At 45.9% G+C, this 57,060-nt stretch carries 55 protein-coding genes and 4 pseudogenes (2 of these 59 cut by a window edge); 40 read left to right on the forward strand and 19 right to left on the reverse strand.

Annotated features, from left to right (window positions below; all coding sequences use genetic code 11):
• The 3 genes in view from purN to purD are tightly spaced (at most 15 nt apart) and all read left to right on the forward strand, a layout consistent with a single transcriptional unit that may run on beyond the window.
• A protein-coding gene (purN, locus tag NYE28_RS03455) for a phosphoribosylglycinamide formyltransferase (RefSeq protein ID WP_007408902.1) crosses the window boundary here: on the forward strand, positions 1–390 show its 3' portion. The gene continues 198 nt to the left of window position 1, outside the view; only the last 390 of its 588 coding nucleotides appear in the window; its start codon lies beyond the left edge, outside the window; the stop codon is at positions 388–390.
• Positions 387–1,925 carry a bifunctional phosphoribosylaminoimidazolecarboxamide formyltransferase/IMP cyclohydrolase gene (purH, locus tag NYE28_RS03460; protein WP_025284372.1) on the forward strand — a complete coding sequence of 513 codons (1,539 nt, stop codon included), beginning with the start codon at positions 387–389 and terminating at the stop codon, positions 1,923–1,925. Before purN ends, purH begins: the two co-directional genes overlap by 4 nt.
• 15 nt (positions 1,926–1,940) lie before the next feature.
• On the forward strand, positions 1,941–3,209 hold the full coding sequence (gene purD, locus NYE28_RS03465) for a phosphoribosylamine--glycine ligase (RefSeq protein WP_342490297.1): 1,269 nt from the start codon (positions 1,941–1,943) through the stop codon (positions 3,207–3,209).
• Between the two features lie 16 nt (positions 3,210–3,225).
• Here purD and NYE28_RS03470 read toward each other — a convergent pair.
• Positions 3,226–3,351, reverse strand: a pseudogene (locus NYE28_RS03470) (Lrp/AsnC family transcriptional regulator); the annotation flags it as partial.
• 27 nt (positions 3,352–3,378) lie between these two features.
• A complete protein-coding gene (locus tag NYE28_RS03475) occupies positions 3,379–3,609 on the reverse strand; it encodes a DUF2892 domain-containing protein (protein WP_017419030.1) in 231 nt (76 codons plus the stop codon).
• A gap of 121 nt (positions 3,610–3,730) precedes the next feature.
• Between NYE28_RS03475 and NYE28_RS03480 the strand changes: the two genes are divergently transcribed.
• The 3 genes from NYE28_RS03480 to NYE28_RS03490 are packed head-to-tail and all read left to right on the forward strand — an operon-like array spanning position 3,731 to position 6,807.
• On the forward strand, positions 3,731–5,473 hold the full coding sequence (locus tag NYE28_RS03480) for an adenine deaminase (RefSeq protein ID WP_059366742.1): 1,743 nt from the start codon (positions 3,731–3,733) through the stop codon (positions 5,471–5,473).
• 24 nt (positions 5,474–5,497) lie between these two features.
• On the forward strand, positions 5,498–6,493 hold the full coding sequence (locus tag NYE28_RS03485; RefSeq protein WP_025284375.1) for a DUF3048 domain-containing protein: 996 nt from the start codon (positions 5,498–5,500) through the stop codon (positions 6,491–6,493).
• A gap of 2 nt (positions 6,494–6,495) precedes the next feature.
• Positions 6,496–6,807 (forward strand): YerC/YecD family TrpR-related protein, encoded by a 312-nt coding sequence (locus tag NYE28_RS03490; RefSeq protein ID WP_003155745.1) that lies wholly within the window; start codon positions 6,496–6,498, stop codon positions 6,805–6,807.
• A 35-nt stretch (positions 6,808–6,842) separates the two neighbouring features.
• Here NYE28_RS03490 and NYE28_RS03495 read toward each other — a convergent pair whose 3' ends face one another.
• Entirely contained in the window at positions 6,843–8,417 is a 1,575-nt protein-coding gene (locus tag NYE28_RS03495) for an FMN-binding glutamate synthase family protein (protein ID WP_012117004.1), read from the reverse strand.
• 195 nt (positions 8,418–8,612) lie between these two features.
• Here NYE28_RS03495 and NYE28_RS03500 point away from each other — a divergent pair, with 195 nt between their 5' ends.
• The 5 genes from NYE28_RS03500 (at position 8,613) to NYE28_RS03520 (ending at position 16,054) form a co-directional block, all read left to right on the forward strand.
• Entirely contained in the window at positions 8,613–9,302 is a 690-nt protein-coding gene (locus NYE28_RS03500) for a heptaprenylglyceryl phosphate synthase (protein ID WP_003155740.1), read from the forward strand.
• A gap of 57 nt (positions 9,303–9,359) precedes the next feature.
• Positions 9,360–11,579 (forward strand): DNA helicase PcrA, encoded by a 2,220-nt coding sequence (gene pcrA, locus NYE28_RS03505; RefSeq protein ID WP_342490298.1) that lies wholly within the window; start codon positions 9,360–9,362, stop codon positions 11,577–11,579.
• A 24-nt stretch (positions 11,580–11,603) separates the two neighbouring features.
• A complete protein-coding gene (gene ligA, locus NYE28_RS03510) occupies positions 11,604–13,610 on the forward strand; it encodes an NAD-dependent DNA ligase LigA (protein ID WP_025284377.1) in 2,007 nt (668 codons plus the stop codon).
• A 15-nt stretch (positions 13,611–13,625) separates the two neighbouring features.
• Positions 13,626–14,822 (forward strand): CamS family sex pheromone protein, encoded by a 1,197-nt coding sequence (locus NYE28_RS03515; protein WP_015416980.1) that lies wholly within the window; start codon positions 13,626–13,628, stop codon positions 14,820–14,822.
• 236 nt (positions 14,823–15,058) lie between these two features.
• On the forward strand, positions 15,059–16,054 hold the full coding sequence (locus NYE28_RS03520; RefSeq protein WP_138091831.1) for a phosphotransferase enzyme family protein: 996 nt from the start codon (positions 15,059–15,061) through the stop codon (positions 16,052–16,054).
• A 36-nt stretch (positions 16,055–16,090) separates the two neighbouring features.
• Here NYE28_RS03520 and NYE28_RS03525 read toward each other — a convergent pair whose 3' ends face one another.
• On the reverse strand, positions 16,091–16,783 hold the full coding sequence (locus NYE28_RS03525) for an MgtC/SapB family protein (protein WP_003155735.1): 693 nt from the start codon (positions 16,781–16,783) through the stop codon (positions 16,091–16,093).
• A 120-nt stretch (positions 16,784–16,903) separates the two neighbouring features.
• The gene (gene putP, locus NYE28_RS03530; RefSeq protein ID WP_007408914.1) at positions 16,904–18,382 is read right to left on the reverse strand and encodes a sodium/proline symporter PutP; all 1,479 of its coding nucleotides are present in this window, start codon (positions 18,380–18,382) and stop codon (positions 16,904–16,906) included.
• 421 nt (positions 18,383–18,803) lie between these two features.
• Between putP and gatC the strand changes: the two genes are divergently transcribed.
• From gatC to gatB, 3 genes are read left to right on the forward strand one after another with little or no spacing between them, the layout of a single operon-like run.
• On the forward strand, positions 18,804–19,094 hold the full coding sequence (gatC, locus tag NYE28_RS03535) for an Asp-tRNA(Asn)/Glu-tRNA(Gln) amidotransferase subunit GatC (protein WP_003155732.1): 291 nt from the start codon (positions 18,804–18,806) through the stop codon (positions 19,092–19,094).
• A gap of 14 nt (positions 19,095–19,108) precedes the next feature.
• Entirely contained in the window at positions 19,109–20,566 is a 1,458-nt protein-coding gene (gene gatA, locus NYE28_RS03540) for an Asp-tRNA(Asn)/Glu-tRNA(Gln) amidotransferase subunit GatA (RefSeq protein ID WP_007408915.1), read from the forward strand.
• Between the two features lie 13 nt (positions 20,567–20,579).
• The gene (gene gatB, locus NYE28_RS03545; RefSeq protein ID WP_003155730.1) at positions 20,580–22,010 is read left to right on the forward strand and encodes an Asp-tRNA(Asn)/Glu-tRNA(Gln) amidotransferase subunit GatB; all 1,431 of its coding nucleotides are present in this window, start codon (positions 20,580–20,582) and stop codon (positions 22,008–22,010) included.
• 64 nt (positions 22,011–22,074) lie between these two features.
• Here the strand turns inward: gatB and NYE28_RS03550 are convergent, their stop codons facing one another.
• Entirely contained in the window at positions 22,075–22,923 is an 849-nt protein-coding gene (locus NYE28_RS03550; protein ID WP_043021031.1) for a TetR/AcrR family transcriptional regulator, read from the reverse strand.
• Between the two features lie 128 nt (positions 22,924–23,051).
• Here NYE28_RS03550 and NYE28_RS03555 point away from each other — a divergent pair, with 128 nt between their 5' ends.
• The 3 genes from NYE28_RS03555 to rlmD all read left to right on the forward strand — a co-directional run bounded on the left by NYE28_RS03555 (position 23,052) and on the right by rlmD (position 28,792).
• The gene (locus NYE28_RS03555) at positions 23,052–26,195 is read left to right on the forward strand and encodes an efflux RND transporter permease subunit (protein ID WP_015239326.1); all 3,144 of its coding nucleotides are present in this window, start codon (positions 23,052–23,054) and stop codon (positions 26,193–26,195) included.
• 152 nt (positions 26,196–26,347) lie between these two features.
• A complete protein-coding gene (locus NYE28_RS03560) occupies positions 26,348–27,259 on the forward strand; it encodes a diacylglycerol kinase (RefSeq protein WP_007609891.1) in 912 nt (303 codons plus the stop codon).
• A gap of 147 nt (positions 27,260–27,406) precedes the next feature.
• Positions 27,407–28,792, forward strand: a complete 1,386-nt coding sequence (gene rlmD, locus NYE28_RS03565) for a 23S rRNA (uracil(1939)-C(5))-methyltransferase RlmD (protein WP_342490299.1) — start codon at positions 27,407–27,409, stop codon at positions 28,790–28,792.
• Between the two features lie 189 nt (positions 28,793–28,981).
• Here rlmD and NYE28_RS03570 read toward each other — a convergent pair whose 3' ends face one another.
• Positions 28,982–29,449 carry a hypothetical protein gene (locus tag NYE28_RS03570; protein ID WP_251248690.1) on the reverse strand — a complete coding sequence of 156 codons (468 nt, stop codon included), beginning with the start codon at positions 29,447–29,449 and terminating at the stop codon, positions 28,982–28,984.
• A 351-nt stretch (positions 29,450–29,800) separates the two neighbouring features.
• On the opposite strand from NYE28_RS03570, the gene NYE28_RS03575 reads away from it, so the two are divergent.
• Positions 29,801–30,754 (forward strand): ATP-binding cassette domain-containing protein, encoded by a 954-nt coding sequence (locus NYE28_RS03575; RefSeq protein WP_003155721.1) that lies wholly within the window; start codon positions 29,801–29,803, stop codon positions 30,752–30,754.
• The gene (locus tag NYE28_RS03580; RefSeq protein WP_052827156.1) at positions 30,755–31,630 is read left to right on the forward strand and encodes an ABC transporter permease; all 876 of its coding nucleotides are present in this window, start codon (positions 30,755–30,757) and stop codon (positions 31,628–31,630) included.
• A gap of 113 nt (positions 31,631–31,743) precedes the next feature.
• Here the strand turns inward: NYE28_RS03580 and NYE28_RS03585 are convergent.
• The 7 genes and pseudogenes from NYE28_RS03585 to NYE28_RS03615 all read right to left on the reverse strand — a co-directional run.
• Positions 31,744–31,959, reverse strand: a pseudogene (locus NYE28_RS03585) (TIGR01741 family protein); the annotation flags it as partial.
• A gap of 83 nt (positions 31,960–32,042) precedes the next feature.
• Positions 32,043–32,513 carry an antitoxin YezG family protein gene (locus NYE28_RS03590; RefSeq protein ID WP_082999068.1) on the reverse strand — a complete coding sequence of 157 codons (471 nt, stop codon included), beginning with the start codon at positions 32,511–32,513 and terminating at the stop codon, positions 32,043–32,045.
• A 44-nt stretch (positions 32,514–32,557) separates the two neighbouring features.
• Entirely contained in the window at positions 32,558–33,013 is a 456-nt protein-coding gene (locus NYE28_RS03595) for an immunity protein YezG family protein (RefSeq protein WP_063095907.1), read from the reverse strand.
• Positions 33,014–33,046: 33 nt separating this feature from the next.
• Positions 33,047–33,520: an antitoxin YezG family protein gene (locus NYE28_RS03600; protein ID WP_082999069.1), complete on the reverse strand. Its 474-nt coding sequence runs from the start codon at positions 33,518–33,520 to the stop codon at positions 33,047–33,049.
• A 4-nt stretch (positions 33,521–33,524) separates the two neighbouring features.
• Complete coding sequence (locus NYE28_RS03605; RefSeq protein WP_100001710.1) at positions 33,525–35,531, reverse strand: T7SS effector LXG polymorphic toxin; 2,007 nt, start codon at positions 35,529–35,531, stop codon at positions 33,525–33,527.
• A gap of 109 nt (positions 35,532–35,640) precedes the next feature.
• Positions 35,641–35,940, reverse strand: coding sequence for a contact-dependent growth inhibition system immunity protein (locus tag NYE28_RS03610; RefSeq protein ID WP_025284386.1), 300 nt, complete (start codon positions 35,938–35,940; stop codon positions 35,641–35,643).
• A 5-nt stretch (positions 35,941–35,945) separates the two neighbouring features.
• Positions 35,946–37,826, reverse strand: coding sequence for a T7SS effector LXG polymorphic toxin (locus NYE28_RS03615; RefSeq protein WP_100001286.1), 1,881 nt, complete (start codon positions 37,824–37,826; stop codon positions 35,946–35,948).
• Between the two features lie 298 nt (positions 37,827–38,124).
• Here NYE28_RS03615 and NYE28_RS03620 point away from each other — a divergent pair, with 298 nt between their 5' ends.
• The 9 genes and pseudogenes from NYE28_RS03620 to NYE28_RS03660 all read left to right on the forward strand — a co-directional run bounded on the left by NYE28_RS03620 (position 38,125) and on the right by NYE28_RS03660 (position 42,272).
• Positions 38,125–38,844, forward strand: coding sequence for a YebC/PmpR family DNA-binding transcriptional regulator (locus NYE28_RS03620; RefSeq protein WP_003155709.1), 720 nt, complete (start codon positions 38,125–38,127; stop codon positions 38,842–38,844).
• 181 nt (positions 38,845–39,025) lie between these two features.
• Positions 39,026–39,163: pseudogene (locus tag NYE28_RS03625) on the forward strand (hypothetical protein); the annotation flags it as partial.
• A gap of 12 nt (positions 39,164–39,175) precedes the next feature.
• Positions 39,176–39,265, forward strand: a pseudogene (locus NYE28_RS03630) (hypothetical protein); the annotation flags it as partial.
• A gap of 195 nt (positions 39,266–39,460) precedes the next feature.
• On the forward strand, positions 39,461–39,709 hold the full coding sequence (gene cotJA / locus NYE28_RS03635) for a spore coat-associated protein CotJA (RefSeq protein WP_007408933.1): 249 nt from the start codon (positions 39,461–39,463) through the stop codon (positions 39,707–39,709).
• A complete protein-coding gene (gene cotJB / locus NYE28_RS03640) occupies positions 39,693–39,956 on the forward strand; it encodes a spore coat protein CotJB (protein ID WP_007408934.1) in 264 nt (87 codons plus the stop codon). The genes cotJA and cotJB overlap by 17 nt, the downstream gene beginning before the upstream one ends.
• A 14-nt stretch (positions 39,957–39,970) precedes the next feature.
• Complete coding sequence (gene cotJC / locus NYE28_RS03645) at positions 39,971–40,540, forward strand: spore coat protein CotJC (RefSeq protein ID WP_003155700.1); 570 nt, start codon at positions 39,971–39,973, stop codon at positions 40,538–40,540.
• A gap of 88 nt (positions 40,541–40,628) precedes the next feature.
• A complete protein-coding gene (locus tag NYE28_RS03650) occupies positions 40,629–41,162 on the forward strand; it encodes a GNAT family N-acetyltransferase (RefSeq protein ID WP_122503771.1) in 534 nt (177 codons plus the stop codon).
• A 28-nt stretch (positions 41,163–41,190) separates the two neighbouring features.
• On the forward strand, positions 41,191–41,469 hold the full coding sequence (locus NYE28_RS03655) for a YesK-like family protein (protein ID WP_012117023.1): 279 nt from the start codon (positions 41,191–41,193) through the stop codon (positions 41,467–41,469).
• Between the two features lie 113 nt (positions 41,470–41,582).
• Complete coding sequence (locus NYE28_RS03660; RefSeq protein WP_012117024.1) at positions 41,583–42,272, forward strand: DUF421 domain-containing protein; 690 nt, start codon at positions 41,583–41,585, stop codon at positions 42,270–42,272.
• 32 nt (positions 42,273–42,304) lie between these two features.
• Here NYE28_RS03660 and hmoA read toward each other — a convergent pair whose 3' ends face one another.
• Together hmoA and NYE28_RS03670 are read right to left on the reverse strand one after the other, a co-directional pair.
• Positions 42,305–42,631, reverse strand: a complete 327-nt coding sequence (hmoA, locus tag NYE28_RS03665; RefSeq protein WP_003155696.1) for a heme-degrading oxygenase HmoA — start codon at positions 42,629–42,631, stop codon at positions 42,305–42,307.
• Between the two features lie 84 nt (positions 42,632–42,715).
• Complete coding sequence (locus NYE28_RS03670; protein ID WP_007408938.1) at positions 42,716–43,078, reverse strand: VOC family protein; 363 nt, start codon at positions 43,076–43,078, stop codon at positions 42,716–42,718.
• Positions 43,079–43,239: 161 nt separating this feature from the next.
• On the opposite strand from NYE28_RS03670, the gene NYE28_RS03675 reads away from it, so the two are divergent.
• The 4 genes from NYE28_RS03675 to NYE28_RS03690 all read left to right on the forward strand — a co-directional run bounded on the left by NYE28_RS03675 (position 43,240) and on the right by NYE28_RS03690 (position 45,662).
• Positions 43,240–44,106: an STAS domain-containing protein gene (locus tag NYE28_RS03675; RefSeq protein WP_007408939.1), complete on the forward strand. Its 867-nt coding sequence runs from the start codon at positions 43,240–43,242 to the stop codon at positions 44,104–44,106.
• Between the two features lie 314 nt (positions 44,107–44,420).
• On the forward strand, positions 44,421–44,594 hold the full coding sequence (locus NYE28_RS03680) for a YezD family protein (protein WP_003155693.1): 174 nt from the start codon (positions 44,421–44,423) through the stop codon (positions 44,592–44,594).
• 29 nt (positions 44,595–44,623) lie between these two features.
• A complete protein-coding gene (locus NYE28_RS03685; protein WP_007408940.1) occupies positions 44,624–44,926 on the forward strand; it encodes a hypothetical protein in 303 nt (100 codons plus the stop codon).
• A gap of 91 nt (positions 44,927–45,017) precedes the next feature.
• Entirely contained in the window at positions 45,018–45,662 is a 645-nt protein-coding gene (locus NYE28_RS03690; protein WP_012117028.1) for a Bax inhibitor-1/YccA family protein, read from the forward strand.
• 38 nt (positions 45,663–45,700) lie between these two features.
• Here NYE28_RS03690 and NYE28_RS03695 read toward each other — a convergent pair whose 3' ends face one another.
• Positions 45,701–46,213: a MarR family transcriptional regulator gene (locus NYE28_RS03695; RefSeq protein ID WP_072588878.1), complete on the reverse strand. Its 513-nt coding sequence runs from the start codon at positions 46,211–46,213 to the stop codon at positions 45,701–45,703.
• 150 nt (positions 46,214–46,363) lie between these two features.
• Here NYE28_RS03695 and NYE28_RS03700 point away from each other — a divergent pair, with 150 nt between their 5' ends.
• Positions 46,364–47,485 (forward strand): FAD-dependent oxidoreductase, encoded by a 1,122-nt coding sequence (locus tag NYE28_RS03700; protein WP_023356765.1) that lies wholly within the window; start codon positions 46,364–46,366, stop codon positions 47,483–47,485.
• Between the two features lie 36 nt (positions 47,486–47,521).
• Here the strand turns inward: NYE28_RS03700 and NYE28_RS03705 are convergent, their stop codons facing one another.
• Positions 47,522–48,592 (reverse strand): DUF3900 domain-containing protein, encoded by a 1,071-nt coding sequence (locus NYE28_RS03705; protein ID WP_007408944.1) that lies wholly within the window; start codon positions 48,590–48,592, stop codon positions 47,522–47,524.
• 164 nt (positions 48,593–48,756) lie between these two features.
• Here NYE28_RS03705 and NYE28_RS03710 point away from each other — a divergent pair, with 164 nt between their 5' ends.
• The 6 genes from NYE28_RS03710 to NYE28_RS03735 all read left to right on the forward strand — a co-directional run bounded on the left by NYE28_RS03710 (position 48,757) and on the right by NYE28_RS03735 (position 55,555).
• Positions 48,757–51,942 (forward strand): bifunctional cytochrome P450/NADPH--P450 reductase, encoded by a 3,186-nt coding sequence (locus tag NYE28_RS03710; RefSeq protein WP_342490300.1) that lies wholly within the window; start codon positions 48,757–48,759, stop codon positions 51,940–51,942.
• Positions 51,943–52,234: 292 nt separating this feature from the next.
• Positions 52,235–52,828 carry a hypothetical protein gene (locus NYE28_RS03715; RefSeq protein ID WP_015239350.1) on the forward strand — a complete coding sequence of 198 codons (594 nt, stop codon included), beginning with the start codon at positions 52,235–52,237 and terminating at the stop codon, positions 52,826–52,828.
• The gene (locus NYE28_RS03720) at positions 52,821–53,132 is read left to right on the forward strand and encodes a transcriptional regulator (protein ID WP_007609957.1); all 312 of its coding nucleotides are present in this window, start codon (positions 52,821–52,823) and stop codon (positions 53,130–53,132) included. Before NYE28_RS03715 ends, NYE28_RS03720 begins: the two co-directional genes overlap by 8 nt.
• Positions 53,133–54,023, forward strand: a complete 891-nt coding sequence (locus tag NYE28_RS03725) for an ABC transporter ATP-binding protein (protein WP_015239351.1) — start codon at positions 53,133–53,135, stop codon at positions 54,021–54,023. It abuts the gene before it with no gap.
• Between the two features lie 14 nt (positions 54,024–54,037).
• Entirely contained in the window at positions 54,038–54,778 is a 741-nt protein-coding gene (locus tag NYE28_RS03730) for an ABC transporter permease (protein WP_032867543.1), read from the forward strand.
• 54 nt (positions 54,779–54,832) lie between these two features.
• Positions 54,833–55,555, forward strand: coding sequence for a pentapeptide repeat-containing protein (locus tag NYE28_RS03735; protein ID WP_032867541.1), 723 nt, complete (start codon positions 54,833–54,835; stop codon positions 55,553–55,555).
• Positions 55,556–55,616: 61 nt separating this feature from the next.
• Here NYE28_RS03735 and pznA read toward each other — a convergent pair whose 3' ends face one another.
• Positions 55,617–55,742 (reverse strand): TOMM peptide plantazolicin, encoded by a 126-nt coding sequence (pznA, locus tag NYE28_RS03740; protein WP_157662605.1) that lies wholly within the window; start codon positions 55,740–55,742, stop codon positions 55,617–55,619.
• Positions 55,743–56,719: 977 nt separating this feature from the next.
• Here pznA and NYE28_RS03745 point away from each other — a divergent pair.
• A protein-coding gene (locus NYE28_RS03745) for a hypothetical protein (RefSeq protein WP_342490301.1) crosses the window boundary here: on the forward strand, positions 56,720–57,060 show its start. Its footprint extends 364 nt past the window's final position; 341 of the gene's 705 nt are visible here — the first part of the coding sequence; it begins with the start codon at positions 56,720–56,722; its stop codon lies beyond the right edge, outside the window.

The raw sequence follows: 57,060 nt of genomic DNA on the forward strand, positions 1-57,060 counted from the left end.
GCCTTTGAACGGGCCGTTATTGAACAGCTGCGCCTGCACGGGGCGGAATTAATCGTTCTCGCCGGCTATATGAGACTGATTGGAGATACGCTGCTTGAAGCATACGGGGGCCGCATTATTAATATACATCCCTCGCTTCTTCCGGCATTCCCCGGGATTGACGCTGTCGGACAGGCGTATCGGGCCGGTGTGAAAGTGGCGGGCATTACCGTTCATTACGTCGACGAAGGCATGGACACCGGACCGATTATCGCGCAAAAAGCATTCGAAATACAGGAAAACGATACGCTTGAAGACATAGAGCATACAATACACGAGCTTGAGCACAAATGGTATCCGAGCGTTGTGAAACAGCTGCTGGGACTAAATAACAGAGGTGAAAAGGCATGACAATCAAACGCGCACTAATCAGTGTTTCTGATAAAACAAATCTCGTACCTTTCGTAAAGGAACTGACAGAGCTCGGCGTCGAAGTCATTTCGACCGGAGGAACAAAAAAACTTCTTCAGGAAAACGGTGTGGATGTCATCGGCATTTCAGAAGTGACCGGATTTCCTGAAATTATGGACGGACGGTTAAAAACGCTCCATCCTAATATTCACGGCGGACTGCTTGCCGTAAGAGACAATGAAGAGCATATGGCGCAGATCAATGAGCATGGCATTGCCCCCATTGACCTTGTGGTCGTCAACCTTTACCCGTTTAAAGAAACGATTTCGAAAGAAGACGTAACATACGATGAAGCGATAGAAAACATTGATATCGGCGGTCCCGGCATGCTGCGCGCCGCATCGAAAAACCATCAGGATGTGACGGTCATCACAGATCCGGCCGATTACAGCTCCGTGCTCAATGAGATTAAAGAACACGGCGGCGTTTCGCTTAAAAGAAAACGCGAGCTTGCGGCCAAAGTATTCCGCCATACCGCGGCATACGACGCATTAATCGCTGATTACTTAACACGCGAGACCGGTGAGAAAGACCCTGAGCAATTCACCGTTACATTTGAGAAAAAACAATCGCTCCGCTATGGTGAAAACCCTCACCAAGAGGCTGTTTTCTATCAAAGCGCACTTCCCGTCTCCGGTTCCATCGCGGCGGCAAAACAGCTTCACGGCAAAGAGCTTTCTTACAACAATATTAAGGACGCGGATGCGGCCGTTCAAATCGTCCGGGAATTTACAGAACCCGCAGCTGTTGCCGTTAAACATATGAACCCGTGCGGAGTCGGTACGGGAGCTTCAATTGAGGAAGCATTCAATAAAGCGTATGAAGCTGATAAAACCTCCATTTTCGGCGGCATCATCGCGCTGAACCGTGAAGTTGATCAGGCAACGGCTGAAGCCCTTCACGGCATCTTTTTAGAAATCATTATCGCCCCTTCTTTCAGTGAAGAAGCGCTGAACGTACTGACGGCGAAGAAAAACCTTCGTCTGCTCACGCTTGACGTGTCCGCATCAGGGAAGAAAGAAAAACAGCTGACATCCGTACAGGGCGGTCTTTTGATTCAAGATTTAGACGTCCATGGATTTGATGACGCCGACATCAGCATCCCGACAAAAAGAGAGCCGAGCGAGCAGGAATGGGAAGATTTGAAGCTGGCCTGGAAAGTCGTCAAACACGTGAAATCCAACGCGATCGTTCTTGCAAAAGACCATATGACGGTCGGTGTGGGAGCGGGGCAGATGAATCGCGTCGGTTCAGCTAAAATCGCCATTGAGCAGGCCGGAGAAAAAGCAAAAGGCAGCGCGCTCGGATCAGACGCGTTTTTCCCGATGCCGGATACAGTCGAAGAAGCCGCAAAAGCCGGTGTCACGGCGATTATCCAGCCAGGCGGATCGGTCCGCGATGAAGATTCGATTAAAAAAGCGGATGAATACGGCATCGCCATGGTATTCACCGGCATCAGACATTTCAAACATTAAGAGGGGGAACGAAGCGTGAATGTATTGATTATCGGAAAAGGCGGCAGAGAGCATACATTGGCTTGGAAAGCGGCGCAAAGCCCGCTTGTTGACACGGTGTACGCCGCGCCCGGAAATGACGGTATGGCAGACTGCGCGACGCTGGTCAACATTGAAGAAAGCGATCATGCCGCACTCATTGCGTTTGCGAAAGAACATCATGTCGGCCTGACGATTATCGGCCCTGAAGTTCCTCTGATTGAAGGGATAGCCGACGAGTTTGAAAAAGCCGGACTGCTTGTTTTCGGACCGTCTGAAAAAGCGGCAATCATTGAAGGGAGCAAACAGTTTGCCAAGGATTTAATGAAAAAATACGGCATTCCGACGGCGGAGTATGAGACGTTTACTTCATTTGAAGAGGCGAAAGCATATGTGCAGCAAAAAGGCGCGCCGATTGTCATTAAAGCGGACGGGCTTGCCGCCGGAAAAGGTGTCACGGTCGCGATGACGGAAGAAGAAGCGGTTGAATGCCTGCACGATTTTCTTGAGGATGAGAAATTCGGGGAGGCGAGCGCATCCGTTGTCATTGAAGAGTTCCTCGCCGGCGAAGAATTTTCTTTAATGGCGTTTGTAAAAGGGGAGACCGTCTATCCGATGGTAATCGCTCAAGATCATAAACGCGCCTTCGATGGAGACAAAGGGCCGAATACGGGCGGAATGGGAGCCTACTCACCGGTGCCGCACATTTCCGATGATATCGTCAGAAGCGCAGTCGAAACGATTGTGAAGCCGGCGGCAAAAGCAATGGTGAAAGAGGGACGCTCCTTCACGGGCGTGCTGTACGCGGGGCTGATTCTGACGGAAAACGGATCAAAAGTCATTGAATTCAACGCGCGTTTCGGAGATCCGGAAACACAGGTCGTCGTGCCGAGAATGGAATCTGACCTCATTCAGGTGCTCTTAGATCTTCTGCATGAGAAGGATGTTGACCTAAGGTGGAAGGATACGGCCGCTGTCAGCGTTGTGCTGGCTTCTGAAGGCTATCCGGAAGGCTATGCGAAAGGCACTCCGATCGGCAGTTTGACGTCCGCTGAAGACGGGATCGCCGTTTTTCATGCCGGAACGAAAAAAGACGGCGGACAATTTGTTACAAACGGCGGCCGGGTCGCCAATGTCACGGCATTTGCGGGGACATTTGAAGCGGCGAGAGATAAAGTGTACAGCACCGTTTCAGGGCTGACAAAACCCGGACTGTTTTACAGAAGCGACATCGGCGCCCGTGCGCTGAAAGCATCGCGGCGATAAAGAGGAAAACCCCGCGTCATATAAGATGCGGGTTTTCTTCTGAAAAGACGACTAAGACTGTCGGCTTGCCGTGTGACACGCAGTCATCGATGAAGTCCTCCGGCGTATAGACGGATTCTTCTCAGACTCGCGGGACAGGAGAAATTAAATAACAAGCCGAAACGGCTTGTTATTTTTCTTGCTGATGGCTGTCATCCTGATTCATTCCGGTTTGGAACATATATGTCACCGGACAGAAGCGGAGGATGCCGGACGCCGCTTTCATCGCGCCCATCATCATACAGAAGAGATGCATCTTGCACCAAGGTTTTCTCGTGTATTTCGCTGAAGCAGCAGACAAAATGGTGAGGCCGCAAGTGATGCGCATAACGGCATTTAATAAACTGATATTCGGTTTCATCATTTCAGCTCCCTTAGAAAAAGTTTTTCATTCATCTTCAATAATTTGTAACGTTTTAGCCGTGCGATAATTGTGCGGATGTGATACGATGGGTCTAATATAAGCGAAGGAGAGTATGTGAATGTCCGAACGTACCTTTAACTGGAAAAATAAAGACATCAGATCACAGGCGGATGTTGTAGACTCAAAGCTGCTTCCAACGCTACTTTTACGGGATGCTCTCGTATTAAATCCTTTTTTAAAACAATGGCTGAAAAAGAATGTCTGGATTTACGGAGACCGAATTGTATATGTTGGTGATGAGCTTCCTGATGCAGCAGAGCACATTCATACCATAAATTGTGAAGGAAAATACATTGTGCCAGGTTACATTGAACCGCATACACATCCTTTTCAAATATATAATCCCCAAACGCTCGCCGAATATGTGTCTCAATTCGGAACAACGACGTTTGTTAATGATAACTTGTTTTTTCTTTTGCACAGCGGTAAAAAGAAAGCGCTTACTATATTAGAGGAACTGAAAAAACAGCCGGTGCAATACTTCTGGTGGTCCAGATATGATCTGCAGACTGAAGTGCTGAATGAGGATCAGCTTCTTTCTTTTGATGTCCGCAAGCAATGGATGGAGCACCCGGATGTCATTCAAGGCGGAGAATTGACCGGATGGCCGCGCCTCATGGACGGCGATGACTTGATGCTTCATTGCATGCAGGCGACAAAGAAACTGCGCAAGCGGATAGAAGGGCATTTTCCCGGAGCCTCTGAAAAAACACTGACGAAGATGAAACTGTTCGGAGCGGATTCCGACCACGAGGCGATGAATGGCGGCGAGGTGATGAGACGGCTTGAATTGGGCTACTATGTTTCGCTCAGACATTCATCCATCCGCCCTGATTTGAGAACGATTTTGCAGGATCTCCATCAAAAAGGCTTCCGGCATTATGATCATTTCTTCTACACGACGGATGGAGCGACGCCGCTTTTTTATAAAGGCGGCATGACGAATGAATTAATCAAAATCGCTTTGGAGGAAGGAGTTCCGGCGATCGATGCCTACAATATGGCCTCCTTTAATATCGCGAAGTATTATCAGATGGACGACTTTCTCGGTGTGGTCGGTCCGGGACGGCTTGCTTCATTGAACATTCTCGATGACCCGATGAATCCGGACCCGGTCACGGTGATCTCCAAAGGCATCCTGCTGAGGGAAGACGGCCGAAATATGAATGCGTTTACAGAAACGGATTGGAAAAAGGGCGGTCTTGTCCCTCTTGAGCTTTCATATGATATGACGATGGATGATTTACAGTTTTCAATGCCGATGGGTGTGACCATGCGCAACGCGGTCATTATGGAGCCGTATATGATTGCGATTGATAATTCTGTTGACCAGCTTTCTTTTGATCATGATGAATGCTATCTCACGCTTCTCGATAAGCATGGAAAATGGCGGGTCAATACAATGCTGAAAGGTTTTGCCGATCGGGTGCAGGGCTTTGTCAGTTCCTACACGACAACCGGAGATATTATCGCTGCCGGAAAAAATAAAGAAGATATCCTGCTCGCTTTCTCACGGATGAAAGAAATCGGCGGCGGAATCGTGCTTGCCGAAAACGGGAAGATTCTGCATGAGATTCCCCTCGCCTTAAACGGTTCTGCATCCGCGGAGAAGTATGAAGAAGTGCTTGAGAAAGAGCAAAAACTGAGGATGTTGCTGGAGGAGCGGGGCTACCGATTCTGCGATCCGATCTATACGCTGCTCTTTTTGCAGAGCACACACCTGCCTTATATCCGCATTACGCCGAGAGGAATATTCGACGTGATGAAAAAAACTGTACTCTTTCCATCGATAATGCGTTAAAATATAAAAGCAGGGAGCCGACATATGAAAAGATGGAAAACCGTTTGTATGCTTTGTTTTGCGTTTTTGCTGCTTGCCGCCTGCCGGCAGAATAATGCCGATCAGGTGCAGCCGAAAGAAGCGGAAGCTCCTTTAACGGGGCTGAAAACTGAGCAGAAGCTTGCAAAACGCCGTCCGATTGCAGTCGCAGTGAATAATCATCCGAAGGCGAGGCCCCAATCCGGGCTGTCAAAGGCGGATGTTGTCATCGAAGCGCTCGCGGAGGGCCGGATTACGCGGTTTCTCGCGATTTTTCAAAGTGAGATGCCGGAAACGGTCGGGCCTGTGCGAAGCGCGAGGGAATATTTTGTCACGCTCAGCAGCGGGTTTAACAGCATATTTGTCCATCATGGCTGGAGTCCCGGCGCAAAAAAGCAGCTGGAGTCCGGAGCTTACGATTATATAAACGGTTTGGATTTTGACGGAAGCCTGTTTTGGAGAGCCGATTTCAGCAAGCCGCCCCACAATTCCTACACGTCGTATGACAATATCAGGAAGGCGGCGGAACAAAAAGGATACAAGCTGAACGGAAAAACAGAACCGCTCCCATTTCAGACATCAGATGCAAAACCAGGAAATGAAACCTACAATATTCGGATAGATTATGGAACACAAAACATTACAAATCTTGTCGAATACGATTATGATAAAAAAGCTGATGCTTATACAAGAAGCTCTGATGGTGTGAAAGCGACAGACCGGGAGACCGGAAAGCCTTTAGCCATGCACAACATTTTTATTGTTGAAGCCGGCCATCGCATGACAGACAAAGATGGAAGGCGGGCCATCGATATTCAGTCAGGGGGGAAGGGCCTCCTGCTTCAGCACGGCGATGTTATAGAGTCAGACTGGGAATATAAAGACGGCCGTATTCTGCCCGTAAAAGGCGGTGAGATTCTTCCGTTTGTGCCAGGAAAGACATGGATTAATATCGTGCCTGATCTCGATGCAGCTTCCATTAGTAAAGGAGAAGGTGTTTGACGATGCAAATCGATAAATTACGCGGAAAAGAACTGGACCAGTTATTTTTATCTATTTTATCGCTGAAAGATCTGGAGGAATGCTATCGTTTCTTTGACGATCTTTGTACGATTAATGAAATCCAATCGCTGGCGCAGCGTTTGGAAGTGGCAAGAATGCTCCGCGAAGGAAATACGTATCACAAAATAGAAAGCGAAACGGGTGCTTCCACAGCGACGATTTCCCGGGTGAAGCGCTGCTTAAATTATGGTAACGACGCCTATGAAATGGCGCTTGACCGCGTAAACAAAGGAGAATCCTCCTCAGCTACGTAAAAAACCGCTCTGCCGATGACGGCAGGCGGTTTTTTTTATGCGTGCTGATTCAAAAGGCCGGGAAGTTCCCTCAGGCTTCCGTCTTCCTCCCGGTATACGATGTGTTCAGCTGAAAAATGAATCGGCGAGCTGATGCCCGCCGCAGCGGCAAGGTGAAACAGCCCTTCACGCAATGAGAGCACGTAGTTGCAGACGCGGTGCTGTTTATCCTCGATACTGAGCGCGCGCTGAAGTTTTGGGTCGGTTGTCGCCACTCCGACAGGACAATGATTGGTGTGGCATACTTGAGCGCGGATACAGCCGACTGAAAACATCATTCCCCGGGCAATATTGACAAAATCCGCGCCTAACGCGAGGGCAACGGCAATCTTATCCGGAGTGAGCAGCTTTCCGGATGCGAAAATTTTCAGCTTATCTCTTATCCCGTATGTCTTCAAAAGGCCGTCAACAAGGGGAAGGCCGGTCAGAATCGGCAGGCCGACGGAATCCGCCAGCTCATGGAAAGAAGCTCCCGTTCCCCCTTCACTGCCGTCAATCGTAATAAAGTCGGGAAGTTTGCCTGATGAACTCATACAGGAAATAAGGTCTTCAAGGTCTTTGCGGCTGCCCGGGACAATTTTGATACCGACCGGTTTTTCGCCGACAGTCCTTAATTTCTCAATGAAATCAAGCATGTCCGGAACATTTGAGAACTCGTTGAAGCGGTTTGGGCTGTCAATGGATTGTCCGGGCTGCACATTTCTGATGGCGGCAATTTCTTCGGTCACCTTTGAACCGTCAATATGCCCGCCTCTTGCTTTCGCCCCTTGCGCAAGCTTTAATTCAAAGGCTTTAATCTGCTCGAGGCGGCTTTTTTTCTTAAATTCTTCCCACGAAAATTCTCCATCTTCGGTGCGGACGCCGAACAGGCCGGGGCCGATTTGGCAGATAATATCCGCGCCGCCTTTCAGGTGATACTCAGACAGGCCGCCTTCGCCTGTATTCATCCATGTGCCGCCGGCCTGGTGCAGCCCTTTTGACAGGGCGGTGATTGCCCTGTCGCCAAGTGAGCCGTAGCTCATCGCTGATTGTCCGATTAACCCTTTCACATAAAACGGCTTTTTGCATGTGTCGCGGCCGATCACTTGCACATCGTCCGGATGCAGGTAATAAGGGTCCGCTTTTGCTTTTTCGCGGTGTTCGCTGCGTTTCAGCAGGTTGTCTTTGTCAATTTTGTATACCATCGTGTCGATCTTCGGCGTCTGATCTGCGCGCAGCTCCTCCCTTTGTTTCGGGAAGAGGGCGTTACGGATATAATAGCCCGGCTGATTGAAATCCCGTTCTGAGCCGAAGCCCATCATTCTGCTTTTATACTTTCCGGACATGACCGTCTGTTCATATTCTCTCCGGGAAAACGGCTGTTCTTCGTTATCATTGCTGAATAAATACTGCCGCAGCTCAGGTCCGATTTTTTCAAATATATAGCGCAGTTTTCCCGCTACGGGATAATTGCGCAGCACTGAATGTTCTTCCTGCTTTTCGTCTCTTATGTATATCCAGAGAAACAGTGCGGCGGGAACTAAAATAATAAAAATCAATATACAAATCAGTACGATAATGGCTTGTTCCATTGAGATCAGACTCCTTGTCTTTTTTCTCTTTGACATTCCACATATTGTCTGTTTTCAAACATAGCCGTTTCCCGTCCGGCGGAGCGCAATCTTTTTTTGTGAATCAGGTGAATGACGTCTTTTTCCGTTTTTCCGGGCCAAACGAATTTGTTATAATGTTTAAATGGCAAGAAACGAATGGAGGAACGAAAACGCATGTACGATGTTAACGAGTGGAAGCATGTTTTTAAACTCGATCCGAATAAAGATTTACCGGATGAACAGCTGGAACGGCTTTGTGAATCAGGGACTGACGCCATTGTGATCGGAGGAAGCGACAATATCACCGAGGACAATGTGCTGAGACTGATGTCAAAGGTGCGGCGGTTTTTAGTGCCGTGCGTACTTGAGGTGTCGACGATTGATTCCATTGTGCCCGGGTTTGATCTTTATTTCATTCCGAGTGTGCTCAACAGCAAAAAGGCGGACTGGATTGTCGGCATGCATCATCAGGCGATGAAAGAATACGGAGAGCTCATGTCAATGGAGGAAATCGTGACGGAGGGCTACTGCATCGTCAACCCTGATTGTAAGGCGGCCGCTTTGACGGAGGCGGATACACATATAGAAACAGAAGATATTCTCGCCTATGCGCGGGTTGCGGAACATTTGCTTCATCTCCCGATTTTTTATCTGGAATACAGCGGGATGCTGGCGGACATAGAAACGGTGGAGAAAACGAAGGCTGTGCTGGACAAGTCCGTCCTGTTTTACGGAGGCGGCATTAAAGACGCGGAAACGGCGGAACGGTTCGGCCGTCATGCCGATGTCATCGTTGTCGGAAATGCCGTATATGAAGATTTTGATCAGGCGCTTAAAACGGTGGCGGCTGTAAAGACAAAGTAGTCAAGCGGACGAAATTGATTTATGATAGAACATATGTTTGATAGGCGGTGAACGGATATGAATTACATTAGCAATCAATTATTAAGCGGATTAAATCCCGTTCAGCAGGAAGCGGTCAAGACGACGGACGGTCCGCTGCTTCTGATGGCGGGCGCGGGAAGCGGAAAAACACGTGTGCTGACGCACAGAATCGCATACTTAATGGCGGAAAAACACGTGGCGCCATGGAACATTCTGGCGATTACATTTACAAATAAAGCCGCCAGAGAAATGAAGGAGCGGGTGGAGAGCATTCTCGGACCCGGCGCGGATGAAATCTGGATTTCCACCTTCCACAGCATGTGTGTGCGGATTCTGCGCAGGGATATTGACAGAATCGGCATCAACCGAAATTTCTCCATTCTTGATACGGCTGATCAGCTTTCCGTTATTAAAGGGATTCTGAAAGAGCGGAATATCGATCCGAAAAAGTTTGATCCGAGAAGTATTTTAGGCTCCATCAGCAGCGCAAAAAACGAGCTGATCGAACCTGAGGAATTCGCAAAAACGGCCGGCGGCTACTACGATCAGGTCACGAGTGACGTGTATACCGATTATCAGAAAAAACTGCTGAAAAACCAATCGCTCGATTTTGATGATTTAATCATGACGACGATTAAGCTTTTCGAGCGTGTGCCGGAAGTGCTTGAGTTTTATCAGCGCAAATTCCAGTACATTCACGTAGACGAGTATCAGGATACGAACAGGGCGCAATACCTGCTTGTGAAGCAGCTTGCGGCCCGTCTTGAAAATATCTGCGTCGTCGGTGACTCCGACCAGTCCATTTACAGATGGCGCGGGGCGGATATCGCGAATATCCTTTCCTTTGAAAAAGATTATCCGAGCGCAAACGTGATTATGCTCGAGCAAAATTACCGCTCAACAAAGCGTATTCTGCAAGCGGCTAACGAAGTGATCAAAAACAACTCAAACCGCAAGCCGAAAAACCTGTGGACGGAAAATGACGAAGGCATCAAGCTTTCTTATTACAGCGGCGACAATGAATTCGGCGAAGGCCAATTCGTCGCGGGCAAAATTTATGAGCTGCACAGCTCGGGCCGGCGGAAGCTTTCCGATATCGCGATTTTATACCGGACAAACGCCCAGTCGCGCGTCATTGAGGAAACCCTTTTAAAATCCGGACTGAACTACAATATCGTCGGCGGAACCAAGTTCTACGACAGGAAAGAAATTAAAGACATTCTCGCATACCTGCGCCTTGTGTCAAACCCGGACGACGACATCAGTTTTACGCGGATCGTCAATGTGCCGAAGCGGGGCGTCGGCGCAACTTCACTAGAAAAAATCGCTTCATATGCGGCGATGAACGGAATGTCAATGTTCCAGGCGGTCAAACAGGTTGATTTCATCGGCGTCAGCGCGAAAGCGGCAAACGCGCTTGACGGCTTTGGCGCGATGATTGAAAATCTGACGAACATGCAGGATTACCTGTCCATTACGGAACTCACGGAAGAAATTCTCGAGAAAACGGAATACAGAGAAATGCTGAAGGCCGAAAAATCAATCGAAGCCCAAAGCCGTCTTGAAAATATCGACGAGTTTCTTTCCGTGACGAAAAACTTCGAACAAAAAAGCGAAGACAAGTCTCTCGTCGCGTTTCTGACTGATTTGGCGCTGATTGCGGATATTGACCAGCTTGACCAGAAGGAAGAGGAATCAGGCGGAAAGGATGCCGTCACTTTAATGACACTGCACGCCGCTAAGGGGCTTGAATTTCCTGTCGTGTTCTTAATGGGCATGGAAGAAGGCGTGTTCCCGCACAGCCGCTCCCTGATGGAAGAAGCCGAGATGGAAGAAGAACGCAGGCTCGCATATGTAGGCATTACGAGGGCGGAAGAAGAACTGTATTTAACGAATGCCAAAATGCGAACCTTATTCGGCCGCACCAATATGAATCCGGAATCCCGCTTTATCAGGGAAATACCTGGCGATTTATTGGAGAACCTAAATGAGAAGAAAACACCTCGCATGCAGCCGGGAAGAAAAGTGCAGCCAAAACGCGGGCCCGTATCCCGTCCCGTTTCCTATGCGAACAAAACAGGCGGCGACTCGCTCAGCTGGGCGGTCGGCGATAAAGCGGGCCATAAAAAATGGGGCACCGGAACGGTTGTCAGCGTAAAAGGAGAAGGCGAAAGCACCGAGCTTGATATCGCATTCCCGAGCCCAGTCGGCGTGAAGCGTCTGCTTGCCGCTTTTGCGCCGATTGAAAAGCAGTAACCTGAAGAGGAAAGGAAGAACATGATGGACAAAGAAACAGCGAAACACCGGGCAGAAGAATTGCGCCGCACCATCGATCAGTACAGTTATGAATATTACACCTTAGATGAACCGAGCGTGCCGGATTCCGAGTACGACAGACTGATGCAGGAGCTGATTGCCATAGAGGAAGAGCACCCGGAGCTCAGAACGCCCGATTCGCCCACACAGCGGGTCGGGGGAGCGGTGCTTGAATCGTTTCAAAAGGTGCAGCACGGCACGCCGATGCTCAGTCTCGGCAACGCATTTAACGATGATGATCTCCGCGATTTTGACCGCCGCGTCCGTCAGGCTGTCGGTGACGGCGTTGCTTATAACGTGGAGCTGAAAATAGACGGTCTTGCTGTTTCTCTCCGTTATGAAGACGGCTATTTCGTCAGAGGCGCGACAAGAGGAGATGGAACGACGGGCGAAGATATCACGGAAAACTTAAAAACGATCCGCAACATTCCGTTGAAAATGAAACGGAATCTTTCCATAGAAGTGCGCGGAGAGGCGTACATGCCGAAACAGTCATTTGAAGCGCTCAATGAAGAACGGCTGAAACATGAAGAGGAGCCGTTCGCCAATCCCCGGAACGCGGCTGCGGGCTCACTCAGACAGCTCGATCCGAAAATTGCAGCGAAACGAAATCTTGACATCTTCGTCTACAGTATAGCGGAGCTTGACGAGATGGGTGTGGAAACACAGAGTCAGGGCCTGGATTTTCTGGATGAGCTCGGTTTTAAAACAAACCAGGAACGGAAAAAATGCGCCACGATAGATGAAGTCATTGAAATGATCGAAGAGCTGCAGGCGAAGCGGGCCGATCTCCCGTATGAAATTGACGGGATCGTCATCAAAGTCGACTCGCTCGACCAGCAGGAAGAGCTCGGGTATACGGCAAAAAGCCCGCGCTGGGCGATTGCTTATAAATTCCCGGCGGAAGAGGTCGTGACAAAACTGCTCGATATCGAACTGAATGTCGGAAGAACGGGCGTCATTACGCCGACCGCCGTTCTGGAACCGGTAAAAGTCGCGGGAACGACGGTCTCAAGAGCATCCCTTCATAACGAAGATTTAATTAAAGAGAAGGATATCCGCATTCTCGATAAAGTGGTCGTCAAAAAAGCGGGCGACATCATCCCTGAGGTCGTCAATGTCTTAATCGAACAGCGGACCGGGGAAGAAAAAGAATTCAATATGCCGACCAGATGCCCTGAGTGCGAAAGCGAACTTGTCCGCATTGAAGGAGAAGTCGCGCTGCGCTGCATCAATCCGGAATGTCCGGCGCAGATCAGAGAAGGCCTGATTCACTTTGTCTCACGCAACGCGATGAATATTGACGGACTCGGAGAACGTGTCATCACACAGCTTTTCCGTGAACATCTCGTCCGTAATGTCGCTGATTTGTATAAGCTGACGAAAGAGCAGGTCATCCGGCTTGAGCGGATGGGGGAAAAATCAACTGACAATCTGATCAGCTCCATCCAAAAGTCGAAAGAGAATTCGCTGGAACGCCTGCTGTTCGGTCTCGGCATCCGTTTTATCGGCTCAAAAGCGGCCAAAACACTCGCCATGCATTTTGAAAGCCTGGAAAATCTGAAACAAGCTACGGAAGAAGAGCTGCTTGCGGTAGATGAAATCGGCGAAAAGATGGCCGATGCCGTTATCACCTATTTCCGCAAAGAAGAAATGCTTGAGCTATTGAATGAACTTGAGGAACTCGGTGTGAACACACTCTACAAAGGCCCGAAAAAAGTAAAAGCGGAGGACAGCGACTCTTATTTTGCCGGCAAAACCATCGTGTTAACCGGAAAGCTTGAAGAGCTGTCCAGAAATGAAGCCAAGGCGCAGATTGAAGCGCTCGGCGGAAAGCTGACGGGATCTGTCAGCAAAAAAACAGACTTGCTGATTGCCGGAGAAGCGGCCGGAAGCAAGCTGACAAAAGCGCAGGAATTAAATATTGAAGTATGGAATGAAGCACAGCTATTGGGAGAGCTAAAGAAATAAGAGGAGTGTTTTCTATTGAAAAAGATGTTGGCATTGGCGGCGACGGCAACGGCGGCAGTACTCATGCTGTCGGCCTGTTCGCCGAGTTTCGGGGGGAACAAAGAGGAAGAGATCACGCAGAAAACGGCAAAGTCTTCTGAAAAAGCGATCATACCGAAATATAATATCTCTGATTCCTACTATAAAATGGTGCTTCCGTTTAAGGCCGGAAAAGCGCGCGGCCTGACCGCGGACCGGCTGAACACGAGGCTGGACATCGATGAATTCGAGACGGGTCTGATGCGGCTCGCTCAAGACACGTTCCCGACGGATGACTATTTGTATCAGGAAGGCCAGTATTTAGATGAGGACACGGTACTCAGCTGGCTTGACCGCAAAAAAGAAGGCAGTGATCTGAAAAAGGCGAAAAAGGCAGACGCCAATTTCCAGAATCTCGGCTTAAATCCCGTGCTGCCAAGCTCGGGATCGGCAAAAGAGAAAAATGAAAACAGCCCGATTTACTTAGCGTCCATGCTTGAGCAGGATTACTTAGTAAGAAAAGATAAAAATTCCATCCAGCTTGGCGGTATCATGATCGGTCTCGCTCTCAACTCTGTATACTATTACCGTGAAAACACAGGTGATCCGCAGCAGGAAGTGGAGCTCAGTGACAAAACGATCCGCAGCCACGGTGAAGAAATCGCCCAGGAAGTCGTTAACCGCCTTCGGAAAATGGATAACCTGAAAAATGTGCCGATTACCGTCGCCCTTTATAAACAAGCGCCGAAAACATCAATCGTACCGGGGAATTACATTGCAAAAACAGAAGTCAAAGCCGGCTCATCCACCATTTCAAACTGGGATGATGTCAAAGAAAAGTACGTCTTCTATCCGGCGGATACAGACACGGCAAAGAAATACCCTGATGATTCCGAAGTATTTAAACGCTTCAAAAACGCCATCGACAGCTACTTCCCGAATTACACCGGAGTCGTCGGAACGGCAATGTACGAAAACGATGAAATGAGAAAAATGAAGATTGAAATCCCGATGCAATTTTACGGGAAAAGCGAAGTTATCGCCTTCACCCAATATTTAACAGGTGAGCTGATGGATTATTATTCAAAAGGCTCAGTTGATGTCGAAATTAACATTACCTCGTCTGACGGGCAGGAAGCGCTGATCGTCCGCAATGCGGGTGACAAAGAACCGACCGTCCATATTTACGATTAACCAAGATGCCCTTGTTCATTTCTGTATGAGCAAGGGTTTTTTTATTGTGATATCGTTGGAGCGAGGAATGAGGTATGTTAAGATATTTGTATAATCAGGAATTAACAGGAAAACACATTTCATTTCTAAGCGGATGTTACTAATCTGCTGTGAAAGAAGAAGGGCAGGAATGTTGATGAATGACATTTGCTGAGCACACACACCGCCTACAAACGTTATGAAAAGGGTGAATCAGCATGCATAAAGATATTAAAGCGATTTTTGAGGAAGATAAGGTGCTCGCTGAAGCAGGTGAAATATACGGCTTTACCAAGTTTCAATTTATTGCGGACGCAGAGAACTACGTATATGAAATTGTGAAAGATAACGAACCTTATATTTTAAAAATTACGCATACGATCAGAAGAACACCGGAATATATTCTCGGAGAAATGGAATGGCTTCATCATCTGGCAAAGGGAGGGCTTTCAGCAGCAAAGCCGATTCCTTCATTAAATGGCAAAGATGTCGAAGAAGTGCCGGATGGAAAAGGCGGAGCGTTTTTAGTAAGAGTCTATGAAAAAGCGCCCGGACGCAAAGTGGAGGAATCAGACTGGAACGGAACCCTGTTTTACGAGCTTGGAAAGTACACGGGGAACATGCACCGGCTGACGAAAAGCTACCGTCTGAGTGATCCGTTATATAAAAGGCAGGAATGGGATGAAGAGGAGCAGCTGAAGCTGAGAAAATACGTACCCGCAGATCAGCATCTCGTATTTGAGCGGGCGGATGCTCTAATGGAAAAACTGCGCCGTTTGCCGAAGAACCCTGAAAACTACGGCCTTGTGCACGCCGATCTGCACCACGGCAATTTCAATTGGGACAACGGAAAAATCACTGCATTTGATTTTGATGATATCGGCTACAATTGGTTTGTGAATGATATCAGTATTCTGCTGTACAACATGTTGTGGTATCCGGTCATCCCGTATGAAGACAAGGCCGCGTTTACGGGTGAATTCATGACTCACTTTATGAAAGGCTACAGGGAAGAAAATGACCTTGACCCCGCATGGTTTGAACACATCCCGGATTTCCTCCGGCTGCGCCATATGCTGATCTACGGATTATTGCATCAGGCGTTTGACCTCAATTCACTCGGGGACGAGGAACTTGAGATGCTGAAAACCTTCAGGCGCGATATCGAAAATGAAACCCCGATTACGGAGTATAACTTTTCTGCATTCGTATAAATAGAAAAACGCCGGCTGAATCCAGTCCGGCGTTTTTTATAGCGTATCACACTTCACTCCGACGACACCTTGAATTTCTTTAATATCATAATAGACGTCAGTGGTGTAGCGGTTTTTGTGAACACTGACTTTCACTTCCATAATCGGAAATTCTTTTTCGCCCAGATCATCAATCCGGACGGAGTGAATGCGGAGCTGTTTGCTTTTCATTTCCTTTAAAATCTCGGTCATTTTGTCTTTATCGGAAAGAGACATTCTCACGCGGATATCTTTTTCCTTCAAGCGGTTGGGACCGATTTTTCTGATCAGCCACGGAAGAAATTCGACGCTGATCAGGATAAACAAGAGGCTTGCGAACGCCTCTTTATAAAAGCCGGCGCCTGTAGCCAGACCGAGCCCGGCTGCGCCCCATATGATGGCCGATGTCGTCAGGCCGGATATGACGTCATTGCTTTTACGCAGGATCACGCCCGCGCCGATAAAACCGACGCCGGAAATGATTTGGGCGGGAAGGCGGAGCGGATCCATCATGATTCGGTAATATTTTGGGAAATGATATGCCGCATTAATGCTGACGATCGTCAGCATACAGGAGCTGACGGCGATGACGATACAGGTTTTCAGTCCGAGCGGTTTGTTTTTCAGCTCGCGTTCAAGACCGATGATCATGCCGATCAGCGTGGCAATGCCCAGCTTTAATAAAATGTCTGGTTCGATAGGCCAGCTCAATTTGCACAGCACCTCCGCAATTTTTCTTATAATAAATTGATATGATTTTCTCACAGTATTTATAGCAGGACAAGTGCGGAAGAAAAAAGCCGTCAGGGATAAAATCTGACGGCTTTTTGTCTATTTCTTGTTTTTCAAAAGAGCTTCCATCCGGCTGAACAGCTGATAAGAAGCATCGGCCGGTTTTTTTGTCAGCAGGCTGACGGCAATACCGGCAATCAGACTGAGGAAGAACCCCGGAATGATTTCGTATACGCCGGTTGAAGCGGCAAGCCCTGTCGTGATCCAGATTAAAACGGCCGCGGCCCCGGTAATCATCGCCGCAAGCGCTCCCCATTCATTCATCCGTTTCCAGTACAGACTGAGCAAGAGCGCCGGGCCGATAGCCGAACCGAAGCCTGCCCACGCATATCCGACCAGATCAAGAATGGTGCTGTTCGGATTCATGGAAAGCAAAATGGCGATAACGGCCACGATCAATACCGACAGGCGTCCGGTCATGACCAATTCTTTATCGCTCGCTTCCCGTCTGAAAAAGGCGCGGTATAAATCTTCCGTAATGGCGCTTGCCGTTACGAGAAGCTGTGAGGAAATGGAACTCATGATCGCCGCTAAAATCGCGGACAGCAAGAAGCCCGTAATCAGCGGATGGAACAAGATTTTAGAAAAAATAATGAAAATCGTTTCCGGATCTTTTACGGAGACTCCGAAGTGATGAGAATACGCAACCCCGATAATCCCGGTAAGCAATGAACCGACAACTGAAATAACCATCCAGCTCATCCCGATTCTGCGGGCGGGTTTTAAATCTTTCACTTCTTTAATCGCCATAAATCGTACGATGATATGAGGCTGGCCGTAATAGCCGAGTCCCCATGCCAAATAAGAAATAATGCTAATGACGCTCGCGCCTTTAAAGATATCCAATAGTTTCGGGTTAACGGCGTTGATCGAATCAATCGTCGTTGAAACGCTCCCGAGCTGGGTAAAAGCAACGATCGGCACAAGCACTAATGCCGCAAACATGATCGCTCCCTGTACAAAGTCAGTCAGACTGACAGCGAGGAAACCGCCAAACAGCGTGTAAAGCACAACAACACCGGCCGTTAAAAACAAACCGAATTTGTAGTCGGCGCCGAATGCCGATTCAAATAACCTGCCTCCGGATACCATCCCGGACGATGTGTACAGTGTGAAAAAGATCATAATAATCACGGCGGAAACAATTTTCAGCAATGATGACGAGTGGCGGAACCGTTTATCGAAAAAATCGGGAATCGTAATCGCATCATCCGCAACTTCCGTGTAAGCGCGCAGCCTCGGAGCAAGCAGCAGATAATTTGAATACGCGCCGATCGTCAAACCGAGCGCCAGCCATAAGGTCGATAACCCCGTTGCGAACATTGCGCCGGGAACTCCCATCAGCATCCATGCGCTCATATCGGCCGCACCTGCGGACAGCGCCGTTACGAACGGGCCGAGTCCTCTTCCGCCCAGCATGTAATCATTAATATTCGTTGTCTTCCTGAATGCGTACCAGCCGATTAACAGCATGGCAGCAAAGTAAATGCCAAGAGATATAATTAATTCAATACTCACGTTTTTGGACCCTCTCTTCTTTCATGTAAATGTTGCATCACCTCTGTAGATTAGTAGTGCCGGAATATGCGCCGGCGATCCAGCCTTTAGTCGTCATTCCATGCGGATCGCATGATTTAGTGCTGGCTATGGTTACTAAACCTAACAAAGTATCCCCGATCAATCAACTCTCGAAACCTGGCCCGCTCAAGGAAAAAATCCCCGCCAACATAGAACAGCTTAGAGATGAAAACGCTACCAATAGAATATAAAAGTAAAAATTTTCTGACATATAATTCGTTTCTCTTTCTCCCCGATTTAGGATAAAATAGAGAGGGTTTCATCATGCCTCAGAAGGCGGCGTTTTGTTGCTTTAGAGGGCTCGTTTTTGATATGATCAGTATTATATGACGAAACGGAGAATTATGCGGAGGTGGATCTTATGTCACGAATTTCTATAGAAGAAGTAAAGCATGTCGCTCATTTGGCGAGACTCGCCATTACGGATGAAGAAGCTGAAATGTTCACAGAACAGCTTGACAGCATCATCTCGTTTGCCGAGGAGCTTAATGAAGTGGACACGGATAACGTGGAACCGACAACACACGTGCTGAAAATGAAAAACGTAATGAGAGAAGATGAAGCGGGTAAAGGCCTTCCGGTCGAGGATGTCATGAAAAATGCTCCCGATCATAAAGACGGCTATGTCCGTGTGCCATCTATTCTGGATTAAAGGAGGGAGACAGTATGTCATTATTTGATCACAAAATCACAGAACTGAAACAAATGATACATAAAAAAGAAATCAAGATTTCCGATCTTGTTGATGAATCTTACAAACGGATCGCATCCGTGGATGATAAGGTGCAGGCGTTTTTACAGCTTGATGAAGAAAGAGCCCGCGCTTACGCGAAAGAACTTGACGAAGCGGTTGACGGACGGTCTGAACACGGTCTTCTCTTCGGAATGCCGATCGGCGTCAAAGACAACATCGTGACCAAAGGGCTTCGCACAACATGCTCAAGCAAAATCCTCGAAAACTTCGATCCGATTTACGATGCGACGGTTGTGGAGCGCCTTCAAGCCGCTGAAGCCGTAACGATCGGAAAGCTGAATATGGACGAGTTCGCGATGGGTTCTTCTACTGAAAACTCCGCGTACAAAGCGACGAAAAACCCTTGGAATCTCGATACGGTTCCCGGCGGATCAAGCGGCGGTTCCGCAGCTGCGGTTGCCGCGGGCGAAGTTCCGTTTTCACTCGGATCTGATACGGGCGGCTCCATCCGCCAGCCGGCTTCTTTCTGCGGCGTCGTCGGATTAAAGCCTACATACGGACGCGTGTCGCGTTACGGTTTGGTCGCTTTTGCGTCTTCACTGGACCAGATCGGGCCGATCACAAGAACCGTAGAAGATAACGCATTCCTGCTTCAGGCGATTTCAGGCCCGGACAAAATGGACTCTACGAGCGCCAATGTCGAAGTGCCGGACTTTCTTTCTTCATTAACTGGCGATATTAAAGGCTTAAAAATCGCCGTACCGAAAGAATATCTCGGAGAAGGCGTCGGCAAAGAAGCGAAAGAATCGGTTTTAGCCGCTTTAAAAGTGCTTGAAGACCTCGGAGCGACATGGGAAGAAGTATCTCTGCCGCACAGCAAATACGCGCTTGCGACGTATTATCTGCTGTCTTCTTCCGAAGCGTCTGCAAACCTTGCGCGCTTTGACGGCATCCGCTACGGCTACCGCTCAGACAATGCGGACAACCTGATCGACCTTTATAAACAGACACGCTCTGAAGGCTTCGGCAATGAAGTGAAGCGCCGCATCATGCTCGGCACCTTCGCGCTCAGCTCCGGCTACTATGACGCGTATTACAAAAAAGCGCAAAAAGTGCGCACGCTTATTAAGAAAGATTTTGAAGACGTATTTGAGAAATACGATGTCATCGTCGGACCGACAACGCCGACACCGGCATTCAAAATCGGCGAAAAAACCAGCGATCCGCTCACAATGTACGCCAACGATATTTTAACGATCCCTGTCAACCTCGCGGGTGTGCCGGGAATCAGCGTGCCGTGCGGATTTGCGGACGGACTGCCGCTCGGACTGCAAATCATCGGAAAACACTTCGATGAAGGCACTGTATACCGCGTCGCTCATGCTTTTGAGCAGGCAACAGATCATCATAAAGCGAAACCTGAACTGTAAGGGGTGAAATGAAGTGAACTTTGAAACGGTAATCGGACTTGAAGTCCATGTGGAATTAAAAACAAAATCTAAAATTTTCTCAAGCTCACCGACGCCATTCGGCGCGGAAGCGAATACCCAAACGAGCGTCATCGACCTCGGCTATCCCGGCGTGCTGCCCGTTTTGAACAAAGAAGCGGTCGAATTCGCGATGAAAGCCGCAATGGCTTTGAACTGCGAAATCGCAACGGATACGAAGTTTGACCGGAAAAACTATTTCTACCCGGATAACCCGAAGGCATATCAAATTTCTCAATTTGACAAGCCGATCGGCGAAAACGGATGGATCGAAATCGAAGTCGGCGGAAAAACGAAAAAAATCGGCATTACCCGTCTTCATCTTGAAGAAGATGCGGGAAAACTGACGCATACGGGCGACGGCTATTCTCTCGTTGACTTCAACCGCCAGGGCACGCCGCTTGTCGAGATTGTATCTGAGCCGGATATCCGTACACCGGAGGAAGCTTACGCATATCTCGAAAAGCTGAAATCAATTATCCAATACACAGGCGTTTCCGACTGTAAAATGGAAGAAGGTTCACTGCGCTGTGACGCCAACATTTCCCTCCGTCCGATCGGCCAGGAGAAATTCGGCACAAAAACGGAGCTGAAAAACCTGAACTCCTTCGCGTTCGTGCAAAAAGGACTTGAGCATGAAGAAAAACGCCAAGAGCAGGTGCTTCTGTCAGGCGGAGTCATTCAGCAGGAGACGCGCCGCTATGATGAAGCGACGAAAAAAACCATTTTGATGCGTGTCAAAGAAGGTTCTGACGACTATCGTTATTTCCCTGAGCCTGACCTTGTCGAGCTCTACATTGATGACGAATGGAAAGAACGCGTAAGAGCAACCATTCCTGAGCTTCCGGACGAGCGCCGCAAGCGTTATATCGAAGAGCTCGGTCTGCCTGCTTATGACGCAATGGTTCTGACGCTGACGAAAGAAATGGCTGATTTCTTCGAAGAAACGGTCAATAAAGGCGCAGAAGCCAAGCAGGCATCAAACTGGCTGATGGGTGAAGTCTCAGCTTACCTGAACGCCGAACAAAAAGAGCTTGAGGATGTCGCACTGACTCCTGAAGGCCTTGCCGGCATGATTAAGCTGATTGAAAAAGGAACCATCTCGTCCAAAATCGCGAAGAAAGTCTTTAAAGAATTAATTGAAAAAGGCGGCGACGCAGAAAAAATCGTCAAAGAAAAAGGCCTCGTGCAGATTTCTGACGAAAGCGTGCTTCTGAAGCTGGTAACAGATGCGCTTGACAGCAACCCGCAGTCAATTGAAGACTTCAAAAACGGAAAAGACCGCGCGATCGGCTTCCTTGTCGGGCAGATTATGAAAGCCTCAAAAGGACAGGCCAACCCGCCGATGGTCAACAAGATCTTACTTGAAGAAATCAAAAAACGATAAAAAAAAGCAGCCGCCTGTAAGGGAGCTGCTGACATGGAGACCGGTAAGCGCCGGTCTCTTTTTTTTATAAGCTGAAATAGGTTTCAATGGAAGCCCGCAGCGTTTCAATCTGTTCAGTTCCGCTGCCTGCCAAGTTGGACAGCATTCCTTTAATAATCGGTTTTCGCGGCTCTTCCTTTGCACATTCCTCTTCAATGACTTCAAGCGATACGAGGACGTCCTCAGGCAGCCCCTGCTGTGCTTTTATCTTTTGAATATCCGCAAGCAGTCTTTCTCTGTCCGCCGCGGGCTGAGTGAAGATATCCTCAGGCAGCAGCGGATCGGGATTGTCTCTTATCAGTCCCGTAATCAGATCATCGATTCTGGCAATCAGAAAGGCCGCCACGTTTTCCGTCCGGAATGCCGTATGTTCATTAAAAATCAAGAAATGAATATAGGAGCTCACAATTCCTTGCGCCATAACGGACGCATCCGCTAAAAACGGTGTGACGGCATCTCCGTAAACGGAGAGCAACGCATCCCGATACAGCATGTTAAATTGAATATTGGCCTCATGAAAATACTGTTTGACCTTTTGATTTTCAGGAATGACCTTTTCGCTCAGCAAGAGGATGATAAAGTCCTTGTGTTCCATAAATTCCTGGAATTGATATGCGATTTGTTTTCGGAATACGTCCTTAGGCGGTTTATGCTGATGTTCTGTTTTAATTTTCTTTATTTCTTCCATAGACATGCCGATGTAATACTCACATGCTGAGAGCAAAAGGTCTTCTTTTGATTTGAAATGGAGATAGAAGGCCCCTTTTGAAATTCCGCATTCACCGGCGATTTCCTGAATGGTTGTTGAAGAAAACCCTTTTTTGGCAAATAAATGGATGCCTGTTTTTATGATTTTCTCTTTTTTTTCGTTCATGACGTGCTTCCCCTTAATCCTGAAAAATTTAGAAAAATTTACTGCCTTATTAGTTGACGATGTTGAGTTATACCGTTTAGTATTATATAGAATGACCAGTCAGTCAATAAAAATTAACGGAGGACATGATGAACCACATTATTAACTTTGTACTGAAGAACAAATTCGCAGTTTGGCTGATGACGATTATCGTTACTGTAGCAGGGCTGTATGCCGGTATGAATATGAAGCAGGAATCCATACCGGACGTCAACATGCCTTACCTTTCAGTAAATACGACTTATCCCGGAGCTGCTCCGAGTCAAGTTGCGGATGACGTGACAAAACCGATCGAGCAGGCGGTCCAGAATTTAGAAGGAGTGAGCGTCGTAACGTCCACATCCTCTGAAAACGTCTCATCGGTTATGATTGAATATGATTACAACAAGGATATGGACAAGGCGAAAACCGAAGTCGCTGAAGCGCTGGACAGTGTCAGCCTTCCTGACGACGCGAAAAAACCTGACATTTCCCGTTACAGCCTCAACTCTTTCCCGATTTTGACGCTCAGTGTGACAAGCGGTAAAAGCTCGCTTGAAGACCTGACCAAAAATGTGGAAAACACTCTCGTTCCTAAGCTTGAAGGCATTCAGGGCGTTGCGTCTGTGCAAGTTTCCGGACAGCAGGAAGAGCAGGTGGAATTCTCTTTCAAAGACAAAAAAATGAAAGAGTACGGACTTGATGAAGATACCGTCAAGAAAGTGATCCAAGGCTCTGACGTCAATACGCCGCTTGGATTGTACACATTCGGCAACAAAGAAAAATCAGTTGTCGTTAACGGAGATATTACGTCAATTAAAGATCTGAAAGATATGAGAATTCCGGTCACATCTTCTTCTGCCGCTCAAGGTCAAGCGGGCGGAGCCGGTGCGGCATCTGCGGCGGACGCTCAGGCTATGCAGCAGGCACAGCAAAGCGCGTCAGCAGGGGTGCCGACAGTCAAGCTTTCTGACATTGCCGACATTAAAGATGTGAAAAAAGCTGAATCCATTTCCCGCACGAACGGAAAGGACAGCATCGGAATTAATATCGTAAAAGCCAATGACGCCAACACGGTAGAAGTGGCCGATGCGATTAAAGATGAACTGAATCAATACAAAAAAGACCATAAAGGGTTCAAGTACAGCTCGACTCTTGATATGGCAGAGCCGATTACAGAGTCGGTGGATACGATGTTAAGCAAAGCGATTTTCGGCGCGATTTTTGCGGTCGTGATCATTCTCTTATTCTTAAGAGATATTAAATCAACGATGATTTCTATCGTTTCCATCCCGCTGTCACTGCTGATTGCGCTTCTTGTGCTGAATCAGCTTGATGTCACATTGAACATAATGACGCTCGGTGCGATGACGGTCGCCATCGGACGGGTAGTCGACGACTCGATAGTCGTGATCGAAAACATTTACCGCCGCATGAGGCTGAAAGATGAACCTTTACGCGGGAAGCAATTGGTGCGTGAAGCGACGAAAGAAATGTTTAAACCGATCATGTCATCAACGATTGTAACCATTGCCGTATTCCTGCCGCTTGCCATGGTCGGCGGACAGATCGGCGAACTGTTTATGCCGTTTGCATTAACAATCGTCTTCGCGCTTGCCGCATCGCTGTTGATTTCGATCACACTGGTGCCGATGCTTGCGCACAGCTTATTCAAAAAATCGCTCACAGGCGCGCCTGTTAAAGCGAAAGAGCATAAGCCGGGCAGATTGGCCAATTTCTATAAAAAAGTGCTGCATTGGTCATTAAGACATAAATGGATTACATCTATCATCGCGGTTCTGATGCTTGTCGGCAGTTTGTTCCTCGTACCTCTGATCGGCGCGAGCTACCTGCCTGCGCAAGCGGACAAAACGATGCAGCTCACATACACGCCTGAACCGGGCGAAACGAAAAGCGAAGCTGAAAAAGCTGCGCAAAAAGCGGAAGACATGCTGCTTAAACGCAAACATGTCGATACCGTTCAGTATTCTTTAGGCTCGCAAAGTCCGCTCGGCGGAAGCTCAAACGGCGCATTGTTCTACGTGAAATACGAGGATGACACGCCTGATTTTGACAAAGAAAAAGACAATGTCTTAAAAGAAATCAAAAAAACATCCAGCCGCGGCGAATGGAAATCACAAAATTTCAGTTCGTCAGGCAACAACAACGAATTAACGTACTATGTGTACGGAGATTCAGAGTCTGATATTAAAGGCACGGTCAAAGACATCGAAGGCATCATGAAAAAGCAGAAAGATCTGAAAGACGTCAACTCAGGCCTTTCCAGCACATATGATGAGTACACGTTCGTCGCTGACCAGGAGAAACTCAGCAAGCAGGGCCTGACGGCTTCGCAAATCTCCCAAGCCCTGATGTCCCAAACGTCACAGTCTCCTTTGACAACGGTGAAAAAGGACGGCAAAGAGCTTGATGTGAACATCAAAACAGAAAAAGACCAGTATAAGAGTGTAAAAGAATTAGAGGATAAAACCATCACATCGCCTGCAGGCCAAGAAGTAAAAATCGGCGATGTGGCGAAAGTGAAAAACGGCACGACATCCGATACCATTTCCAAACGCGACGGCAAAGTGTACGCTGACGTAACGGCAACCGTCACTTCTGACAACGTCACGAAGGTGTCATCAGCCGTTCAAAAGAAAGTTGACAAACTGGATCACCCGGACAATGTATCGATTGATACCGGCGGTGTATCAGCGGATATTGCTGATTCCTTTACGAAACTCGGCTTAGCAATGCTTGCCGCAATCGCCATCGTATACCTCGTTCTTGTGATCACGTTCGGCGGAGCATTAGCGCCGTTTGCGATTCTGTTCTCGCTTCCGTTTACAGTCATCGGCGCATTAGCCGGACTGTATGTATCCGGAGAGACGATCAGTCTGAATGCCATGATCGGTATGCTGATGCTGATCGGAATCGTCGTCACGAATGCGATTGTCTTAATTGACCGCGTCATCCATAAAGAAGCGGAAGGCTTATCGACGAGAGAAGCGCTCCTGGAAGCCGGCTCTACGAGATTGCGTCCGATTCTGATGACGGCGATCGCGACAATCGGCGCCCTGCTTCCATTGGCATTGGGCTTCGAAGGCGGAAGCCAGGTCATTTCTAAAGGACTCGGTGTCACTGTTATCGGCGGTTTAATCAGTTCGACTCTGCTTACCCTTCTGATTGTGCCGATCGTATATGAAGTATTAGCGAAATTCCGTAAGAAAAAACCTGGAACGGAAGAAGAGTAAGACAGCGGGCCTTGGCTCCTTAAACGGAGCCGGGCCCTTTTTTCTTCTGGCAATTCCTGTACATATTGTTGCGATTTTCTCAAGTCATAGTATAATTAAAGGTTGTTAGTGTTAATAATGGATCGGATACTCTTAAGTAGGATGATGAGATAATGAAACGTGCACGCATAATATACAATCCGACTTCAGGACGGGAGCTTTTTAAGAAAAATCTTGCCCAGGTCCTGCAAAAATTTGAACAAGCCGGTTATGAAACCTCCACCCATGCCACCACATGCGCGGGGGATGCCACCCACGCCGCAACAGAAGCCGCTTTGCGGGAGTTTGACCTGATTATCGCAGCCGGCGGAGACGGAACGATTAATGAAGTCGTCAACGGCCTCGCGCCGTTAGACAAACGCCCGACACTCGGCATCATTCCGGTCGGCACGACAAATGACTTCGCCAGAGCGCTGGGCATTCCGAGAGAGAATATACTGAATGCCGCTGATACCGTCATTAACGGCGTAGCCCGCCCGATCGACATCGGACAGGTGAACGGTCAGTATTTTATCAACATCGCCGGCGGAGGCCGTCTGACGGAGCTGACGTATGATGTGCCAAGCAAACTGAAAACGATGCTCGGCCAGCTTGCTTATTATTTAAAGGGAATGGAAATGCTGCCTTCACTTCGACCGACAGAAGTCGAGATTGAATATGACGGCAAGCTGTTTCAAGGCGAAATTATGCTGTTTTTAGTGACGCTGACCAACTCGGTCGGCGGATTCGAGAAGCTGGCCCCTGATTCCAGCCTGAATGACGGCATGTTTGATTTGATTATTTTGAAAAAAGCCAATCTCGCGGAGTTTATCAGAGTCGCGAGCATGGCGCTCAGAGGCGATCATATTAACGATCAGCACATTATTTACACAAAAGCGAACCGTGTGAAAGTCAATGTATCAGAAAAGATGCAGCTGAACCTGGACGGCGAATACGGCGGCATGCTGCCGGGCGAATTCGTGAACCTGTACCGGCATATTCACGTCATCATGCCGAAGGAGAAAGCGGAACAGCTGGATGATTAATACGCGGACAAAATCCTAAAACAGTATTCGTTTTAGGATTTTGTCATCTTTTCAGCGTGATCGGAAACCTTTGAAGGCTGACATTGAATTTGAAGGTTTGCCAGCACGCTGAAACAAGGCTATTGGTAAAACGAGAGGTGATTATAGATGAAAATGAAACCCCCGATAGAAAAAAATGAATACTATGATGTGACATTTGAGGATTTGACGCACGAAGGAGCGGGCGTCGCAAAGGTTCAGGGCTTCCCGATTTTCGTGCCGAACGCCCTGCCTGAGGAAAAAGCGCAAATCAAAGTGACACGCGTCAAAAAAGGCTTCGCTTTCGGCCGCTTGATTGAACTGAAAGAAGAAAGCCCGCACAGAACGGATGCCCCGTGTCCGATCTACAAGCAATGCGGAGGCTGCCAGCTTCAGCACATGACCTATGAAGGCCAGCTCTTGTTTAAACAGAAACAAGTCAAAGACGTCTTAGAACGGATCGGCAAGCTGGACCTGTCCAACGTCACCGTGCACCCGACACTCGGCATGGAAGACCCTTGGAACTACAGAAACAAAGCGCAGGTGCCGGTAGGAGAACGGGAAGGCGGACTCGTCGCCGGATTTTATCAGCAAAGAAGCCATGACATCATCGACATGAGCGCCTGCCTGATTCAGCAATCCAAAAACGACGAAGCCGTTCAAGCTGTCAAAGACATTTGCACCTCATACGGCGTCAAAGCCTACAACGAAGAACGCCACAAAGGCTGGCTCCGCCACATCATGGTCAGATACGGCGTCGTCACGGGCGAAATGATGATCGTCTTCATCACAAGAACAAGCGATTTTCCGCACAAAGCGAAAATCATCGAAGACATCACGGCGCAATTCCCGCACGTCAAATCCATCGTGCAGAACATCAATCCAAATAAAACAAACGTCATCTTTGGGAACGAAACAAACGTCATCTGGGGCGAAGAATACATCTACGACCTCATCGGAGACGTCAAATTCGCCATCTCCGCCAGATCGTTCTATCAGGTCAACCCGGAACAGACAAAAGTGCTCTACGACAAAGCGCTTGAATACGCGGAGCTGCAAGGGGAAGAAAACGTCATCGACGCCTACTGCGGCATCGGAACCATTTCTCTCTTCTTAGCGAAGCAGGCGAAGAAAGTATACGGCGTCGAAATCGTGCCGGAAGCCATTGAGGATGCAAAACGCAACGCTGAGCTGAACGGCATCACGAACGCAGAATTCGCAGTCGGAGAAGCGGAAACCGTCATTCCGAAATGGTATGAAGAAGGCATCACGGCCGACACCCTCGTCGTCGACCCGCCAAGAAAAGGCTGCGACGAAGCCCTCCTGCGGACAATCATCGACATGAAACCGAAGCGGGTGGTGTACGTATCCTGCAATCCAGGCACGCTTGCAAGAGACCTGCGGGTGCTTGAGGATGGCGGGTATCAGACGCTCGAAGTGCAGCCTGTGGATATGTTTCCGCATACGAATCATGTGGAGTGTGTGGCTGTGCTGGAATTAAGAGAAGGCAACTAACCCTTAGGGATGGTTGCCTTTTTTTAACCCGCATTTTTTTTGCATTCAGGACGAACTCGTGACATGAGAGGAGTACCAGAAGATGTTTGGTTGACGCCTATAATATAGCTTTCTATACATCTCTTTATGTAATAAAGGGTATCTTTTTAGGAACCCTTTATTAATATTCACTCTAGAGGGGCAGCTTTTTTAATACACTTTCATATCTTGTTTTTTCTCCTTACTAATCATTACTTTTTCTAAATAGCTCTTAAGAAATACATTATCTATCCTATCCGGAATGTAACCCAGACGTTTATTTAATATATTCTCTATGATATACATTTTCTTTGTGTAATATTGGTAACTATCCGTTGCGATTTGAACACTTTCTGATTCATTTCCCTTTTCTGATTCAAGTCGAGATTTATATAGCTGATCATACTTCTGTTTGCGTATTTTTCTTGAGAGCCGCAGTAAATGAAATAATTCAATTGTTGGCAGAGTCATTATTTCTGGTGTCGACTTATCCAAATCTAATTCAGAAGTATGCTCACGATATTCTATGATTTCACGTTTGCCATCTCTCTGAACATTATGTATGTACATTAAGCAAAAATTACAGTAATACTGATTATCCTTTTGAATTGAAGTTGCACAATAAGGGCATGTTTCCATTACGTTCTCCTTTCTGAATATTCTAAGATAATATGTATTTCGGTTACAAACAAGAATTTTAAATAGTATTAGAGATTCTTAACCAATAAAAACCCTTTTTATGATAAAGGGTTTATTGATTACAGCATGTATAAATTTCATGCAAAATCAATAGTGATCACCGTGTATAGAAAATCCACCGATCCTAAATCCAATAACAAAACGCGAAAATAATAAATTATATCGTTATAATAAAGATAATTATTTATAAAAAGATAATAAAGTTGGATAAAAATGAGAAAATCCTGGCGGGAATGACGATATAAAGTTAGTGAACAACGGTATAGAATCTTACTTTTCGAGGTGAACAGAATGGGAGAAGAACAAGACATTATTACAGTAACCGATCTGCGCAAAAAATATGGATCATTTGAAGCAGTGAAAGGGGTATCCTTTTCTGTCAAACGCGGCGAGCTGTTTGCATTTCTGGGAACGAACGGTGCAGGGAAATCGACCACTATCGATATTCTCTGTACGCTGATTAAAAAGACATCCGGAAAAGTGGTAATAGACGGTTATACGCTTGGTGAGGGGAAAGAGAATAATCATATCCGCAAAAAGATCGGAGTCGTTTTCCAAGAGAGCATTTTGGATGAACGATTGACCGTTTATGAAAATATCATGAACCGCGGACAATATTATCATTTAAGCAAGGCACAAGTGCAAGAGAACTATCAGTTTGTAACAGACTATTTAAAATTGGATGATATTAAGGAGAAAAAATACAGCGATTTGTCAGGCGGACAAAGAAGAAGAGCGGATATTGCCCGTGCCATCATCCATAAACCGACTATATTATTTTTAGATGAGCCTACTACAGGTCTTGATCCGCAAACGAGAGTTTTTGTTTGGAATGCGATTAAAAGGCTGCAGGAAGAAACAAACATGACGATCTTTTTAACGACCCATTACATGGAGGAGGCCGCTGTAGCTGATAACGTTGTGGTCATCAAAGAAGGACGTCTGATCGCAGAGGGTACACCGAGTCAGCTGAAAGATCAATATGCGTTTGACAGTCTGCATATGATGTTTAAGCAAGGCGTTGATCCGACTGCATGGTTTGAAAATAAACAACTGGATTTTACGGTTAAAAACTCTATTTATTCCCTTCGTGTAGAGTCCACTCTCCAAGCGTTTGACATTTTGAAAGGTCTTGAAGGAAAAATTGAATCTTTCGAGGTGATTAAAGGGAATATGGATGATGTGTTTATCCATATTATCGAAGAACAAGGAAGCAGTTTGCCAGTAAAGGGGAGCATTGCATAAATGAAGTCTTTATCCAGTTTAATCAGCAGAAATATAAAAATATACTTCCGTGATCGAACGCTTTTGCTTCTTTCTTTGCTGTCAGTATTTATCGTCATTCTGTTATATGCCGTGTTCTTACAGCAGACACAGCTGGACGCCATTAAGGCCTTGGTCGGTTCGACAGATGATTCCAAAGCAATGGTGAACGAATGGATGGTGGCGGGATTGCTGTCCATTACAGCTGTGACAACGACTTTAGGCGCTTTCGGAATTATGGTGAAAGATAAAGAAAGCAAGAGAACGTATGACTTTTTAACAGCTCCTTTATCAAGGGCGACCATCCAATTGAGCTACGTCATTCATTCATTTGTCATCGGCTTGATCTTTTCATTCATCGCCTTTTTAGGCTGTGAAATTTTTCTCGTTTCAACAGGCAGCAAACTTTTAAGCGGAACAGATATACTTGAAGTATTGGGGATCATTATTCTTTCAGTTGCACTGTCAAGTTCCATAAATTTATTTTTAACGCTGTTTATTCATACACAAAATGCATTTTCGACGTTAAGTACGATTGTCGGAACAGCCATCGGTTTTTTATGCGGAGTATATGTGCCGATCGGCGGCGTACCGGTGTTTGTGCAGAAAATTATTATGTATTTCCCTATCAGCCACACCGCTGTTCTGTTCAGAAAAGCGTTTATGACAGACTCAGTTGATAAAGTATTTAAACATGCTTCTGCGGACCAAATACAGGAATATGAAAAGCATTACGGGATCGTCTACAAGTTAAACGGCCATTTTATCAGTACGGCTGCGAGCTTGTGGGGCATTGTCATTACAGCCATCATATTTACCGTCATATCTATTTTCATATTTAAAAAACAAAATAAATGACCTCTTCAGACGATACATATGTAACAGGCAGCATCCGTTTACTGGATGCTGCCTGTTTTGTTTATCATTATTCTTTTTGTGGGCTCAATTCTTAATTCCTCAAAGAGTTCTCAGATTTCTCTTAATAAAGTTTTGAAGATATCTTTGCTTACACTGTATCAGGCTGGTATATCTTGTGAATAAATCAGTTGACGTTTTTCTGGTGTCTTGAAGTGAAAGAGAACCATGGTAGAGTCATCTAATACTTCTGCATAAAGATATATTTTTGCCCATTCACAAGGTATGATGTCATTTAATTTCTTACTAATAAGCTGGTACAGATCTTGCATTTTCCAACCTTTTCACCTTCAATCGTCGAGAAATCCTAGTTATAAAAAATAGCCCAGCAGAGAAGCGCTGGGCCATTATTGATTTATAGACCGAAGTAGCTTATTACAAATTCTTTATCGTCCTCATCTTCAGGCAAAATCCCCAAGTTTTGATATTCCCATACCACTTGCCGTTGTGTTCCGTTTAAGTCTGAGGCGATGACATCGGTGTAATCGTAGTCAATTGAGAATTTACCGCTTCGTTCGAGATGTAAAGTGAGGTTTGTCCATAAGTCCTCGTTGTTTGTTTTAAATTCATCCCGTAACTCTTCAAAGTAATCATGCAATTCATATAGAAGTTCGTCATATATATCTTCATCAACATTAAAATGTTCAGGAATATCGTGTGAATATATATATTCCTGATTTTGTGGAGTAGTAAAGAAGAAGTAAACTTCTGAAGAATCATCTAAAATTTCGGCATAAAGAGCAACCTTCTCCCACTCAGAGGGGATAATTTCATTTATTTGCTCAGCGATTTTTTGATATAGTATTCCCATCTTTTCAGTTTCCACAATATCAGAATCCTTTTTAATTTTTTTAGCCGTTTGAAAGCTTATTATATGTTTAGATACTCTTCTATGAATTTTCTATCTTCCTCATCAGCTGGCAGTATGCCGAGATTTTGATATTTCCAAACATCTCGTCTTTGAAGGTCAGCAAGTTCAGACGATAAAACATCATCATAATTATAATCAATTGAAAACTTTCCGGTGTTTTCTAATTTTAAAGTGAGATTAGTCCAAATATCTTGGTTGCCTAACTTAAATTCTTCTTTTAGTTCTTCAAATAGCTCTTGAAGTTCAATTAGCAGTTGATCGTAAATCTCTTCGCTCACATCAAAATGTTCAGGTATATAATGAGAAAATAAATAATCACTGTTATTTGGTGTTGTAAAAAAAAAGTATATATCCGCTGAGTCATCAAGTATTTCAGCATATAAAACGATCTTTTCCCATTGAGATGGAATCATTTCATTTAGATGTTCAGCAATCTTTTGATATAGTTCATCCATTGATGATCCTCTACCTTTGAATTGTTGATGGCATTATTTAATATTTAGATAATCCTTAACAAATTCTTTGTCCTCTTCGTCTTCAGGGAAAATCCCCAAGTTATTGAACTCCCAAATCATTTGCCTTTCGTATTCGTCCAAATCAGATTCAATAACATCTTCATAATCATAATCAATTGAGAACGTTCCATCGTTTTCAAGATTCAGTGTCAAATTTGTCCATGCTTCAGGATTATTTTCTTTAAATTCATTGTGTAACTGTTTAAATAACTCTTGAAGATCTAATAATAGTTCTGTATAAATTTTTTTACTAACTTGAAATTGTTCTGGAATGTCGTGAGAGTATATATATTCATCGTTTTCTGGTGTTTGAAAGAAAAAATACACTTCTCTAGAGCCGTCTAATATTTCTGCATAAAGAACAACTTTGTTCCATTCGGAAGGGATCATATCATTAATTTGTTCTGCTATCTTTTGATATAGAACTTCCATCTTTTTTGTTTCCATTAGATTAACCCCCTGGTTTATTTTCTATAGTAACTTGTCTCGCTCTACGATTACCTATCTTATATTCAACATTAAATAATACAGGTCTTAGTGAATCTCCCTGATAAACGGGTTCTATATTAACTTTTACTTGCTTAGGAGGTTTTCCGTTTAATGCCTTTGACCACACTTGCTCCATTTTGTACCATTTCCCGCCGCTCCTATTAACCTGAGAATTCATCGGCACGATGTTGTCGAACTGGCCTGAGCCCTTGAATTGAGTAGCGATTAGGTGGCCTCCGTCGTCATCTGTCAGACGGTCTGGTTTACCTGCTTTTGACTGCGCATATTGGTTGCGTTTTGCTTCTCCCAGCTGCAAGTCTGCTTTGACACTTGTAATTCTACCATAGTTGTCAGTAGTGTACGTGTAGCCTTCTTTTGTTTTGTAGATGACATTCGGCTTCAATACTTTCTTTCTGGTCCATTTCGCAAAATGCTCGCCGTATTTGACCGTTACCGGCGGTACATGCGGTGCCGGTGTCCGCCTGCCGCTTGCGGAGGTTCCGTACGGTTTCGGCAGGATGACCTTGGCGAATTTCTGAAGTCCTTCTTTAAGTGTGACCCCGTTGACTGCGTTGTAAGGAACGCCTGCCGGCACTAAGTCGTGACGCGGATGATACGGGAGAATATCAGCCAGGGTGAGATCTCCGATTTGATTCAACTTGGTTTTGACGCGTTTTTTTGATACTTCCATGCCTGTGTTTACTTTTTGTTTGATGTGATCAACGGTTTGTTTTGAGACCGTTATCGCTTTTTGTGCTGTTGCGGATTTGCTTGCTGCTGTTTTGACTTTGGTTGTCACTTTGGCGGCTGTGCCAGTTTTTGAGACGGCGCCGACGCCTTTTGTGCCGACAACTGATGTCACAACGGTGCCTACTGCATATGACACCCATCTTGCTCTGGAGTAGGTGTCGCCATTCACCATGTCTTTTTGGTACGATTCTTCGATTGCCGCTGAAATGGCTTCATACGTTTTGATCGGGTGAGCCACCGCTCCTGTAATGGCTTCAACCGTTCCGCCCGGATCTGTGACCATATCCCACAGGCCTGTGACCGCGTCTTTTCCGGAATCATAAAGGCCGACGGCAACGCCTTTGAAACCGTCTGTAAGTTCACGCGTGTTTTCAATTTGAGTGAAGTAGCGCTGCTGTTCTTTTGTCAGGTTTTTATAGCCGATTGTTTTGGCCATTGAGTAGAATTCATCGGCATTCGCATAATCATAGTTTTTCAGTCTTTCTTTCAGTTTTTCAATTTCCCGCTCTTTCGCTTCTTCCTTTTTAATCGTCAAATAAGCATCCGAATGTCTTGCAATCTCGTCTTTTTTCTTATGGATGTCGCTTTCTCGGTACGCTTTGGCGTTGTAGTGAAGCGGCGTGGCGCTTTTTCCTTTGCCTGTGGCGTTTTGGAGCTGCTCAAAGTCGGCCTGAATGAACTGTTCGTTCGCTTCGGTTTCTGTGTATTCCTTCGTTAGATCGTGATCAAGCTTGTCGAGCTTATGTATTGTTTCGCTTCTTTTTTTGTCAGCTGAAGAAAGCTTCTGATCTGTGCTTTCGGTTGAAAACAGATCAAGCGAGATGATGTCTTCGATCTCTCTGAGGATGGACCCCATGTCCTTTTTTTGCCCTTCCATAATTGCCTTTGATTTACTGAGGGCGTGGGTGAGCTCATGCTCCAGAAATGATTCCTCCACATGCGAATTGGAAAGTCCGGCATCTTCGACCTTACCGGGAAGGCTTGTGAGAAATGCGATTTTCATGTCGATCAGATCAAGCCAGCTGTCTGTGACGCCGGCGTGGTCTTGGAAAAAGGCTTTGATGTTATTTGCGCCCCGGCCTGAAAAGTCGCTGTCACCGAGGTCAGCCATACCTTGAAACGCTTTTTTTAGATTGACCATCTGGCCGCGCAGTTCTTTGTATTCACCCGCGCGCTGTTTGGCGGCGGCCATCAGGCTGTTTGCTTCGAAAACTTTCATGACCATATCCTTTCCCCTTTCATTCGGGGTTATTTTTTCAGTTTATAGAGGGAAAGATTAAGAAACTTATCAGGGACTGTGTAAACATAGGAATAGGGTTTCCCTGATTCTATAAAGACTCAATATTTTTTTCGATTTTTTGAATGACTTGTCTGAGCCATAGTATTGGGGATAGTTCGTAACTATTGATATCTACACCATCAGCAGATTCTTCTATAAAAACGTTTTTTTGTTCTTCTGAGTAATCGCTATTTATAAACGCTTTGAGTGCTTCTACATCGTTTTCTTGTTCTTTTTTAGGTATCTCTGCTAAGTATTCTTCAAGAGCTGACTCAGGAGTGTCTATATCTTGATGGAAAATACCTCCTAAAAATTGAAATACAGGTTCAGAAATATTTGTTTCAATCATTGATCTCACCTCGTGGGATAGCCTGTTAATATAAAGCTACCATCATTATTCTTTTTCAATATAATTTTAGCGTTAGTTAAGTCAGAAATTTCAGTTGTGCCTTTGGTAATTCCTCTGCCTAACACTTCTGATCCTTTATAGGAGAGTACCAAAGGTTTTTTTACATCATTATTTAACCATTTTTTTATTTTATCTTTATTATCTGATAAGGTAATATTAGCAATCTTTTCTGCAGTTGCTCTATCCTTAAAAGAGGATGATCCGGATATTTTCTTGTTACTCATTTTGCTTTTTTCAAGCCTTTCCATGAGTTCTTGGTCGCTCTTACCAACATGTCTTTCTATAAGATGTCCGCCTTTTGCTTCGTGAGCAGCTAAGCCACCGCCTGGTGCGAGAGGACTGCTGTCTCCTTGTTTAACACTATGTATGCCGTTATTGTCAGAAGACACAGATTTACTGAGCACATTCTCTTTCTGATCTTCAATAATACTTTTCAACAAAGGCGTATTCTTCACGTTATGAGTATTTTCAATATCCTGTGCTATTCCGGCAAGCGCGGGTTGGTACTTATTTTTCGAAACGGAATTGATGTAGTTTTGTCCTTTTTCAATCCCGGTTTTTACATGTTTTGCAGCTGCTTTTTCTCCGGCTTCCAAGACGTTATCCACTTTGGCGGCGCCTGTTTTTGCGAGCTTGCTTGTTACTTTTACAGCTGAACCGGAACCTTTGAGTCCCACAATGCTCCCGATGGCGTAGGTGATGTAATGTGATCTTGAATGCGCATCCCCGTTAACCATTTTATCATTCCATGAATCCGCCAGGTTTGTCCATATGATTTTTGCGTAGGAGGGCGTGTTCAATACAGCCGATATGGTTTTAGCGACTTTTTGTTCATCAGAGAGATGGTAAAAATCCCATGCGCCGACAGCCAGATCTTTGATGCCTGTTATTGTGTCTTTCCCGACATCATAAAGGCCGACGCCTACTCCTTTGACGATGTCCCATGCCGTTTCTCCGACTTCTTCGAGCTGCTTTGCTTGTTCAAGCTGCATCACATATTGCACCTGTGCAGGTTCAAGGTTTTCATAGCCGATTTTCTTCGCGATTTCCAAATACTCATCCGGATCGGTGACACCAGCGGCCAGCTTTTTCTTCAGATCCTTGATTTGCCGCTCTTTCGCTTCTTCCTTTTTAATCTTCAAATAAGCATCCGAATGTCTTGCGATATCGCCTTTCTTCTTATGGATGTCGCTTTCTCGGTACGCTTTGGCGTTGTAGTGAAGCGGCGTAGCGCTTTTTCCTTTGCCTGTGGCGTTTTGGAGCTGCTCAAAGTCGGCCTGAATGAACTGTTCGTTCGCTTCGGTTTCTGCGTATTCTTTCGTTAGATCGTGATCAAGCTTCCCGAGCTTATGTATGGTTTCGCTTCTTTTTTTGTCAGCTGAAGAAAGCTTCTGATCTGTGCTTTCGGTTGAAAACAGATCAAGCGAGATGATGTCTTCGATCTCTCTGAGGATGGACCCCATGTCCTTTTTTTGCCCTTCCATAATTGCCTTTGATTTACTGAGGGCGTGGGTGAGCTCATGCTCCAGAAATGATTCCTCCACATGCGAATTGGAAAGTCCGGCATCTTCGACCTTACCGGGAAGGCTTGTGAGAAATGCGATTTTCATGTCGATCAGATCAAGCCAGCTGTCTGTGACGCCGGCGTGGTCCTTGAAAAAAGCTTTGATGTTGTCTGCGCCCCGGCCGGAGAAATCATTGTCACCAAGATCAGCCATGCCTTGAAACGCTTTTTTCAGGTTGACCATCTGACCGCGCAGTTTTTTATATTCACCCGCGCGCTGTTTAGCAGCGGCCAGCAGGCTGTTTGCTTCGAAAACTTTCATGACCATATCCTTTCATTTGTTCGATATCAAAATTTTACCACGTGAGTCAGGATATACAGTGTAGGAAATAGGTAATGAGAATAAAATGAATCTTTTGGCTTGCGACTTCCTTCCTGTATGAAGGGAGGCTTTTTATATTTTGTATAATAACCCTCACATTCGGCTTACTGCGCTCCGGTGATTTTAAGCGTGCCTGTTTTTTCTAATGTCTTACACTCGAAACAACCCAACCGCTGAGGTATAATAGAAGCAGAGTATTTATCATACAGATTCAATTCGTGAAAGAGAGTGGAACAAAATGGGCCGTAAGTGGAACAATATTAAAGAAAAGAAAGCATCAAAGGACGCAAATACGAGCCGGATTTACGCGAAGTTCGGCCGTGAGATTTATGTGGCGGCAAAACAAGGCGAGCCAGATCCGGAATCGAACCAGGCGTTAAAAGTGGTGCTTGAGCGCGCGAAGACGTACAGTGTGCCGAAAAATATTATTGAGCGTGCGATTGAAAAGGCGAAAGGCGGCGCGGAGGAGAACTTTGACGAGCTGCGTTACGAAGGTTTCGGGCCGAACGGTTCAATGATCATCGTTGATGCGTTAACCAATAATGTAAACCGCACGGCGCCTGAAGTGCGTGCCGCATTCGGGAAAAACGGCGGAAATATGGGTGTGAGCGGGTCTGTCGCTTACATGTTCGATGCGACTGCCGTTATCGGCGTTGAAGGCAAGACGGCGGATGAAGCGCTGGAATTGCTGATGGAAGCTGATGTGGACGTGCGCGATATTTTAGAAGAGGATGACAGTGTTATCGTATATGCCGAGCCTGATCAATTCCATGCGGTACAGGAGGCATTCAAAAATGCCGGCGTTGAAGAGTTCACGGTTGCGGAGCTGACGATGCTTGCGCAAAATGAAGTCGAGCTTCCGGAAGATGCGAAAGCTCAATTTGAAAAGCTGATCGATGTGCTGGAAGACCTCGAAGACGTACAGCAGGTTTATCACAATGTAGATTTAGGCGAATAAAGACAAAAAGGCCGGGGCGGCATAAGTTCCGGCCTTTTTATTTTGCTTAAGCGGTCGGCCTGTATCGTATTTTTCTCCGTAAGCAATTATTTATTATTTCGCCAAAACTGGGCGGATGCCCATACGTTTCCTTCCGGATGTCATAAACTGGACTGTAACCTATGTGAAGGAGCGATAAATCATGAATGAAAGAAGACCGATTTACGGCGGAGGCTACGGCGGAGGCTATGGCGGCTTCGGAGGCTACCCGGGGTACGGTTTTGGCGGCTACGGAGGCTTCGGAGGATATCCGGGATACGGCTTCGGCGGAGGCTACGGATACCCGGGATACGGTTTTGGCGGTTACGGCGGTTTTGGCGGCTACGGCGGCTTCGGGGGATATCCGGGGTACGGTTTTGGCGGCTATGGCGGAGGCTACGGCGGCTACCCGTTCCATCATCATCATCATCGGGAAAGCCAATATATCTGACCATTCGGGAAAAAGCACTCTTGGAACAGCAAGAGTGTTTTTTTGTGACCGTTTCTAAGCGCTGGCTTTTTTCATTTCTTACAGGGCATAAATGCCGATACGGATTCATACCTATTAAGGTCATGTGTTTAGGAAAGGAGGATCGTAATGAAAGAAAATCAGCCGTTTACACCGGTCAAATCCTATAAACCCTTCCACAGCCGGTTTGATCCCTGCCCGCCGATCGGGAGAAAATACTTCAGAACGCCGCCGCATCTTTATATGCGGTTTCAGCCGTATCACTTGGAGCAGTTTTCTCCGATGGAGGCATTGAGAAAAGGGACCCTTTGGAAGGATCTTTACGATTTCTATGATAATCCTTATCGGGGGGGAATCGAATATGGCGAAAAAGATTGATGATGAATATTATCGGCTGCTGGAGCAAATTCAGGCGGCGGACTTTGTCTTGGTGGAGCTGACGCTTTATCTGGATACGCATCCCCATGACCGTCTCGCGCTTCAGCAGTTTCATGAATATTCCCGGTACTCAAGACAGCTGAGAAAGCGGTTTGAGCCTGAGTACGGACCGCTTCTGCAATTCGGCGTGAGTCAGGTCGGCGCTCAATGGGACTGGGGCCGCGGTCCTTGGCCATGGCAAGTATAAGGAGGGATCTGTAAATGTGGGTATATGAAAAAAAGCTGCAGTATCCGGTTAAAGTCAGTACATGCAACCCGATGCTGGCTAAGTTTCTCATTGAACAATACGGCGGGGCGGACGGCGAATTGGCCGCAGCGCTCCGGTACTTAAACCAGCGCTACACGATTCCTGACAAGGTGATCGGCCTGCTGACGGATATCGGCACGGAGGAGTTTGCGCATTTAGAAATGATTGCGACGATGATTTATAAGCTGACAAAAGATGCGACCCCGGAGCAGCTGCGTGATGCAGGGCTCAGTGATCATTACGTCAACCATGACAGCGCGCTGTTTTATCACAATGCGGCCGGAGTTCCGTTCACAGCGTCTTACATACAGGCGAAGGGAGATCCGATCGCTGATTTATATGAGGATATTGCGGCTGAAGAAAAGGCGAGAGCGACGTATCAATGGATTATTGATATTTCCGATGATCCTGACCTGAATGATTCACTCCGTTTTCTGCGTGAGCGTGAAATCGTCCACTCTATGCGTTTCAGGGAAGCGGTTGAGATTTTAAAAGAAGAACGTGATAAGAAGAAAATTTTTTAAACGGCCCTCAAACACGACGGCTGTTTTTTTCCTTTCTGCGTTTGGTCTATAATAAAGGTGTCGAATATTCTGATTACAGGAGGATTTTATGACACCTTTTACGATCACGGAGGAGACGGCGGGGGCATTCCGGGTCACCCCCGCCCGGGAAGATGATGCAAAAGAGGTCATGGATCTGCTCGTGCAAGCGGCAGAATGGCTTCGCGATAAAGGATCGAACCAATGGAGCGGCCTTCTAGAAGGGGAAGATACCCACAATATGCGGGAGGCGATCGCCCAAGGGTATGTTTTTTTATTCAGGCAGAATGAAGAGCTGGCCGGCGTCGTCATGCTGCTTCCCGAAGCAAGCGGGTGGGACAGACGTCTTTGGGGCGATGAAGGACATGAGGAGTCCGTATATCTCCACCGGCTGGCGATTAACAGGCGGTTTGCAGGGGCGGGGCTCGGCCGGACAATCATGACTTGGGCGGAAACGGGTGTGTCTTGTCCGGGAAAAACGAAAATCCGGCTCGATTGCGTGTCCGAAAACAAGGCGCTTCAGTCGTTTTACAGCGGAATGAGGTACGAACCAAAAGGATCCGCGCCGGGTTATCATTTGTTTGAAAAAAAGGTGAGTAAATAAAAAGCTTCTCATGACGGAGGTAAAAGACATGGGGTTTTTTTATCTGATCTGTCTGGCCGCATTTTGTCTTAACTTTGCCGTATCGGCTGTGCTCCGCAAGAAATGGCCGAAAAAGATGTGGCCTGAGTGCCTTTTGGCGGTGCTGGGCCTGACTGCTTTCGGTACGGTTGTTTACAGCATTTTCGGTGTCGGCGGCTGGGAAGGAATGGGCTTGGGGCTTGCCGCGATGTTTGCGGGTTCCGGAGCGGCCGCCGGTTATGCCGCTGAGGTGTGCTTACGGGTCGTCAGATCGAATCGAAAACAGTAAGCAGAAGTGAAAAAACGCGGCCTTGGCTGCGTTTTTTTGTGTGTTGCCGGCCGCTGTATAGAAAACAGGCGAATGTCCATAATGGTAATGACTTTTAAGAAGAAGGTGCGAATATGGGACATTTACTTACAGTGGCTTGGGAGTTAGTATGCGGTTTGGGTATTTTATTTGTGATTTTAAAATTGCTTGGAAAAACTCAATTCTCGCAAATTACGCCGTTTGATTTTATTTCCGCGCTCATCCTCGGCGAACTGGTCGGAAATGCGGTGTATGATAAAGGCGTCAGGATTTTTGAAATCATTTTTGCCTCTCTGTTATGGGGGATTTTAATTTATCTCATCGAACTGATTACGCAGAAAGTAAAAAGCTCCAGAAAGCTGTTGGAAGGCGAGCCGAGTATTATCATACATAAAGGAAAACTGAAATATGATGTGCTGAAAAAGAATAAGCTGGACATTAATCAACTGCAAAGCCTTCTCAGACAGGCGAATTGCTTTTCCATACAGGAAGCGGAGTACGCGATTTTAGAAACAAACGGGATGGTCAGCGTCCTGCCGAAATTTCAATATGACACGACGAAAAACGGCGACATGCAAATAAAGCCGAAGCAGGTCTCTTTGCCGGTCACGCTGATTATTGACGGCGAAGTGCTGTATGAAAATCTGAAAGAAGCCGGGCTGGAAGAAAAGCAGCTGAATCAGGAGCTGAAAAAGCTGAACATCAAAAAAACGGAGGACGTGCTGTATGCGGAATGGAAGCCCGATAAACCGCTGTTTGTCCTGCCGTATGAGGAGAAAAAATAAAAAGAGCATTGCCCTGGGGCAAATGCTCTTTATTATTTTTCGTGTACGCCTGTTTTAACGGCTCTGACATGATACATACCGACATCCGTCCCAAGCATATAATCAGGTTTCGGCTTGCCTTGGTTTGCTTTGTGGGCCGCGATGTGGTCTTCGCTTTTTTCCCATTGTTTCCAATGGTCTTCAGACTCCCAGCGGATTAACACGACGACTTCTTCATCACCGCGGCGGACTTTTTTTTCCAGGACCGTTACGTCTATCAAACCTTCCTGCTTTTCAATCACGCCTTCTGAACTGAAGCGTTCGATTACTTTGTCGGCATGTCCTTCTTTTACGGTCATTTTTCTGATTTGCACAAACATCTGGCAGCTCTCCAATCCTTTTCACGCTTTATCCAACATTTTAAATGAAAATGATTCTCAAAGTCAATTAAGGTGCATGACGGATTACGATTTCAGGAGAAAGACATGACCATCCTCATCTTTAAATTGCACGAAGCTGCCCCATTCCATTTGTTTCGGTTCATCTAAAAAGGTGATGCCGTTCTTTTTCATCTGTTCGTATGCGGCAAAGACATCTTCACACTCAAATACGATAGAAGCCTTCATATGCTCGGCCCCTTTCATCATCGATTTCGGATAAATAACCAAATGAGTGGCGGCCCCTTTGGGCGCTACCTCAAGCCAGAAGGCGCCCGGGCCCATCGGATGCTCGGCGACGGTTTCAAACCCCGCTTTTTCCGTCCAGAATGTTTTTGCTTTTTGCTGATCATCAGTGTATACGGCGACTGTCGCGATTTTTTTGATCATCATACTGACCTCCTGTTTCATTTCTATTATAGTGTATCCTCCTGCCGAAAAAAGCAATCAAAAGCTTTAATGTGCAGGCTTTTTTTTATTTCTCTAGTACGATCGGCGATTCCGATTTATAATTTAGACAAAAGTACATATTCTTGAAAGAGGAGACGGCAGTGAACAAAGACCAATTACTTCATGATTATATTATTACACATTCGGCAGAGCTGACGGAAAAATGGCTCAAGCTGAGACGGAAGCTGAGAGGGCGTTTTTATTCTGCGGATCAATTAAGTGAGGAAATGAAACGGCTGCTGATCGAGCAGCATACCTTTACAAACACGGTCATCGCAAGCGCTTTTTTGGAAGATCCGGCCGTTTTTCAGCATAACAAAGAAAAATGGGCCGCACAGGTAGCGAAAAGCAGAGTGGAGCAAGACGCGGAGGTTCATGAGGTCGTTGAGGCGATCGGCAATTCAAGAACCGTCTTTTGGGAGGCGGTCACCCGTTTTATGGATGAGCATCAGGACATCGTAACAAACGAGGATGCCCGCCGCTGGAATCACCTTGTCAACGGCTCGTTTGATCAGCTGATGACGGATTTTACTGAACAGTTTCAGAAATTAATGATCGCGAGGCTGTCATCTCAGCAGGAGCTTATTTCCGAATTGAGCTGTCCGGTTATTTTGATCGCGGATACGATCGGCACTCTGCCGCTCATCGGATCGATTGATACGAGACGGGCGCGCGTGATTTTGGAGTCGGTGCCGGAAAACTGTGTCGCCAAACGGATCACAAATCTTGTGATTGATCTGTCCGGTGTACCCATTGTCGATACGATGGTGGCGCAGCAATTGTATATGCTGTCGAAAACGTTATTTCTCCTCGGCATCAGAACCGTGTTTTCCGGCATTCGGCCTGATGTGGCACAGACTTCTATCCAATTGGGCCTTGATTTTTCAGAGTATCAAACTTACGGCTCCCTGGAGCAGGCGCTCGCCAGCATGGGTGTCACATGTGTGATCGAGGAAGCAAAAGCATAGTAAAAAGGTGCTCCGGCCAGAGGCGGGGCGCTTTTTTTGTCAGCGGAAAACAATGTAAATATGTCGGAACTTGAAGATTGCGTTCTTAAAAACAGCTATATGACGCCTTGGGAGTCGATTTCGGGATGACACGGTTTATATCAAAGCGAAGGAAGTGAAAGTTTTCGCAAAGAAAACATATCCAAAAATTGTGTAAATGTTATTGATTTCTGAATGAAAACATAATAGTATAATTATATATTTCTTATCAGAATAGTATGAATTAAAACACTCATTGTCAAAAGACGAACGGCCAGACATGAAGGGGGAGCATGATGACGTCCAAAGGAAACGTAGATCCGCATGTGATCGAAAAGATTATCAGTGCGCTGGAAACGCTCGATTTCGGGACAGTTCAGATTACGGTTCATAATTCCCAAGTGACACAAATTGATAAGGTGGAGAAATATCGATTTTCCCTGAAGAGCAAAGAAGTAAAACAATCTTAAAAAACAGCCAATGACAGGAGGCGGTACATATGAAGCATTCAACTGTTCCTTTCCGTGAGAGCCGGTATCTGCACCTGCCCGAAGTGCGCTTTCTGCATTGGTGCACGAAGCAATACGGCATTAACAAAGGCGTGCTCAATACAATTGACGGCTGGTTTTATGATGCGGGCGTCATTCCGATTCCCGTCAGGCGTCTTTATGTGCTGGCATTTCTCGATTTCGCGAAAACGCCGGGGCAGAAGGGGAATATCCGATTCGGGCACGGCGGCTTGACGAAAAAACTGCATGATTTCATGGATATGCAGGAATGCGCAGCAAAACGTCAGGCCTGACATCCTTAAAATCTTCTTAAAATCATGCAAATTTCTCCCATTTTATTTATAATAGACCTATCAAGATCATTTTTTTGGGAGGACTTTTGACATGCAAACTGCTGCTTATGAGAGCAAACAATCTATTATGCAGCGCATTATAACGGTATTTGTGTTTACACTGTTAGTTGCGACAATCGGCCTGTATACGGGTCAGTTCATTCCGCCGGCATTGATGCTGCCGCTGTCGATCTTAGAGGTTGTCATGATCATCGCCGCATTTTGGCTGCGCCGAAAAAAAGCCGTCGGATATGTGTTTGTGTTTTCATTCGCTTTCATTTCCGGAATGACGCTGTTTCCGATTATCAGCCATTATGCGTCCGCAGCGGGGGCCTATGTCGTATTGGAGGCATTCGGTTCATCGTTTGTGATTTTTGCGGTGCTCGGCACGATCGGCGCTAAGACGAAAAAGGACTTGTCGTTTTTATGGTCCTTCTTGCTTGTCGCTGTCATCGCGCTTCTCGCAGTGGGGATCTTTAATATTTTCAGCCCGCTGAATTCCGCCGCCATGATGGCGTATTCCGTCATCGGGACGATTGTGTTTTCAATGTACATCTTATACGATCTGAACCAGATCAAGCACCGGGACATCACGGCTGACCTGATTCCTTTGATGGCATTGACGCTTTATATCGACTTTATTAACCTGTTTATCAACCTGCTACGGTTTTTCGGAATTTTAAACAGTGATGATTAACCGCGCGAAAAAGGCGCCCTGCTGAGAGGGGCGCCTTTTTATGTTCTGCCGCCGGAAAACAGCAGAAGCTTATCAAATAATACTTCAAGCATTTTTGTCAATTCCGCTTTTTGTTCAGCGGTGAAGCTTTCCATGACTCCTGAAATGTTGGAGAAGTGGCCGGGAAGAAACAGCATCAGCTTTTCTTTTCCTTCTTTTGTGAGTTCGATGCTGATTTTTCGTCTGTCGCCGGTATGCCGGCTGCGGTTTACAAAGCCGTCCCGTGCGAGTCCGTCGATCAATCCGGTGATGGTCGCTTTGGTGACATTGGATTTTTTCGACAGCTCCGTCGGACTCAGGCTGTGTCCGGGTGCGTCAAACAGAAACATTAAAATTTTGAATTTCCCTTCGGACAATCCGTGACTTGAGAAATAATGCTCCATGACCTGATTCATTTTTTTAGACATATCAAATAACGTCAAAAATGTTTTCAATGATTCAGCATCCATATCGGCGTAAATCTCAGCGCGTCCGGCAATCTGCGAATAATCCGGCAAATGTCTCAACTCCATTTTTGTAAGCCTCCGTACCATTTTAGTGATTCAAAGTATAAGCTTGCCGGATTCAAAAGGCAACCTATAAAGATTGACAGTTTTTCAGCCTATATAGTAAGGTGGCTAATAGTTAACGAATGATAAATAAATAGAGAAGGCGGTATCGTGATGAACCATGAAGTGAAAAAGATCATCATAGCGGGCGGAGGGATCGGCGGCCTGTCCGCAGCGATTTCTCTCGGCAGAGCGGGTTTTGAAGTGACCCTTTGCGAGGCGGCGTCCGACATGCGAAAAAGCGGAGCGGGCATTCTCCAGCCTCAAAATGCGCTGCGGGTGCTGCGGGAAATCGGTGTGTATGATGAATGCTGTCAACACGGCTTTCAAACGGAATGGCTGAAGCAGCATGATGAAAACGGAACGCTGCAGTTTAAAGTGAGTGAGGCGTTTTTAGATGATTCATTGCCGGGGCGGAATAATATATTGCGGCAAACGTTAAACGATATCCTCAAAAAGCATGCTGAAGCGGCGGGGGTCACGATTCTGCTCGGTAAAAAAGTCGTGTCTTACGAAGAAACGGCAGATGACATAACGGTGCATTGTGCAGACGGAACCGCGATGACGGCTGACATCCTCGCCGGCTTTGACGGCATCCGCTCCGCTGTCCGCGATCAAATGCTGCAAAGAGAAGTGAAAACAGAGTATCTCGGCATGGGAGCGCACAGATTTTACATTTCTTTTCCCGAGCCGATATTTCATGATTCGACACTGATGTATAAAAAAGGGCAGACGCAGGTCGGAGTCGTGCCGCTCTCTGAAAAAACAGGATACGTATTTATCATCCGGCCGTATGACGCTGACTTCAGGGATGACGAGGACACGCGTTTTGAACGGGTGAAAGACTTGCTGCGCGGAATTCCGGGAGTAAAGTTTGTGACAGAGAATATGTCAAAGGAATATCCCGTTTTGTTTCATAAGATTGAGCAGATGGCGGTCAAAGAACCGTGGCACAGAGGCCGCGTCGTTCTGGGCGGGGATGCCGTCCATGCAGGAGCGCCGACATTGGCCCAGGGAGCGGCGATGGCGATTGAAGACGCGATTGTGCTTAGTGAAGAACTGCAAAAACACGAAAACCATGAAACTGCATGTCAAGCATACTTCGAAAGACGGGCGGAGCGGGCATTACAGGTGCAGAATCTCTCATCTGAAATCGTCCGCCGCGAGATAAAGGGAACGCCCGGCGTCCAAGACATCATCAGTGAATGCTATCGATTGCTCAAAGAGCCTTATTAAATAAAGAAAGTCCAGAACATGGCGTCTGGACTTTTGTCAGTCTTGTTCAGATTTATTCCGTATCCGTTCAATCACCTCATGCAGCCCCTCAGGCTTGTGAAACTCCACCGGCGAACTGCCTTTTTCAAACGAGATCGTCTCCGCCTCAATGAGCGCGACATAGCGCCCGTTCACTTTTGCGAGATGGATGGATTCGCCGAAATCAGCCAGTAATCCTTTAATCTCTGTTTCTCCGACTTTCATTTTCAGCTCGGCTTCCGGCGTGTGTTCAATGATCTGCGCGGATGCCTCGATGACTTGATGAGTGTCGAGGCGCTCCTGAATTTCCCGCTTTTCACTCGCTTCCCAAATTTCAATGTCGTGCTCAAACTGCTGAAGCTCTTCGCTGTTTTCTTCAAACGTTTCATACACGTGTTCCTGCACCATGTTCATGACTTGGTTTTTCATGATTTCCGGCATCGATTCGCCGTATTCGACAAATTTGAGAAAATCTTCGAAATAACGGGCGTGCGAGGCCTGGTGGATTTTCAGCTCATGCTCTTCCGTCATGCCTTCTTCCGGCATATACGGATATTGAATGCTTTTCATGTTTTTTGTCGTGATGGCCATTTCGACCTTTTTAATGAGAGACGAGGCGTCTGAGATGCGGGCGACCTTCGGCTCGAAATCGCATTTCATCATAAAGACGAATTTGTCTTCAAAATACTTGCGCGGAACGGCCGATGCCACGATAAAAACACCGCCGCGCACGGCGCTCGTGTCAAGGTAAGTGCGGACGAACTGCTCGCTTGCTTCGATAAATGCTTCCTTCGTATCCGCAAGTCTGGCGCGGTTGAAAAGGTTGTAATTCGGATTTGAATCAAGCTCATGGCCCGGCTCCGTGATAAAATGGCCGATTTTTGTTGGGACCTGCTCGGATTGCGGATGCCGTTCGGCTTTCCGTTTGACGATTTTCTTCAATTCCCCGTCAAGAAAATCCTTCAGCTCGCTTTCTTCAAATTCTTCCGTGTCAAGGGTCTGGAAATGTTTGAACTGTTTGTTTGCCTGTTCGTCTTTTCCTTCCACTTGAATGACATAAAACGATAAAAACTTGATTTCAAAATCCATATGTGAACTCACCTTATTTCTGTATTTAACAAGCCTCTCCAGTATAGAAAAAACCGTTATCGATCGTCAATCCGATGATTGATCCGTGACGGCGGATAATCGGCCGGTGAAAAGGGCAATGTAGTTGGAAGGAACGCATCAACGTGTTAGAAAGGGTGTTATTCATGAAGGAAATAGGTCCGATTCCGCAGCCGAAGACATTCGGCCCGCTCGGCAATCTTCCTTTGCTTGATAAAGACAAGCCTACAATGTCGCTGATCAAACTGGCAAACGAGCAGGGGCCTATTTTTCAGCTGCATACCCCGGCGGGCGCCATTATCGTCGTGTCCGGCCATGAACTGGTGAAAGAGGTTTGTGATGAAGAACGGTTCGATAAAAGCATTGAAGGAGCTTTGGAGAAAGTCCGGGCGTTTTCCGGTGACGGGCTGTTTACAAGCTGGACGCATGAGCCTAACTGGCGAAAGGCGCATCATATTCTGATGCCGACCTTCAGCCAGCGCGCGATGAAAGATTATCATTCGATGATGACTGATATCGCGGTGCAGCTGATTCAAAAATGGGCTAGGCTGAACCCGGATGAGGCCGTTGATGTGCCTGCTGATATGACCCGCCTGACGCTCGATACGATCGGGCTTTGCGGCTTTAACTATCGGTTTAACAGCTATTACAGGGAAACGCCTCATCCGTTTATCAACAGCATGGTGCGCGCCCTTGATGAAGCGATGCACCAAATGCAGCGCCTTGATGTTCAGGATAAGCTTATGATCAGGACGAAGCGCCAATTTCATCATGACATTCAGGCAATGTTTTCGTTAGTAGACAGTATTATCGCAGAGCGTAAGTCAGACGGCGGCCGGGATGAAAAGGATCTGCTGGCCAGAATGCTGAATGTGGAAGACCCGGAAACGGGCGAAAAACTTGATGATGAAAATATCCGGTACCAAATCATCACGTTTTTAATTGCCGGCCATGAAACGACCAGCGGCCTGCTTTCCTTTGCCATCTATTTTCTGCTGAAACATCCTCGTGTTTTGGAAAAAGCCTATGAGGAAGCTGATCGGGTATTGACCGATCCCGTTCCTTCATATAAACAAGTGCTGGATCTTACTTATATCCGAATGATTTTGCAGGAGTCATTGCGTTTATGGCCGACCGCGCCTGCGTTCAGCCTTTATGCGAAAGAGGATACGGTGATCGGCGGGAAATATCCGATCACGCCGAAAGACAGAATTTCCGTCTTAATTCCCCAGCTTCACCGTGATAAAGACGCGTGGGGAGACAATGCGGAGGAATTTTATCCGGAGCGGTTTGAACATCCTGATCAAGTGCCTCACCATGCGTATAAGCCGTTCGGAAACGGTCAGAGGGCGTGTATCGGTATGCAGTTCGCCCTGCATGAAGCAACTCTTGTTCTGGGGATGATTCTGCAGCATTTTACCTTTATCGATCACACCGATTATGAGCTCGATATTAAACAGACACTAACGCTCAAGCCCAACGATTTTCATATCCGGGTGCGGCCGAGAAACAAAGAAGCCGTGGCGGCTGCTCTCCCGGCGGCTGAAAAAGCGGCGGAAGACGTCGAAAAAGAAAAACGGGAAACAAAAGGCGCATCCATTATCGGGCTTGATAACCGACCGCTTCTGATTCTGTACGGCTCAGATACGGGAACCGCAGAAGGCGTGGCGCGGGAGCTTGCCGATACTGCCGGGATGCACGGCGTCCGGACTGAAACGGCGCCTTTAAATGACCGGATCGGACAACTGCCGAAAGAAGGAGCTCTCTTGATTATTACGTCCTCTTATAACGGAAAGCCTCCGAGCAACGCGGGACAATTCGTTCAATGGCTTGAAGAAGTCAAACCCGGGGAACTGGAAGGCGTCCGATATGCCGTCTTCGGCTGCGGTGATCATAACTGGGCGGCGACATATCAGGCTGTACCGAGGCTTATTGATGAGAAGCTTGCCGAAAAAGGGGCGGAACGCTTTTCCTCCCGAGGCGAGGGGGACGTCAGCGGCGATTTTGAAGGAAAGCTTGATGAATGGAAAAAAAGCATGTGGACGGACGCCATGAAGGCATTCGGTCTCAAGCTGAATGAAAATGCCGAAAAAGAGCGAAGTGCGCTGGGCCTTCAATTTGTCAGCGGGCTTGGCGGGTCTCCTTTGGCACAGACGTATGAAGCGGTTTACGCATCCGTTGCGGAAAACAGGGAACTTCAGGCGCCGGAAAGCGGCCGGAGCACAAGGCATATCGAAATCACTCTGCCGAAAGAGGCTGCCTATCATGAAGGGGATCATCTCGGCGTGCTGCCGGTAAACAGCAAAGAGCAGGTCAGCCGTGTTCTCCGCCGGTTCAATCTGAACGGGAATGATCAAGTGCTGCTGACGGCCAGCGGACAGAGCGCGGCTCATCTCCCGCTCGATCGGCCGGTCAGGCTGCATGATCTTCTGAGCAGCTGTGTCGAATTGCAGGAAGCGGCATCAAGGGCTCAAATCCGGGAAATGGCCGCTTATACGGTCTGCCCGCCGCACAAACGGGAATTGGAAGATTTTCTTGAGGAGGGCGTCTATCAGGAGCAAATCTTAACATCGCGCGTCTCGATGCTCGATCTCCTTGAAAAATATGAAGCGTGTGAACTTCCGTTTGAGCGATTTCTGGAGCTTTTGCGCCCGTTGAAGCCGCGGTATTATTCGATTTCAAGTTCGCCCCGGAAACATCCCGGGCAGGCTTCAATTACCGTCGGCGTCGTTCGCGGCCCCGCCCGGAGCGGTTTGGGTGAGTATCGCGGAGTCGCTTCGAATTATTTAGCGGACCGCGGCCCTGAGGATGGTATCGTGATGTTTGTCCGCACTCCGGAAACACGATTCCGGCTGCCGGAAGATCCGGAAAAACCGATTATTATGGTCGGTCCCGGCACAGGAGTCGCCCCGTTCCGCGGGTTTCTGCAGGCCCGGGCGGCGTTAAAAAAAGAAGGAAAAGAGCTGGGGGAGGCTCATCTGTATTTCGGATGCAGAAACGATCATGATTTTATTTACCGTGACGAGCTTGAAGCTTATGAAAAAGACGGAATCGTGACGCTTCATACGGCTTTCTCCCGCAAAGAAGGCGTACCGAAAACGTATGTGCAGCACTTAATGGCGAAAGACGCCGGCGCTTTAATTTCCATCCTCGGCCGGGGAGGGCACCTCTACGTATGCGGCGACGGCAGCAAAATGGCGCCCGATGTAGAGGCAACGCTGCAAAAAGCGTATCAGTCGGTCCACGAAACAGACGAACGGCAAGCGCAAGAATGGCTTTTGGACCTCCAGACAAAAGGCATTTACGCAAAAGATGTTTGGGCGGGGATTTGACCGATTTGATGTAAAGGACTGGATGACTCCAGTCCTTTTTCCTTCAAGAAAATGAATTGCTTTCCAATCGATATACATTCGGTTTGTCAGCAATCTGAAGGCTTTGTTGGGAGATCTTATAACAAGATAAGGATGGCTCACAGTGGTGGAAGGATATCAGCGCCAAGAGTCCCATCTGCTGTTTCCAAGACTAAATAGTTGCGCCTATTTTGGATAAAACCTCTTTACAAATATATGGAATTAGAATATACTCTGTTTCACAAAGTACTTTGTAAAAAGAGGAGCCTGTTTTATGTCAAATCAGAATTTTCGTGAATCAGAGATAGCTGAAAACTTATCTCATATCAAAGTCTTAACGAACTACAAGACTGAGTACTCAAGGCAAACCAGTCCATATTTCATTATTTGGGGCTGTATATGGATTATTGCGTACTCCGTTTCTTTATGTAAGGTACCTTCTGTAGTCCTTGCTTGTGTCTGGTTAATACTGGCAGTATTAGGGTGGATACTGACTTTGAAGACATATCTTAAGCAGAAACAATTTGATCCCATGCCCACTTTCTTAAAGAATCAATTAAAATATGCATGGATTGGATTCATATTAATGGTATGCATTTTTGTTTTCCTGATTTTAATGGGATTATTGCCGCGAACAGGAGAATTTCTATCGTTTTTGATTGTGTTAATGGTGTCTATTATGTACATATTCTTAGGCATCGTGTTAACAAAAGAGATTTTTGTTATGGGATTTTGGCTGAGCATACTCGGTATGCTTACATTCTGCTTACTTCCTAATGCAATGAATATTGTTTTTGCATTTATTGGCGGAGGCAGCCTATTACTTACAGGAATGATTTTGAAAAGAAAAGGGCAAGGAAATGAGTAATGTTAACAATATCAATGATTTAATACATGCCAAAGTACGGTTGGGAATTATGAGTTTACTGATGACTTATGATCAATGTGATTTTACTTTCCTGAAAAAGTCATTAGACATCACAGATGGGAATTTAGGTTCGCATCTGAAAAAGTTAGAAGATGCAGCTTATATAGAACTAACCAAGAAGTTCGTATCCAAAAAGCCGAAGACTATTGTTCAGATTACGAAAGAAGGGAAAGCAGCCTACAAGGAGTACATTAATACAATTGAATCCATATTTAAAATAAATAACAGTGGGGGAATGGTGTAAATGCTGCAAGTTGAACATATAAGTAAGCGCTATGGCACGACTCTGGCTTTGGACAATGTGGCTTTAACAATTCCGAAAGGAGTCTGCTATGGACTTGTTGGACCGAACGGATCCGGCAAATCTACCTTAATTAAGATCATCTCACGCATCATCCGGGAATATGACGGTAAGGTTGAATTTGTCGGTAATGAAAATGGCAGATTGGGTTATGTTCCACAGGATATCAGCCTTGAAGAAAAATTAACCGCAAAGACCAATATGGAATTTTTCGGAAAGGTACATGGACTGAATGGCTTAAAACTAAAGCAAACAACAAAAAAACTGTTAGAAGATATCGGGTTGTCAGAAAGGACAAACGACGTTGTGGAGAACTTTTCCGGAGGAATGAAGCGCCGTTTAAATATCGGGTGTGCATTAATGCACGATCCAGACTTAATTATTCTAGATGAGCCGACGGTAGGCGTGGATCCGCAATCACGCCGCTACATTTTTAACATCGTAAATCGACTCAAAAAAGCCGGTAAAACCATTATTTATGTGAGCCATTACATGGAAGAGATTGAAACTCTTTGTGACTATGTAGCTTTTATCGACAGAGGGCAGATTATCGATGAAGGAGAAATAAATGAACTGCTTAAACGACATGAAGAATCATCTATTATGTTTAACTCCTCATTGTCTCATGAATTAATAAAGAGCCATGGTTTTGAGTTTTCAGTCGTTAATTCAGGGCTGATAATAAAAACCAAAAAACCTTTAGAAACCATGGAGCGCTTAATTAGCGTCAGTAAGGAAAACAATATTGTGCCTCATCAGTTGTTTTTATATAAGCCAAAATTAGAAGATGTATTCTTTAAACTTACCGGCACTGATTTGCGTGATGAAGAATAAAGGGGGAATTTATCATGTTACCGCTCGCTCAAATTGAAACGCTAAAACAGTTAAAGGATAAGTCTCTGTTTTTTTGGACGATTATATTACCTATTGTGTCCATCATATTGCTGATTGAGCTATTTACGACAGACAGTACAAACAAAACTTTAGTAGCTTCACAATCTGTAACCGGTATGAGCGTATTCTTTTCTACATTCATTATTATCTCCATCGTTATAAGTTTTGTAAAGGATCGGGAAAAAGGAATTGTATCAAGACTGGCAAGTACCCCTTTAAAGCCTTATAACTTCTTCTTAGGAAAAAGTATCCCTTTTTTAGTCATAACTTTTATGCAAATTCTTCTCCTTTCTGTTTTAGGAATATTTCTGTATGATATTGAAATTAATAATTTTCCGGCGTATCTGTGGGTTGTTGTGTTGATATCTTTACTGGTTACATCCTGGGGAGTTGCCATTTCAGTCTTTGCAAAGACTGAAAATACCGGTTTGGTCATGACAAATGTGATTGCATTAGGTACCGCTGTTGTATGTGGTTTATGGACCCCTTATGATCAATTACCAAGCTATCTTCAAACTATTGGAATGCTCTTTCCGCAGTACTGGGCGCATCAAGGGTTAATTCAATCGGTCTCGACGATATCGGGAGGAGAAAGTCTAATATGGGTAACCCTTGTTGTACTGAGCTATACAATACTGGGATTTATAGTTTCTCTAATTGGATACCGGCATTACATTAAAATGGCAAGAAACTAGACCGCTGAAGAATGGGTCATTAAAACGCAGCTGGGACTAAAAGGAGAGCGGGAAATGATAAGTGAAAAACTAAAACTGTATGTCGAGGCTCTATTTAAAAAGTACGAAAGAAATTCGTTACTGAGCAGAAAAAAAACGGAGCTTTTAACTAAGCTTCATGATAGAAGTATTAGCCTGGAAGCAGAGGGTATGACAAAGCTGGATATTGAGAAGTTGCTTATACGCGAAATAGAATCCAAAAGCTTGGCGGTCGATACCAGTGACCTGAATATAGATAAATCCAATGTATTAAAACTCAAAAAAAAGACGTTTATAAATAAGAATTTGCAAAAAACGGAGGATTTTGAGCCGGTAAATGCCGAGTACTATCTCAGTGACTTTAAAAGTGCAACTCTTCAGAATATCGATGTCGAACACTCTGTCTTCAAAAACTGCTACTTCAAGAATTTCTCATGTAAAGACTCCGCCATCATAGAATCGACATTTAAAAAAAGTGATCTCAGCCAGTCAAATTATGACACATGTAAACTTGAGTATATGCTTTATACCGGTTGTCACCTCCCAAAAGTCAATTTTACAGATACCTCCATCCTGCATACGTTCTTCAAGAACTGCTATCTAAAGAAAGTATCCTTTACGAACTGCAATCTAATTAATATTCGGTTTGAATCTTGTGATATTGCAAACGTTAAAATTACAGGAGGCAAAATGGATAAAACAACATACCGTATACTGCAAGAAGAGGGGACTTCATTACATTCAGTAGAATTAATTTAAATTTAATATAAAGAAGCATAGACCAATAAGAATCATCTTATTGGTCTATTTGTCTTAGAGGTTAAAACGTAGATGAACTAGAGATGATTGTGGTACAGGTACAGCGTGCAGCCATTGGCTCGAATAAATGTTGACCTTCTCCGTGTACACTTGCAATAAGAGCAGTTGGCACTTTAATTTGAGTCATAATTGTTACCTCCTCCATAAAATTTATCGACAAAGAATTTACCGATATGTACCATATTGTGATTTATATGGACAGTATTGTCAACCCAAATATGTAATTTTTTGTGATATAGATAATGAATTTATAATGAGCAATTTGGTTTAAGAAGCTGAATCACTCTAAATTTAGTTAAAAATGAAATTAATAATTCTGAATTTTGTATTTGATCAGAGGGAAAGTATGTGTTTTAATAGGGTTATGGGAATAAATACTATTTTTTAAGCGGAATAACCCAACTTGTTAGGAAAAAGGAAACGTTGTTTGAAGTTAAAGCTAAGCTAATTCAGGCGAATCGCATAGGCTGATCGGGGCTTTGGGTGGATTCTTAACAGGAAATGTCAAACTTCAAGGAAGCTTGAGCTTTGTCTGTTGGACAAAAGGGGTGACTGCCCGACTGCTTAGAATAAAGCTTAATTTACTAAGGGTTTCTTGTACCCCATTGGTATTGTAATGATTCTGGTGTCACCTACGAAAGATTTACTCTTCTTTGTATTACCTCAGCATTCTTCAGAAGCTTCTTCAGATAGTATTACAAAATCAATAATTGATTTAATGATATTTGTGAATTCGTAACTCCCTGTATTATTTTGTCGCACAGAGAGATGAACCAGGCCGCCCCTGGCGATCTAAAGTAGGAGGAAGTAATACGTTATTAACTTATTTGTTTTCTCAAGACACCATCCTTTGTTTACTTTAAGAAAGGTATTTAACTTCTGATCCTAACTAACTTAATCTTGTATGCTGTTTTCTATTTGCTGCTGCACTGTCCTAACTTTTATGGTTCAACCATCTTTTGTTAAGACATTTATTCACGGTGATTATCAAATTTATGATTTCCATATTAAGTATTAATTGGTTATATTAACTTTTTTGCTTATCTTTCTGATGACAAATCATGAGATTGATCGAGTGAGATTATTGACTAGGAGGTATTAGACGTGAAAATTCACTACATGGGAGTTAGGGAACCCCTGAAACAAATATTGGAGGATAAGGCGGCTGAGCTCCATGATTATCCACTGCAGATTGTAGATTTAGGCGGATTAATAAAGTACGAAAGTGATTCTTTCATCAACTCTTTTGACTTGGATGCTGAAACAATCATACTTTCAAACCGGAGATATAATTTGAATGATGAATTGGGTTACGTGGAAACAGAGTTACTACAAAAATATAAAAAAAGTATTTTATACAGAACATCCCCTTTGGATATCGGAATCGAGTTGTACAGAGGATGGGCAGCAGCCACAGGAATACTGCTCACTGCTTTTTCTCCGGT

Origin of the sequence: Bacillus sp. FSL R5-0443 (assembly GCF_038608285.1) — a bacterium.
Lineage (GTDB): Bacteria > Bacillota > Bacilli > Bacillales > Bacillaceae > Bacillus > Bacillus velezensis.

What these genes read in the sequence shown, in the direction of transcription:
- purH (WP_025284372.1), top strand. Translation starts at nt 387, where the DNA reads ATGACAATCAAACGCGCACTAATCAGTGTTTCTGATAAAACAAATCTC.
- NYE28_RS03475 (WP_017419030.1), bottom strand. Translation starts at nt 3,609, where the DNA reads ATGAAACCGAATATCAGTTTATTAAATGCCGTTATGCGCATCACTTGC.
- NYE28_RS03480 (WP_059366742.1), top strand. Translation starts at nt 3,731, where the DNA reads ATGTCCGAACGTACCTTTAACTGGAAAAATAAAGACATCAGATCACAG.
- NYE28_RS03485 (WP_025284375.1), top strand. Translation starts at nt 5,498, where the DNA reads ATGAAAAGATGGAAAACCGTTTGTATGCTTTGTTTTGCGTTTTTGCTG.
- NYE28_RS03490 (WP_003155745.1), top strand. Translation starts at nt 6,496, where the DNA reads ATGCAAATCGATAAATTACGCGGAAAAGAACTGGACCAGTTATTTTTA.
- NYE28_RS03495 (WP_012117004.1), bottom strand. Translation starts at nt 8,417, where the DNA reads ATGGAACAAGCCATTATCGTACTGATTTGTATATTGATTTTTATTATT.
- NYE28_RS03500 (WP_003155740.1), top strand. Translation starts at nt 8,613, where the DNA reads ATGTACGATGTTAACGAGTGGAAGCATGTTTTTAAACTCGATCCGAAT.
- pcrA (WP_342490298.1), top strand. Translation starts at nt 9,360, where the DNA reads ATGAATTACATTAGCAATCAATTATTAAGCGGATTAAATCCCGTTCAG.
- ligA (WP_025284377.1), top strand. Translation starts at nt 11,604, where the DNA reads ATGGACAAAGAAACAGCGAAACACCGGGCAGAAGAATTGCGCCGCACC.
- NYE28_RS03520 (WP_138091831.1), top strand. Translation starts at nt 15,059, where the DNA reads ATGCATAAAGATATTAAAGCGATTTTTGAGGAAGATAAGGTGCTCGCT.
- gatC (WP_003155732.1), top strand. Translation starts at nt 18,804, where the DNA reads ATGTCACGAATTTCTATAGAAGAAGTAAAGCATGTCGCTCATTTGGCG.
- gatA (WP_007408915.1), top strand. Translation starts at nt 19,109, where the DNA reads ATGTCATTATTTGATCACAAAATCACAGAACTGAAACAAATGATACAT.
- NYE28_RS03550 (WP_043021031.1), bottom strand. Translation starts at nt 22,923, where the DNA reads ATGAACGAAAAAAAAGAGAAAATCATAAAAACAGGCATCCATTTATTT.
- NYE28_RS03555 (WP_015239326.1), top strand. Translation starts at nt 23,052, where the DNA reads ATGAACCACATTATTAACTTTGTACTGAAGAACAAATTCGCAGTTTGG.
- NYE28_RS03560 (WP_007609891.1), top strand. Translation starts at nt 26,348, where the DNA reads ATGAAACGTGCACGCATAATATACAATCCGACTTCAGGACGGGAGCTT.
- rlmD (WP_342490299.1), top strand. Translation starts at nt 27,407, where the DNA reads ATGAAAATGAAACCCCCGATAGAAAAAAATGAATACTATGATGTGACA.
- NYE28_RS03570 (WP_251248690.1), bottom strand. Translation starts at nt 29,449, where the DNA reads ATGGAAACATGCCCTTATTGTGCAACTTCAATTCAAAAGGATAATCAG.
- NYE28_RS03575 (WP_003155721.1), top strand. Translation starts at nt 29,801, where the DNA reads ATGGGAGAAGAACAAGACATTATTACAGTAACCGATCTGCGCAAAAAA.
- NYE28_RS03580 (WP_052827156.1), top strand. Translation starts at nt 30,755, where the DNA reads ATGAAGTCTTTATCCAGTTTAATCAGCAGAAATATAAAAATATACTTC.
- NYE28_RS03595 (WP_063095907.1), bottom strand. Translation starts at nt 33,013, where the DNA reads ATGGATGAACTATATCAAAAGATTGCTGAACATCTAAATGAAATGATT.
- NYE28_RS03600 (WP_082999069.1), bottom strand. Translation starts at nt 33,520, where the DNA reads ATGGAAACAAAAAAGATGGAAGTTCTATATCAAAAGATAGCAGAACAA.
- NYE28_RS03605 (WP_100001710.1), bottom strand. Translation starts at nt 35,531, where the DNA reads ATGAAAGTTTTCGAAGCAAACAGCCTGATGGCCGCCGCCAAACAGCGC.
- NYE28_RS03610 (WP_025284386.1), bottom strand. Translation starts at nt 35,940, where the DNA reads ATGATTGAAACAAATATTTCTGAACCTGTATTTCAATTTTTAGGAGGT.
- NYE28_RS03615 (WP_100001286.1), bottom strand. Translation starts at nt 37,826, where the DNA reads ATGAAAGTTTTCGAAGCAAACAGCCTGCTGGCCGCTGCTAAACAGCGC.
- NYE28_RS03620 (WP_003155709.1), top strand. Translation starts at nt 38,125, where the DNA reads ATGGGCCGTAAGTGGAACAATATTAAAGAAAAGAAAGCATCAAAGGAC.
- cotJA (WP_007408933.1), top strand. Translation starts at nt 39,461, where the DNA reads ATGAAAGAAAATCAGCCGTTTACACCGGTCAAATCCTATAAACCCTTC.
- cotJB (WP_007408934.1), top strand. Translation starts at nt 39,693, where the DNA reads ATGGCGAAAAAGATTGATGATGAATATTATCGGCTGCTGGAGCAAATT.
- cotJC (WP_003155700.1), top strand. Translation starts at nt 39,971, where the DNA reads ATGTGGGTATATGAAAAAAAGCTGCAGTATCCGGTTAAAGTCAGTACA.
- NYE28_RS03650 (WP_122503771.1), top strand. Translation starts at nt 40,629, where the DNA reads ATGACACCTTTTACGATCACGGAGGAGACGGCGGGGGCATTCCGGGTC.
- NYE28_RS03655 (WP_012117023.1), top strand. Translation starts at nt 41,191, where the DNA reads ATGGGGTTTTTTTATCTGATCTGTCTGGCCGCATTTTGTCTTAACTTT.
- NYE28_RS03660 (WP_012117024.1), top strand. Translation starts at nt 41,583, where the DNA reads ATGGGACATTTACTTACAGTGGCTTGGGAGTTAGTATGCGGTTTGGGT.
- hmoA (WP_003155696.1), bottom strand. Translation starts at nt 42,631, where the DNA reads ATGTTTGTGCAAATCAGAAAAATGACCGTAAAAGAAGGACATGCCGAC.
- NYE28_RS03670 (WP_007408938.1), bottom strand. Translation starts at nt 43,078, where the DNA reads ATGATCAAAAAAATCGCGACAGTCGCCGTATACACTGATGATCAGCAA.
- NYE28_RS03680 (WP_003155693.1), top strand. Translation starts at nt 44,421, where the DNA reads ATGACGTCCAAAGGAAACGTAGATCCGCATGTGATCGAAAAGATTATC.
- NYE28_RS03685 (WP_007408940.1), top strand. Translation starts at nt 44,624, where the DNA reads ATGAAGCATTCAACTGTTCCTTTCCGTGAGAGCCGGTATCTGCACCTG.
- NYE28_RS03690 (WP_012117028.1), top strand. Translation starts at nt 45,018, where the DNA reads ATGCAAACTGCTGCTTATGAGAGCAAACAATCTATTATGCAGCGCATT.
- NYE28_RS03695 (WP_072588878.1), bottom strand. Translation starts at nt 46,213, where the DNA reads ATGGAGTTGAGACATTTGCCGGATTATTCGCAGATTGCCGGACGCGCT.
- NYE28_RS03700 (WP_023356765.1), top strand. Translation starts at nt 46,364, where the DNA reads ATGAACCATGAAGTGAAAAAGATCATCATAGCGGGCGGAGGGATCGGC.
- NYE28_RS03705 (WP_007408944.1), bottom strand. Translation starts at nt 48,592, where the DNA reads ATGGATTTTGAAATCAAGTTTTTATCGTTTTATGTCATTCAAGTGGAA.
- NYE28_RS03710 (WP_342490300.1), top strand. Translation starts at nt 48,757, where the DNA reads ATGAAGGAAATAGGTCCGATTCCGCAGCCGAAGACATTCGGCCCGCTC.
- NYE28_RS03715 (WP_015239350.1), top strand. Translation starts at nt 52,235, where the DNA reads ATGTCAAATCAGAATTTTCGTGAATCAGAGATAGCTGAAAACTTATCT.
- NYE28_RS03720 (WP_007609957.1), top strand. Translation starts at nt 52,821, where the DNA reads ATGAGTAATGTTAACAATATCAATGATTTAATACATGCCAAAGTACGG.
- NYE28_RS03725 (WP_015239351.1), top strand. Translation starts at nt 53,133, where the DNA reads ATGCTGCAAGTTGAACATATAAGTAAGCGCTATGGCACGACTCTGGCT.
- NYE28_RS03730 (WP_032867543.1), top strand. Translation starts at nt 54,038, where the DNA reads ATGTTACCGCTCGCTCAAATTGAAACGCTAAAACAGTTAAAGGATAAG.
- NYE28_RS03735 (WP_032867541.1), top strand. Translation starts at nt 54,833, where the DNA reads ATGATAAGTGAAAAACTAAAACTGTATGTCGAGGCTCTATTTAAAAAG.
- pznA (WP_157662605.1), bottom strand. Translation starts at nt 55,742, where the DNA reads ATGACTCAAATTAAAGTGCCAACTGCTCTTATTGCAAGTGTACACGGA.